Genomic DNA, 55,180 nt, shown 5'->3' with positions numbered 1-55,180 from the left:
TGAATGCCATGGCACAAGTGCCTGAATGGAATATAACCTACCGGCATTTATATAAATTTATAAATACCGATCGGCTATATATGTAGAAATAAGGCTACAAACTGTAGGAGCTGCCGCAGGCTGCGATCTTTTGATTTTCAAGACAAAGTCAAAAGATCGCAGCCTGCGGCAGCTCCTACAAGGGCAGCATCAGGATCTAGGTGCGTAGGCAAACACGTCGGCGCGCATCTGGTGGGCGTCCATTCCCGCCTCTACCAGTGCATCCAGCGTGCCATAGACCATGGCCGGAGAACCACTGGCGTATACGTGCAGCGGCTTGAGGTCCGGGAAGTCTTCACAGACCGCTTCATGCAACATGCCGCAGCGCCCTTCCCAACCGCATTGATCGCTGACGACCTTGTGCAGGAACAGGTTGGGCAATTTCAGCCATTCGTTCCAGTGCTCGACTTGATAAAAGTCTTCTGGACGACGCACGCCCCAATACAAATGCACCGGATGCTTGAAACCCGTGGCCCGGCAATGTTCGATCAGGCCGTGGATCTGGCCCATGCCGGTGCCGGCGGCGATCAGCACGAGAGGACCGTCCGGCAACTCCTCCAGGTGGGTATCGCCAAATGGCAACTCGACCCGCACCATGCTGTTTCGCTGGAGCTGCTCGATCAGGCTCAGCGCACTGGATTCGCGCGCCAATACGTGGATTTCCAGGTCGCGCCCCGCATGCGGTGCCGAAGCGAGGGAGAAGGCGGATTTTTCGCCGTTCTCGCGTTCGATCATCAGGTACTGTCCGGCGTGATAACGCGGCGGTTTGCCGGCCGGAGCCCGCAGACGCACGCGCCAGGTATCGCCGCCCACGTCCTTGCACTCAATGACCTGACACGACACGCTGCGCACCGGCAGTTCTCCCAAGGCGAGCACGCCATCCCACAGCACAATGCAGTCTTCCAGCGGCTCCGCTATGCAAGTGTAGAACTCGCCATGATCACGCACATTGCCGGCCTGCTCGACCCGACCTTCCACCAGCAGCGCCGCGCACACGTGGCAATTGCCGTTGCGGCAACTTTGCGGGCATTCGTAGCCCAGTCGCCGCGCGCCATCGAGAATTCGCTCGCCGGGCAATATCTCAAGCACTGCTCCGGAGGGCTGCAAGGTTACACGCATCAATCTATTCCTAACTGATTCCAGATGGCATCGATCCGCTGGGTCACCGCATCGTCCTTGACGATGACGCGACCCCACTCACGGGTGGTTTCGCCCGGCCATTTATGCGTGGCATCAAGGCCCATTTTCGACCCCAGGCCGGACACCGGCGAAGCGAAGTCCAGGTAGTCGATCGGCGTGTTGTCGATCATCACCGTGTCACGCTTGGGGTCCATGCGCGTGGTGATGGCCCAGATCACGTCGTTCCAGTCCCGGGCGTTGATATCGTCGTCGGTGACGATAACGAACTTGGTGTACATGAACTGTCGCAAAAACGACCAGACACCCAGCATTACCCGCTTGGCATGGCCCGGGTACGACTTTTTCATGGTCACGATGGCCATGCGGTAAGAGCAACCTTCGGGTGGCAGGTAGAAATCGGTGATCTCCGGGAACTGCTTCTGCAGGATCGGCACGAACACTTCGTTCAGCGCGACGCCGAGGATCGCCGGCTCATCCGGCGGACGGCCGGTGTAGGTGCTGTGGTAGATCGGCTTGATCCGGTGGGTGATGCGCTCGACGGTGAACACCGGGAAGCTGTCGACTTCGTTGTAGTAACCAGTGTGGTCGCCGTACGGGCCTTCATCGGCCATCTCGCCCGGATGGATCACCCCTTCAAGGATGATTTCGGCGGTGGCCGGCACTTGCAGGTCATTGCCGCGGCATTTCACCAGCTCGGTGCGGTTGCCGCGCAACAGGCCGGCGAAGGCGTATTCGGAAAGGCTGTCGGGCACCGGGGTCACGGCGCCGAGGATGGTCGCCGGGTCTGCGCCCAATGCGACCGATACCGGAAACGGCTGACCGGGATGCTTCTCGCACCACTCGCGGAAGTCCAGCGCGCCGCCACGGTGGCTCAGCCAGCGCATGATGACCTTGTTGCGACCGATCACTTGCTGACGATAGATACCGAGGTTCTGGCGATCCTTGTTCGGGCCTTTGGTGACGGTCAGGCCCCAGGTGATCAGCGGTCCGACATCGCCCGGCCAGCAGGTCTGCACCGGCAACATGGCCAGGTCGACGTCGTCGCCTTCGATGACCACTTCCTGGCACACCGCGTCCTTGACGACTTTCGGCGCCATCGAAATGATCTTGCGGAAAATCGGCAGCTTGGACCAGGCATCCTTCAGGCCTTTGGGCGGCTCGGGTTCCTTGAGGAACGCCAGCAGCTTGCCGATCTCGCGCAGCTCGCTGACCGATTCGGCGCCCATGCCCATGGCGACCCGCTCGGGGGTGCCGAACAGGTTGCCGAGCACCGGGATGTCATAGCCTGTCGGTTTTTCGAACAACAACGCCGGGCCTTTGGCCCGTAGCGTGCGATCACACACCTCGGTCATCTCCAACACTGGAGAGACGGGGATCTGGATGCGTTTCAACTCTCCGCGCTGCTCAAGCTGCTGCACGAAATCCCGAAGATCCTTGAATTTCATTGATGATGGCACCCGAAAAATAGGCGTACATCCTACCTGCTCTGCCGGCCGCTGGCAGCTTATCGCTGCTTATCTGGATGCATTCACCTGCCGCTTCCCCAGGTTTGCCTTGGCTTGCAGACTGACAAACAGCGGTTCGAGGATCGGCGCCACCCAGCGCGCACCGACTTCCGAGAGGTGATTGTCATCGGTGTACAGCGAGTAGCCGTCACGTTCGGCGCGGCACAGGCCGCTTGCATCACATAACCTCCGCGCCGGGTCCACCACCTGTACCGCCGGGTCCTGCGCCAATTGTGCGAACAATTGACTGATGAATGCCTGACGCTTGTAGTGCTCTGCGACCGCCAGTCCAACATCGTCGACCGGACGGTCCAGCATTGCCAGACGGGTGAGGCGATACGGTGGACTGAAGGCCTGCAACGGCACCTCTTTTACCAGCCAGACCCGATGCCCGCCGGCACGCAATTGCGCGACTCGTGCACGCAAGCCATCGGCCAGACGTTGTTCGGCGCCGGCACGATCGTAATGCCCGTCAGCGCTTTTCAAAGCGTGGCCCAGATCACCTTTGCCGTCGCCGTAGAGGTACAGACTCCAGTGCGCGACCAACACCACATCGCTAACGGCCTGGGGTAACAAGGCCTGTTCGATCCTGTGATTGAATCGGGCACAACGCGCGTCGTGCTCCAGGCCCTCGACTGGCACGCATCCCGGAGAACTCGCCAGGACCACGCTGACGCCATGCGCCTTGGCGCCGTCGTCGAACACCGGAATCAACGCCGTGGCGTGGCTGTCCCCCCAAACCAGCGCCCGGGCTGGACGGTTTTGTGCACCGTAATGGCAGAACAATTTGTCATCCGGTGTCTTGTCGTCCGCCAGGCAGGCCATCAGCTCCGGCCGCCATTCGCGACCCTTGGCGTATTGCAGAGCCTGATGGGACAGGCGCCACGGCAATCCGTCGGTCCAGCGTAGAGCCTGTCCGACCAGCCCGAGCACCAGGATGCCGCAGGCCCCGGCGAGCAGAATCTGCCGACGCCCGGCCAGCAAGCGACGCTCACGCAAAGGCGTCTCGACGAACCGCCACGAGAGGTAGCCCAACACCAGGCTGAGCAGGATCAGCCCGGCAATGTCGAACGCACCCGACTCACCGATACTGGCGTAGCTGGAAAACACGAACACCGGCCAATGCCACAGGTACCAGGAGTAAGAGATCAGCCCGAGAGCGACCATCAGTCGATTGCTCAAAAACTGACCAACCCACGTCTGGCGATGACCGTTGGCAAAAATCAGCGCGACCACGCCGAGGGTTGGCAGCAACGCCGCCGCTCCAGGAAAGGCGGTGGTTTTGTCGTAGCCGAACACGGCCAGCAGGATCAGGGCCATGCCGAACAGGCTCAGAAACTGTGCCACCATCGGCTTCAGACGCCACCCATGCCTGGGCACTACCGCAAGCATCGCCCCTGCCAACAGCTCCCAGGCACGCATTGGCAGCAGGAAGAAGGCTTTTTCCGGATGGTGATGAACGGCCCAGACACTCAAGCCAAAGGACAGCAGTAACAGGCCGAACAGCGTCAATCGCCAATGTTTCAGGCGACTCGACAGCAACGTCAGCAACAGCGGGAAGACGATGTAAAACTGTTCCTCCACCGCCAGCGACCAGGTGTGCAGCAGGGGCTTGAGATCAGAGGCGACATCGAAATAGCCGTCCTGGCGCATGAACAGGATGTTCGACACGAACATCACCTGGTAACGCACCGATCGCCCCAGTTCCTCGTAATCCTTCGGTGCCAGCAAAAACCAGCCGACCGCCAACACCGCGATGATCATCGCGAACAACGCCGGCAAAATCCGCCGCGCACGCCGGGCCCAGAAATCGACGAAGCTGAATTGCCCGGCCTGGCGCTGATTCCAGATGATCGAGGTGATCAGGTAACCGGAAATCACGAAAAATACGTCCACGCCGACAAAGCCGCCGGTAAACCCCGGAACGCCAAAATGAAACAGCACGACAGCGATCACCGCTACTGCGCGCAAGCCGTCGATATCCCTTCGATAAGCCAATGTGCTCATAAACATTAAACCAGTCGGATCTTCGAATTCAGCGCGCTTGAACATCAATTCCGAAGACGACTGCAAACGCGGCTGGTTGAACTGCTAACCAACTGACCCTGGCCGATCCAAAACCTCCCATGACCAGGACAAAAAAGTGCAAGCAAAAAAAATGGCGCCCCACGGGGCGCCATTCTCTTGAACTCAACGGGCGATGTTACTTGCGCTTCATCGACAGGAAGAATTCGTCGTTGGTCTTGGTCGTTTTCAGCTTGTCGACCAGGAACTCGATGGCAGCCACTTCATCCATCGGATGCAGCAGCTTGCGCAGGATCCACATGCGCTGCAGCTCGTCGTCGGCGGTCAGCAACTCTTCGCGGCGGGTGCCGGAACGGTTGATGTTGATGGCCGGGAACACGCGCTTTTCAGCGATGCGGCGATCCAGAGGCAGCTCCATGTTGCCGGTGCCTTTGAATTCCTCGTAGATCACTTCGTCCATCTTCGAGCCGGTTTCAACCAGCGCGGTGGCGATGATGGTCAGCGAGCCGCCTTCTTCGATGTTCCGCGCGGCGCCGAAGAAACGTTTCGGTTTCTCCAGGGCGTGGGCATCGACACCACCGGTCAGTACCTTGCCGGAGCTCGGGATCACGGTGTTGTAGGCACGGGCCAGACGGGTGATGGAGTCGAGCAGGATCACCACGTCTTTCTTGTGCTCGACCAGGCGCTTGGCCTTTTCGATCACCATTTCGGCAACCTGCACGTGGCGGGTTGGCGGCTCGTCGAACGTCGAGGCAACCACTTCGCCGCGCACGGTGCGCTGCATTTCGGTTACTTCTTCCGGACGTTCGTCGATCAGCAGCACGATCAGGTGAACTTCAGGGTTGTTACGCGCGATGTTCGCGGCAATGTTCTGCAGCATGATCGTCTTGCCCGCTTTCGGCGGGGCAACGATCAGACCGCGCTGGCCTTTGCCGATCGGGGCGCACAGGTCGATGACACGACCGGTCAAGTCTTCGGTGGAACCGTTACCGGCTTCCATCTTCATGCGCACGGTCGGGAACAGCGGGGTCAGGTTCTCGAAGAGAATCTTGTTTTTCGCGTTTTCCGGACGGTCGAAGTTGATCGTGTCGACCTTGAGCAGCGCGAAATAACGCTCGCCTTCCTTTGGAGGGCGGATCTTGCCAACGATGGTGTCACCGGTGCGCAAGTTGAAACGACGGATCTGGCTCGGCGAGACGTAGATATCGTCTGGACCGGCGAGATAGGAAGCGTCAGCGGAGCGCAGGAAGCCGAAGCCGTCCTGGAGAATCTCCAGCACGCCATCACCGGAGATTTCCTCACCGCTTTTCGCGTGCTTCTTGAGCAGGGAGAAAATCACGTCCTGCTTGCGCGAACGGGCCATATTTTCTATGCCCATCTGTTCGGCCAATTCGAGCAGTTCGGTAATCGGCTTTTGCTTGAGTTCAGTCAGATTCATATAGGAATGACGTAATCATTTATGGAGGGGGGAAATTAAGCTTTTGGCTTAATGAGGCCGCGCCGCAGAGAAGGCGACAGGATCGCGTACTTATTCGAAAAGGAGTGCGTCGGCGACGGCTAGCAGGGGGCAATGGAGAAACCAGTGCGGGGCCGAATGTACCACCTGAGTTTGGGAGCGTCTAGCCCTGAATACGCAAAAAGCCCCGCTATTTGCGGGGCTTTTTCAGGACACTTTGCAACGACGCTTAGATGTTGGCGTCGAGGAAGGCAGCCAGTTGCGACTTCGACAGTGCGCCGACCTTGGTCGCTTCAACGTTGCCGTTCTTGAACAGCATCAGGGTCGGGATACCACGCACGCCATGCTTGGCCGGGGTTTCCTGGTTTTCGTCGATGTTCAGCTTGGCGACGGTCAGCTTGCCTTTGTAGGTCTCGGCAATTTCGTCCAGAACAGGAGCGATCATTTTGCAAGGGCCGCACCACTCAGCCCAGTAATCGACCAGTACAGCGCCTTCAGCCTTGAGTACGTCGGCCTCGAAGCTAGCGTCGCTAACGTGTTTGATAAGATCGCTGCTCATGGAATTCTCCAGGGTTGTAAGCAAAAAAACGTGGCCCATCATAGCTGCCCTTCCCTCGTTCAGGAAGGTGCAGTTGATTGAGTCTCGCTATGGTGTTCCATGAGTTTGGGTATAGCCCGGGTCACGCCGTGGCGGGAGCGACGAAGGCGATTCCGGTGCGCAACGCCGCGTTGCGCACGTGCTCGTGCATGGCTTTTTGCGCGGCGCCAGAGGCTCGGCGAGCCAGCGCGCGAAGGATCTTGCGGTGCTCCTGCCAGGTTTCCATGGCCCGCTCGGCCCGGATGAACGGTAGTTTCTGGCTTTCCAGGAAGATATCGGCGCTGGCGGTGAGGATACTCAACATTGCCTGATTGCCGCTGGCCAACAGGATGCGCCGGTGGAATTCGAAGTCCAGGCGCGCCGCCGCTTCGAAATCAGCGGCCTTGAGTTCGTTGCGCATGGCGGCGACATTGTCTTCCAGCGCATCGAGTTCCTCGGTGCTCAAGGTCACGGCCGCCAGCCCCGCGGCAAACCCCTCCAGCGCGTAGCGCAACTGGAAGATATCCAGCGGCGAAGCCTGCGCTGCAAACGGCCAGCCTGCTGCGGCCTCGCCTCGCGGCAACTCCAGCGGCGCCTGCACGAACACGCCTTTGCCCGGCTGGATACTGATGACGCCCAGCGCACTCAGGGACGACAACGCCTCGCGCAAAGAAGCCCGGCTTACGCCCAGCTGTACCGCCAGGTCCCGTTGCGAGGGCAAGGCATCCCCCGGCCCGAAGCCCTGCTCGGTAATCAGTTTGCGGATGGCTTGCAGCGCCACTTCGGGTACGGCACGGGAGATCGAGTTCATGGTTTTCCAGACGAACCAGGCCAATGTGCGCTCAGTTGTAAAGCTATTCGCGACGCCCGGCAAGTCGTGCCCCATGGGGGTTCGGTGATTTTCCCGGCTGCGCCATCGGGGTGCGAAACACAACCTGACTGTTCAGACCAGTAAGACCGTTCAACGCCAGCAAAACCGCGCTCTGGCGCCCCCAAAACCCTATGTTGGCATGGCCCATGCTCTGTCGATCGGCAGAAATCACTTCTTGCCGATTCGGAGATTTGCCATGACCCAGCGTTACAGCGCCCTCCTCGCAGCCCTGTTTGCCAGCCTGATGCTGACCCAGGCACCCGCCCACGCCGACGGCCTGGAGGATGTGGTCAAGCGCGGCGTCCTCAAGGTGGCCGTGCCCCAGGACTTCCCGCCCTTCGGCTCGGTCGGGCCGGACATGAAGCCCCGTGGCCTCGATATCGACACCGCGAAACTGCTGGCCGACCAGCTCAAGGTCAAACTCGAACTGACCCCGGTCAACAGCACTAACCGCATCCCGTTCCTCACCACCGGCAAGGTCGACCTGGTGATTTCCAGCCTCGGCAAGAACCCGGAACGTGAGAAGGTCATCGACTTCTCCCGCGCCTACGCGCCGTTCTACCTCGCCGTGTTCGGTCCGCCAGACGCCGACATCAAGACCCTGGACGACCTCAAGGGCAAGACCATCAGCGTCACCCGCGGCGCCATCGAAGACATCGAGCTGACCAAGGTCGCTCCCGAAGGCGTGACCATCAAGCGCTTCGAAGACAACAACTCGACCATTGCCGCGTATCTGGCGGGCCAGGTCGACCTGATCGCCAGCGGCAACGTGGTGATGGTCGCGATCAGCGAGAAAAGCCCGAAACGCGTGCCGGCGCTGAAAGTGAAACTCAAGGATTCGCCAGTCTACGTCGGAGTGAACAAGAACGAGCCGGCGCTGCTGGACAAGGTCAACCAGATCCTCGTCACCGCCAAGAGCGACGGAGCGCTGGAGAAAAACGCCCTGACCTGGCTGAAAGAACCACTGCCGGCCGACCTCTGATCTCGCGCGCAGGAGAGACGTTATGGCTTATCAGTTCGACTTCTTGCCGGTGGTGAACAACACCGATCTGTTGCTGCGCGGTGCGTTGTTCACCCTTGAGCTGACTGCCATCGGCGCTGTGCTCGGCGTGGGGCTGGGCATCGTCGGGGCGCTGGTGCGGGCGTGGAACATCCGGCCTTTCGCGGGGATCTTCGCGGTCTACGTCGAGTTGATCCGCAACACGCCCTTCCTGGTGCAGCTGTTTTTCATCTTCTTCGGCTTGCCGTCCCTGGGCGTGCAGATTTCCGAATGGCAGGCGGCGGTGCTGGCGATGGTGATCAACCTCGGCGCCTATTCGACCGAGATCATCCGCGCCGGCATCCAGGCGATCCCCCGAGGTCAACTGGAAGCCGCGGCGGCGTTGGCGATGACGCGCTTCGAAGCGTTCCGCCATGTGGTGCTGCTGCCGGCACTGGGCAAAGTCTGGCCGGCCCTGAGCAGCCAGATCATCATCGTCATGCTCGGCTCGGCGGTGTGTTCGCAGATCGCCACTGAAGAACTGAGCTTCGCTGCCAACTTCATTCAGTCGCGCAACTTCCGCGCCTTTGAAACCTACGCCCTGACTACCTTGCTGTATCTGTGCATGGCGCTGCTGATCCGCCAGTTGCTGAACTGGATAGGCCACCGCTTCATCGCAAGGAGCAGCCGATGAGTGATTTCACCTTCTGGGACATCGTGCGCAACCTGCTCACCGGCCTGCAATGGACGCTGGCGCTGTCGCTGGTGGCGTTCGTTGGCGGCGGGCTGATCGGCTTGCTGATCATGGTCATGCGCATCTCGGGCAAATCCCTGCCACGCAGCTTTGCCCGCACCTACATCGAACTGTTCCAGGGGACGCCGCTGCTGATGCAGCTGTTCCTGGTGTTTTTCGGCGTGGCCCTGGCCGGGGTGGAGATTTCCCCGTGGATGGCGGCGGCGATCGCCCTGACGCTGTTCACCAGCGCCTACCTGGCGGAGATCTGGCGCGGCTGCGTCGAATCGATCCCCAACGGCCAGTGGGAAGCCTCGGCGAGCCTGGCGCTGAACCCGCTGGAACAATTGCGCCATGTGATCCTGCCCCAGGCGCTGCGCATCGCCGTGGCGCCGACCGTGGGCTTCTCGGTGCAAGTGGTCAAAGGCACCGCCGTCACCTCGATCATCGGCTTCACCGAGCTGACCAAGACCGGCGGCATGCTCGCCAACGCGACTTTCGAACCCTTCATGGTCTATGGCCTCGTCGCCCTTGGCTATTTCCTGCTCTGCTACCCCCTGTCGCTCAGTGCGCGCTACCTGGAAAGGAGACTGCATGCCTCTGCTTAGAATTTCCGCCCTGCATAAATACTACGGCGACCATCATGTGCTCAAAGGTATCGACCTGAGCATCGAGGAAGGCCAGGTGGTGGCAATCATCGGCCGCAGTGGCTCGGGCAAATCCACCTTGCTGCGCACCCTCAACGGCCTGGAGTCGATCAACGACGGTGTGATCGAAGTCGACGGCGAATACCTCGACGCCGCCCGCGCCGATCTGCGCAGCCTGCGACAGAAAGTCGGCATGGTGTTCCAGCAGTTCAACCTGTTCCCGCACCTGACCGTGGGTGAGAACGTCATGCTGGCGCCGCAAGTGGTGCAGAAGGTGCCAAAGGCCAAGGCCACCGAACTGGCGCGACAGATGCTGGAACGGGTCGGGCTGGGGGAAAAGTTCGATGCCTTTCCGGATCGACTGTCCGGCGGTCAGCAACAGCGGGTGGCGATTGCCCGCGCCCTGGCGATGTCGCCGAAAGTGTTGCTGTGCGATGAAATCACCTCGGCCCTGGACCCGGAGTTGGTCAACGAAGTGCTGAGCGTGGTCCGGCAACTGGCCAGGGAAGGCATGACACTGATCATGGTCACCCACGAAATGCGCTTCGCCCGGGAGGTTGGGGACAAGTTGGTGTTCATGCACCAGGGCAAGGTGCATGAGGTGGGGGATCCGAAAGTAGTGTTCGCCAATCCGCAGACGGCGGAGCTGGCGAATTTCATCGGGACCGTGGAAGCAACGGCCTGAAGATTATCGGCGCCAATGACGCCGCCTTCGCGGGCAAGCCCGCTCCCACAGGGTCTTCTGTTGAAATACGATTGCGTATTCGCTGCAAAAACCTGTGGGAGCGGGCTTGCCCGCGAAGAGGCCAGTGGCCGCACCACTGGAGCCCCGTGGAAAAAGATCGCAGCCTTCGGCAGCTCCTACGCGTTGGCGGCAGCCTTTGATCGTGGCACGATGTCGAGGTTATCGACCGAGACCCCCGACCATGCCGCAATCCCAAGCCAAGAATCTGTCCCTGATCGCCGCAATCGACCTGGGCTCCAACAGCTTTCACATGGTCGTGGCCAAGGCCCAGAACGGCGAAATCCGTATTCTCGAGCGTCTCGGGGAGAAGGTTCAGCTGGCCGCCGGCATCGACGACGAGCGCCATCTCAACGAAGAATCCATGCAGCGCGGGCTCGACTGCCTCAAACGCTTCGCCCAACTGATCAGCGGTATGCCCACGGGCGCCGTGCGCATCGTCGGCACAAACGCCTTGCGTGAAGCCCGCAACCGCGCCGAATTCATCCGTCGCGCCGAAGAAATTCTCGGCCACCCGGTGGAAGTCATTTCCGGCCGTGAAGAAGCGCGCCTGATCTATCTCGGCGTGTCCCACACCCTCGCCGACACCCCGGGCAAGCGCCTGGTGGCCGACATCGGTGGCGGCAGTACCGAATTCATCATTGGCCAGCGCTTCGAACCGCTGCTGCGCGAAAGCCTGCAGATGGGCTGTGTCAGCTACACCCAGCGCTATTTCAAGGACGGCAAGATCACCCCGGCCCGTTACGCCCAGGCGTACACGGCGGCGCGGCTGGAGATCATGAGCATCGAGCACGCCCTGCACCGCCTGACCTGGGATGAGGCCATCGGCTCCTCGGGCACCATCCGCGCCATCGGTCTGGCACTGAAGGCCGGCGGCCACGGCACCGGCGAGGTCAACGCCGAAGGCCTGGCCTGGCTCAAGCGCAAACTGATCAAGCTGGGCGACGTCGAGAAAATCGATTTCGAAGGTATCAAGCCGGATCGCCGGGCGATCTTCCCGGCGGGCCTGGCGATTCTCGAAGCGATCTTCGATTCCCTCGAACTGCAACGCATGGATCACTGCGAAGGCGCCCTGCGCGAAGGCGTGCTCTATGACCTGTTGGGCCGCCATCATCACGAGGACGTGCGCGAACGCACCCTCACCTCGCTGATGGAGCGCTACCACGTCGATCAGGAACAGGCGGCACGGGTCGAGCGCAAGGCGCTGCACGCGTTTGACCAGGTAGCCGAAGACTGGGATCTGGAAGACGGCGTCTGGCGCGAACTGCTCGGCTGGGCGGCCAAGGTCCATGAAGTGGGCCTGGACATCGCTCACTACCAGTACCACAAGCACGGCGCCTACCTGATCGAGCACTCGGACCTCGCCGGGTTCTCCCGCGAAGACCAGTTGATGCTCGCGCTGCTGGTACGCGGCCACCGGCGCAACATTCCCAAGGACAAGTTCGCCGATTTCGGCGACGACGGCATCAAGCTGATTCGCCTGTGCGTGCTACTACGCTTTGCGATTCTGTTCCACCACATCCGCGGCACCCAGCAAATGCCCCAGGTGGAGCTGAACGCCCATGGCAATCACCTGGAAGTGGTGTTCCCGGAGAACTGGCTGGACGAAAACCAGCTGACCCAGGCCGACTTTGAAATTGAAGCGCAATGGCTGACCCGGGTCGACATCGTGTTGACCGCCCGCTAAGCCACCGCTCCCCTGTAGGAGCTGCCGAAGGCTGCGATCTTTTGATCTTGATCTTTTAAAAGCCAAGTCAAAAGATCGCAGCCTTCGGCAGCTCCTACAGGGGATGGGTCGGCGCAAATGAAAATGGCGATCCCTGGGGATCGCCATTTTTCTTGCCTCAGCGGACCGTGAGAATCGGACTGCCCAAACGCTCCAGCAATGTCGCCTGGGCGCTGCGCGGGTTCTGGTTGCCGGTCGGTGTGTTACGGATGTAACGACCGTCCGGCTGCAGGCTCCAGCTGTGGGTGTTATCGGTCAGATACAGCTCCAGCTCTTTCTTGACCCGCATGATCAGCTTCTTGCCTTCCACCGGGAAGCAAGTCTCGACGCGCTTGTCGAGGTTGCGCTCCATCCAGTCGGCACTGGACAGGAACATCTGCTCATCGCCGCCGTTGAGGAAGTAGAAGACCCGGGTGTGCTCCAGGAAACGACCGATGATCGAACGCACATGGATGTTGTGGGAGACCCCGGCGATGCCCGGCCGCAGGCAGCACATGCCACGCACCACCAGATCGATGCGCACGCCTGACTGGCTGGCCTTGTACAGCGCGCGGATGATCTTCGGATCGGTCAGCGAGTTGAACTTGGCGATGATGTGCGCCGGTTTGCCGTCGAGGGCGAACTGGGTTTCCCGGGCAATCATGTCCAGCATGCCCTTTTTCAGGGTGAACGGCGCATGCAGCAGCTTCTTCATGCGCAGCGTCTTACCCATTCCGATCAACTGGCTGAACAGTTTGCCGACGTCTTCGCACAAGGCGTCGTCGGAGGTCAGCAGGCTGTAGTCGGTGTACAGGCGGGCGTTGCCCGCGTGGTAGTTGCCCGTGCCGAGGTGCGCATAACGCACGATCTCGCCCGCTTCGCGACGCAGGATCAGCATCATCTTGGCGTGGGTCTTGAAGCCGACTACGCCGTAGATCACCACCGCACCGGCCGCTTGCAGGCGGCTGGCCAGTTGCAGGTTGGATTCTTCGTCGAACCGCGCACGCAATTCGATCACCGCCGTGACTTCCTTGCCGTTACGCGCCGCATCCACCAGTGCATCGACGATTTCCGAGTTCGCGCCGGAGCGGTACAGGGTCTGGCGCACCGCCAGCACGTGCGGGTCCTTGGCGGCCTGGCGCAGCAGGTCGACCACCGGGGTGAACGACTCGAACGGGTGCAGCAGCAGGATGTCCTGCTTGCTGATCACACTGAAAATGTTCTCGCTGTTCTGCAGCAGTTTCGGGATCTGCGGGGTGAACGGCAGGTATTGCAGCTCGCGCTGGCTGTCCAGGCCGGTGATGCTGAACAGCCGCGTCAGGTTCACCGGACCGTTGACCTGGTACAACTCGGTCTCGCTCAGGTTGAACTGCTTGAGCAGGTAGTCGGACAGGTGTTTCGGGCAAGTGTCGGCCACTTCCAGGCGCACTGCATCACCGTAGCGACGGGAGAACAGCTCGCCGCGCAAGGCGCGGGCCAGGTCTTCGACGTCTTCGGAGTCCAGCGCGAGGTCGGCGTTGCGGGTCAGGCGGAACTGGTAGCACCCCTTGACCTTCATGCCCTGGAACAGGTCATCGGCGTGAGCGTGGATCATCGACGACAGGAATACATAGTTGTCGCCGGCGCCGCCGACTTCTTCCGGCACCTTGATGATGCGCGGCAGCAGGCGTGGCGCCGGGATGATCGCCAGACCGGAGTCGCGACCGAAGGCGTCGATACCTTCGAGCTCGACGATGAAGTTCAGGCTCTTGTTCACCAGCAAGGGGAACGGGTGCGTAGGGTCGAGGCCGATGGGGGTGATGATCGGTGCGATCTCGTCGCGGAAATAGCGGCGCACCCAGGTCTTGAGCTTGGTCGTCCAATTGCGGCGACGGATGAAGCGGACCTGATGTTTCTCCAGCTCCGGCAACAGAATGTCGTTGAGGATCGCGTACTGACGGTCGACGTGACCGTGTACCAGTTCGCTGATGCGCGCCAGCGCCTGATGCGGTTGCAGACCATCGGCGCCCGCCTGTTCACGGGCGAAGGTGATCTGCTTCTTCAGGCCGGCAACGCGAATTTCGAAGAACTCGTCCAGGTTGCTGGAGAAGATCAGCAGAAACTTCAGCCGTTCCAGCAACGGGTAGGACTCGTCCAGCGCCTGCTCCAGCACGCGGATGTTGAACTGCAGTTGCGACAGTTCGCGGTGAATGTACAGGCTGCTGTCATCGAGACCGGGAATGGCCACCGCCGGCGCTGTCGCAGTAGGTTCGACGACCGCCGCGGGCGGAGCTGGCTCCAGCTCCGGCGGGGTCTCGTCGACTTGCTCCACCACCGGTTGAGCGTCTTTTACGGCAACTTCAGTGAGTACTTCGGTATTCATCGAATGTTCCTGGGAGGGCTATTTTTGCTCTCGTAACAATTGAGCGGCACGAACGGCAAAGTACGTCAGGATGCCATCGGCGCCTGCACGTTTGAAAGCGGTCAGCGACTCGAGGATAACCCCTTCGCTCAACCAGCCATTCTGGATCGCCGCCATGTGCATGGCGTATTCGCCGCTGACTTGATAGACAAACGTCGGCACTTTGAATTCTTCTTTGACCCGGTACAGGATGTCGAGGTACGGCATGCCTGGCTTGACCATGACCATATCCGCACCTTCTGACAAGTCCGCCGCGACTTCGTGCAGGGCTTCGTTGCTGTTGGCCGGGTCCATCTGATAGGAGGCCTTGTTGGCCTTGCCCAGGTTCAGCGCCGAACCGACCGCATCGCGGAACGGGCCGTAATAGGCACTGGCGTACTTGGCCGAGTAGGCCATGATCCGCACATTGACGTGACCGGCGACTTCAAGGGCTTCGCGAATCGCCTGGATGCGACCGTCCATCATGTCCGATGGCGCCACGACCTGAGCGCCGGCCTCGGCGTGGGACAGGGCTTGCCTGACCAGTGCATCGACGGTGATGTCGTTCTGCACGTAGCCTTCTTCATCAAGAATGCCGTCCTGGCCGTGGGTGGTGAACGGATCCAGGGCCACGTCGGTGATCACGCCCAGCTCAGGGAATTGCGCACGCAGCGCACGGGTGGCGCGCTGGGCGATGCCCTCCGGGTTCCAGGCCTCCTCAGCATCCAGAGACTTGAGTTCCGAAGGCGTCACCGGGAACAGCGCCAGCGCCGGAATCCCCAGTTCGACCCACTTGGCCGCCTCTTCCAGCAACAGGTCGATGGTCAGGCGTTCGACGCCCGGCATCGAAGCCACCGCTTCGCGACGGTTTTCACCGTCCAGAACGAACACCGGCAGGATCAGGTCATCGACGGTCAGGACGTTTTCACGGACCAGTCGACGCGAGAAGTCGTCACGACGGTTGCGGCGCAGGCGGGTTGCGGGGAACAGACGGTTGGCGGGGGTAAAGCTCACGGCAGACTCCTGAGCCCGCGCAGACGGGCGAGCGTGACAGTTATAAGTGCCCATTATGACGAACGTATGACAGTTATGCGCACCCTGCGACGTGTAGCCGCATTCCATTGTCGTTGTAGGAAATGTTCACGTCGAGACACATTTGGACACTTTCCTGAATGTGCCCGAAGGGTTAGGCTGCGCGTTCATTTCGCCAGCACCCAGACAATGCTCCAACAATTTCTGCATGACTTCGGCTACTTTGCCCTTTTTCTAGGCACGTTCTTCGAAGGCGAAACCATCCTGGTACTCGCGGGCTTCCTCGCGTTCCGTGGATACATGGACATCAACCTGGTGGTGGTCGTGGCCTTCTTCGGCAGCTATGCCGGCGACCAACTGTGGTATTTCCTGGGGCGCAAGCACGGTCGAAAACTGCTGGCACGCAAGCCGCGCTGGCAGATGATGGGCGACCGGGCGCTGGAGCACATTCGCAAGCATCCGGACATCTGGGTACTGAGCTTCCGCTTCGTTTACGGTTTGCGTACGGTCATGCCGGTGGCCATCGGGCTGTCGGGCTATCCGCCGGGTCGTTACCTGCTGCTCAACGGCATTGGCGCGGCGATCTGGGCCGCCGCCCTGGCGGCGGCCGCTTACCATTTCGGCGCAGTGCTCGAAGGCATGCTCGGCAGTGTGAAGAAGTACGAACTTTGGGTGCTCGGCGCCCTGCTGGTCCTGGGCCTCGTACTGTGGCTGCGCCGGCGCTTCAAGAATGCCCGCCTGGCCAAGCAGGTCTATGCCGACGAGCAGGCCCTGAAAGCTGCGCGGTCCAATACCGAAGGCCCTACGACGCCAACCGAGTGATGCGGTTTCTGCAACAGTAGAGGCCGATGCCGCTCAACAGGCTGTAACTGAGCAGGCCGACCCAGCCCACGGCGCTGGCCGGCCACAGCCCCACCATCGGGGCCAGCCATGCCAATGGCAGATTCGACGCCAGCCGCACCAGCTCCAGCTTCAACGCCCACGGGCGATTCTCCAGGGCCACGCCCAGCACAAACAGACCGAATACCACCGCCCCCCAGCCCAACACCAGGGCGGCGACTGGCAGCTTCGGTTCGAGATTCATCAAGTAGCTACCCAGTGCGATATAGACGCAGAATTGCAACAGGACGTAGCGCTGCTGACGCCCGTCCAGCGGCACCTCGAATTTGCGGAACTGGCTCAGGTCCGGCTTGTTCATCGGGTATCTGGCCGCCACGTCCGCCGGGCGCCAGCCCGTGCGCATGAACCAGATCCGCAGCTTGTCCCAGGTGCTTTCGGCCCGCCGTGCATCGGCCCACAACTGCGCGTAGAACTGCACGTTCGCCCACACGGGATTCCAGCTCGCCAGCGGCGTGGTCACGCCGAAGATCACCGGCTCGTTGTCGTCTTCTTCCTGGAACGAGCCGAACAGACGGTCCCAAATAATGAACACGCCGCCGTAGTTGCGATCCATGTAGAGAGCGTTCTGTGCATGGTGAGCCCGATGATTGGATGGCGTGACAAAAAACCATTCGAACCAGCCAAGCTTGGGAATGTGCCGCGTATGCACCCAGAACTGATACAGCAGGTTCAGCGCCGCGACACTGACGAACACCAGCAGCGGCACGCCAAACACCGCCATTGGCAGATAGAAGATCCAGCCCAGGAGGAATCCGGTACTGGTCTGGCGCAACGCCGTGGACAGGTTGTAGTCCTCGCTCTGGTGATGCACCGAATGCGCGGCCCAGAGAATGTTGCGCTCGTGGCCCAGGCGATGCAGCCAGTAGTAGCAGAAATCGTAGAAGACGAAGGCAAACACCCAGGTCCAGACGCTATCGGCCGACAATTCGAACAGCGCCAGATGCTGGAAGGCGAACGCGTAGGTCACCACTCCAATGCCTTTGGTCAGCAGTCCCGTGGTGGTCGACAGCACGCCGGTGCTGATGCTGTTGATCGCGTCAGCCACCCGATAGTTGCTCACCCCGCGCCTGCGGTCGGCCAGCAGCTCGAGGGCGATCAGCACAAAGAAGAACGGCACCGCGTACAGAATGAAGTCCATGACGCGCCCTGATCGGAATCCTGAGGACAAATGCTATGTGTAACCGCGAATTAACCCTATGGCAACGAGTGACAAATTAGTGGACATTTAACGCCATGAATCTGGAGAAAAGCCCATGAGCAAAAAAGTTGCAGTGATCCTTTCCGGTTGTGGCGTGTACGACGGCGCCGAGCTCCACGAGAGCGTCATCACCCTGCTGCGCCTGGATCAACGCGGAGCGCAGGTGCAGTGCTTCGCACCGAACATCGCGCAGTTGCATGTAATCAATCACCTGACCGGCGAAGAAATGCCCGAATCGCGCAACGTGCTGGTCGAGTCGGCGCGGATTGCCCGGGGCAACGTCCAGGACATCCGTGACGCGAACGTCGATGACTTCGACGCGTTGATCGTGCCCGGCGGCTTCGGCTCAGCCAAGAACCTGTCCAACTTCGCCATTGAAGGTGCAGGCTGCACCGTTCAACCAGATGTCCTGGCACTGACCGAAGCCTTTGCCGAGGCCGGCAAGCCGGTGGGGTTGATGTGCATTTCCCCTGCCCTGGCGGCCAAGATCTACGGTCCCGGCGTCACCTGCACCATTGGCAATGACACCGACACCGCTGCCGCGATGAACAAGATGGGCGCGACCCATACCGATTGCGCGGTCAGTGACATCGTCGAAGACAAGGCACGCAAACTGGTGAGCACCCCGGCCTACATGCTGGCGCAATCGATCAGTGAAGTGGCGTCGGGGATCAACAAGCTGGTAGACCGGGTGCTGGAACTGACCCACGAAAACGACGCGTAAAAAAAGATCAAAAGATCGCAGCCTGCGGCAGCTCCTACAGCTGCACACCGCCCCCCTTGTAGGAGCTGCCGCAGGCTGCGATCTTTTCAGGCCTTGCGGGATAACCTGGTCAAAATCCGGTCCAGCGCATTGGCAAACGCCTGCTTCTCACGCTCGCCAAACGGCGCTGGCCCACCCCCCATCTGCCCCTGTTCGCGCAAATCGGTAAACAGGTTGCGCACCGCCAACCGCTCCCCCATGTTCTGCGCATCAAATTCCTTGCCCCGTGGGTCGAGCGCTGCCACGCCCTTCTTCACCAGACGATCGGCCAGCGGCACATCGCTACAGATCACCAGTTCACCGGGCACCGCGTGCTCCACCAGGTAATCGTCCGCCGCATCCGGGCCGCTCGGCACCACAATCAGCTTGACCAGCGCCAGCCCCGGCTTGGTCTGCGGCTGCCCGGCCACCAGCACCACTTCGAACTGGCGCTTGAGGGCGAACTTCACCACCAGATCTTTGGCCGCCCGCGGACAGGCATCAGCATCGATCCATACACGCATGTTTTTATCCCTTCTGAAAAAGCATCGCGAGCAGGCTCGCTCCCACAAGGTTAACCCTAATCCTGTGGGAGCGAGCCTGCTCGCGAAATGAGCGCAGCGAATGCTTTTTAGGAGGCCTGCACCCGCTGCTTCTCAACCACCCGGCTACGACCATACAACACGACAATCGCAATGATCGCCACGGCCTGAGCACTCAGCGAGTAGGCATCGGCGTGGATCCCCAGCCAGTCAAAGTCAAAGAACGGCACCGGCCGCGTGCCGAAAATCCCGGCTTCCTGCAGCGCTTTCACGCCATGCCCGGCAAACACCACCGACAAGGCGCACAGCAGACCCGCATTGATGCTGAAGAACAGCGCCAGCGGCAACTTCGCCGAACCGCGCAAAATCACCCAGGCCAGGCCGACCAGCAGCACCATCGCCGTGGCCCCACCGGCCAATACGGCGTTGTGCCCTGCGGGACCGGCCTGCAGCCACAGGGTTTCGTAGAACAGAATCACTTCGAACAGTTCGCGATACACCGAGAAAAACGCCAGGGTCGCAAAGCCGAAACGCCCACCGCCACCCACCAGGCTGGTCTTGATGTAATCCTGCCAGGCCGCCGCGTGACGACGGTCATGCATCCACACGCCCAGCCACAGCACCATGACACTGGCAAACAACGCCGTCGCACCTTCCAGCAGCTCGCGCTGCGAACCGCTGACATCGATCACATAAGCTGCCAGCGCCCAGGTGCCCAACCCGGCCAGAAATGCCAGCCCCCAACCGACGTTGACGCTGCGCACCGCCGCCTGTTGGCCCGTGTTGCGCAGGAAGGCCAGGATCGCCGCCAGCACCAGGATCGCTTCCAGACCTTCGCGCAGCAGAATCAGCAAGCCGGAAATGTAACTCAGCGACCAGCTCAAACCGTCGTTGCCCAACAAGCCGGCCGATGCCTTCAACTTGTCCTTGGCCACGTCCAGGCGTTGCTCGACCTCGCTCACCGGCAAGCCGTCCTGCAACGACTGACGGTAGGCCATCAGGGATTTTTCCGTGTCTTTACGCACGTTGGCGTCAATGTTATCCAGCGAGCTCTCGACCAGCTCGAAGCCTTCCAGATACGCCGCTACCGATAAGTCATACGCCTGATCATGCTCACCGGCACGATACGCCGCGATGCTCTTGTCCAGGGTGGCCGCCGTGTAGTCAAGCAGTTGCGCCGGGCCACGCTTGACCTGCGGCGGTTGCGCCCGCTGGGCACGGAAGGTCGCGGCGGCTTGCGGGCCTTCAACGGCCTGTACTTCGGCCGGGGTCTGGCGAGCGAGGTCGGCAATGTTGTAGGTCTTTTCAGACTTGGCCGTCGCCGGGTCAACACTGAAGCCGGCGATATAGGTGGCCAGGTCCCAACGCTGACGATCATCCAGCTGGTCGGCGAAGGCCGGCATGTCAGTGCCTTCAATGCCTTGGCCAAGGGTGCTGTAGATCGCGTAGAGGCTCAGGCGGTCCAGCCGTGAGGCATCACGCAGATCGGTCGGCGCTGGCGTCATGCCGACACCTGCCGGGCCGTCGCCGGCCCCTGAGTCGCCATGGCAGACCGAGCATTGCTGAGCGAACAGCGGCGCGCCCCGTACCGGGTCCGGTGTAATGACCGGGGCCTGGCTGACTTCATAGGCCACGGCCAGCTTCGCACCCAGTTGCCGGGCCTGGCGCGCGACGTCGGCACCATCCTGATGGGCGCCGATGGAATTTCCCATCGCGGCCAGGCTTTGCTCCAGCGCGGCTTTTTCCGGCTTGGCCGGCATGGCTGCAATCAGACTTCCCAGGGTCCTGACCGACTCTTGCTGCGCGCGAAATCCGGACGGGTCCGTGATGCTGCCCGCCTGCACCGTGTCCGGGTAATCCGCGCCGATGAAATCGAGCAAGTGCAGCGCCTGCGGCGCACCTTCGGCGGGAGCGGCCAGTAGCTGAAAACTGCACGCAGCCAAAAGCGGCAGCAACAGCCAGGCCAGGAAACGGGAGGGGGCAATCATGAATGAATCTCAATTGGAAATACGAAGTTACATATTGTTAACGCCTGACGGGTTTCGCTCAAGCTTTGTTGATACTTCTTCGTAATTGCATCGGTTTCGGGAACGGCTCCCCCAAACGAAAAAGGCGACCACCAGGGCCGCCTTTTTTTGTCAGTCGCCGTTTTACACGGCGGCCCTGCGCAACGTCGCCATAAACGCCGCCGCCCCGATGAACAGCCCGGCAAAGGTCCGGTTCATGCGCTTTTGCTGTTTCGGTGTGCGCAACAGACGCAGCACTTTGGACGCCAGACCGGTGTAGCCGGCCATGACGATCAGGTCGACGCAGACCATGGTCACACCGATCACCAGGTACTGGATCAGCAGCGGAGCATGGGGATCGATGAACTGCGGCAGCACCGCCAGCATGAAAACCAGCGCCTTGGGGTTGCTGATGTTCACCAGAAAACCACGGAACACCAAGGCCATCGGCTTGCCGATCTGGCGCACCGCCGCGTCATCGCTCATGTCGCTGGGCAGCGCACGCCATTGCTTGATCGCGAGGTAGACCAGGTATGCCACGCCAAACCATTTGATGGCGTAGAAGGCCGTGGCCGAAGCCGTGAGAATGGCGCCGACACCGGCACCGACGATGGCGATCTGCAAAGCCAGGCCCAGTTGCAGGCCCAGGGCGTTCCAGTAGCCGCGCCAGAAGCCGTATTGCAGGCCGCTGGACATCGACGCAATGGCGCCGGCACCGGGGGACAGGCTGATCACCCAGCAGGCGGCAAAAAAAGCCAGCCATGTTTGAAGCTCCATTGCACACCTCGACTCGGACTCGTGACAGATGTCTAAGCTAATGCGGCTTTGGGTTGGTGACTACCGATTTTTTGCAGGACGGCCAAAAGCAAAAGATCGCAGCCTTCGGCAGCTCCTACATTGAAATGCGATTCCCTGTAGGAGCTGCCGAAGGCTGCGATCTTTTTCGCAAGCCTGCTTACTTTTCGAACCCGCTCGAAGGGAACACATCTGTCCCGCGCCAACGCCGTACCGAACGCTGGAAGAACAGGCTGTTGGGCACCTGCACCATGGCGCTGCCAGTACCAAGCTCTTCGGCCTCGAGCAACGTGGTGTAAAGAAGATTGATCGCCACCACCCGGCCTTTGACACCGGGCTTGTCGGTGGTGTCCACCAACTCGACCACGTCACCTATGCGGAACGGGCCGACGGTAAAGATCAGGATCGCGCACAGCAGGTTCGAGAGCACGCTCCACATGGCGAAAAACGCCACCGCCGCGACCGCGACGAAGCCGGACAACGCGGTCCAGAGCACCGTGGCCGATACACCGAGTCGCTCCAGCACGAAAATCAGCGCGCTGCCCATGATCAGCCAGCGCAAACCGCCCCGCAGCGGCATCATCAATTGCGGCGGAAACGGGTAACGCTCACCGAGGCGGGTCAGGCCTTTGGCGACGAAGCGCTGGGTGAAATAGCCGGCGAGCAGGATCAGCAGGATTTGCACGCCGAGCCAGATCGGCTCGACCCACACCGCCGGCAACGGCAGTTTGAAGGCGTCCATCAGGACAGCGCCTCCAGCTCCGCCTGCATGCTTTCCAGCAATTCCAAGGCTTCCATCCACGCCTCTTCCAGCTCCGCTTCACGCACTTTCAGCCTGGCCTGCTCGGCCAGCAGGTCACGCAATTCGTTCTTGCGCGCCGGCTCGTAGATGTCGCTGTCGCCGAGGCTGGTATCGACCTTCGCCAGTTTTTCGTGGAGCTTGCCCAGTTCGGCTTCGAGCTTGTCAGCCTCACGCTTGTGCGGGGCCAGTTGCTGACGCAACGCCGCTGCGGCCTGACGCTGGGCTTTTTTGTCGGTCTTGTCCGGATTGACCGGGGTGCTGCTGACCGGGGCATTGCGCTGGCGATACTCCACCAGCCAGCGGGTGTAGTCCTCCAGGTCGCCGTCGAACTCCTCGACCTTGCCGTCCGCCACCAGATAGAAATTGTCGGTGGTGCTTTTGAGCAAATGACGATCGTGAGAGACCACCAGTACCGCACCACTGAACTCCTGCAGGGCCATGGTCAGCGCCAGGCGCATTTCCAGGTCCAGGTGGTTGGTCGGTTCGTCGAGCAGCAACAGGTTCGGCCGGTCCCAGGCAATCAATGCCAGGGCCAGGCGCGCCTTTTCACCACCGGAAAAATTCAGCACCGGCTCGTCGATCCGCGCGCCACGGAAGTCGAAACCGCCGAGGAAATCGCGCAGGGTCTGTTCGCGCTCGGTCGGTGCCAGGCGCTGCAAGTGCAGCAACGGGCTGGCCTTGGCATCCAGAGAGTCGAGCTGATGCTGGGCGAAGTAACCGACCACGGTGTTCTCGCCACGGGTCAGGCGACCGGCCAATGGCGAGAGCTCACCGGCAAGGTTCTTGATCAGGGTCGATTTACCGGCACCGTTAGGGCCGAGCAGACCGATTCGCGCTCCTGGGGTCAGTTGCAGCTTGACCTTCTCCAGCACGGTTTTGTCGCCGTAACCCAGGCGGGCATCGGACAGGTCGATCAGCGGGCTGGAAATTTTCTGCGATTCACGGAAGACAAAGTCGAACGGCGAATCGACGTGGGCAGCGGTCAGCTCTTCCATCCGCTCCAGGGCCTTGATCCGGCTCTGGGCCTGACGGGCCTTGGTGGCCTGGGCCTTGAAGCGGGCGATGTAGCTTTCCATGTGCGCACGTTGCACCTGCTGCTTCTCGTAGGCTTGCTGTTGCTGGGCCAGACGTTCGGCACGGGCGCGCTCGAAGGCGCTGTAGCCACCGCGGTACAGGGTGATCTTGCGCTGATCGACGTGGGCCACGTGGTCAACCACGGCATCGAGGAAGTCCCGATCGTGGGAGATCAGCATCAGGGTGCCCGGATAGCTCTTGAGCCACTCCTCAAGCCAGATGATGGCGTCGAGGTCCAGGTGGTTGGTCGGTTCGTCGAGCAGCAGCAGGTCCGACGGGCACATCAAGGCCTGTGCCAGGTTCAGACGCATCCGCCAGCCACCGGAGAAATCCCCGACCTGACGATCCATCTGCTCGTTGGTGAACCCAAGACCGGCCAGCAACTTGCGCGCCCGGGCGTCGGCGGTGTAACCGTCGGCGCTGTCGAGTTCCGAATGCAGGCGGGCCTGTGCGGCACCGTCATGGGCCGCTTCGGCTGCCGCCAGGTCGCGTTGCACCTGGCGCAGGCGCAGGTCGCCATCGAGCACGTAGTCGACCGCCAGGCGTTCGAGGGTGTCGACCTCCTGGCGCATGTGGGCGATACGCCAGTCGGCCGGCAGGAAGCAATCACCCGAGTCCGGGTGCAGCTCGCCCCGAAGCAAGGCGAACAGGCTCGATTTGCCGGCGCCGTTGGCACCGATGAGGCCGGCTTTCTGGCCGGCGTGCAGGGTCAGCTCGGCGTCTTCTAGCAGACGTTGCGGGCCACGCTGTAAAGTCAGGTTCTGAAGTCGAATCATAATGGCGGCGGAGTCTACCAGCTTCGCTCGCAACTGGCGCGAGTAGCACTATGTCCTCTGACCTGTGGAGCTTTTCCCTGACCACTTACGCCCGTCCCGGTGTTGAGCAGGCATGCCTGCAATTGCAGTCGGCGGGGGTCAATGTGTGTCTGTTGCTGTGTGGTGCGTGGCTGGGACACCGAGGCGTGGCCTGCGATGAGCAGCGCTTGCAGCAACTGCGCAGTGTGGCCGCCTCGTGGGACATCGATGTCGTGCGGCCGTTGCGCACCTTGCGCACACAGTGGAAAGCCGCGGCCACGCAAGACGCCGACTTGCATACCTTGCGTGAACAAGTGAAGGCACTCGAGCTGGAAGCCGAACGACATCTGTTGTTGCGGCTGGAGAGAGCGGCGCAGAGTTGGCCGCAAAGTGCCGAGACCGATCTGGCGGCCTGGCTGGAAGGTGCGGCGGCCGAGGCCGCCCACCTGCACCGCGACGCGCTGCATCAGCTGCGCGTCGCGGTAACCGGCACTTAGGAAGCGCTGGTTGGGGTGGTTGCTGCGATCGATGCAGCGGCCGGCGTTGGCGCTGGCGTGGCTGTCGAGGTGGCTGCTGCCAAAGCAGACGTTGCCGCCGGAGCCGGGTTGGCTGGCTTGGCAACTGGTGCAGTGGCTGGTTTGGCAACCGGTGCGGTGGCCGGCTTGGCGGCAACCGGCTTCTTCACTGCAGGTTTGGCTGCGGGTTTTGCAGCAGGTTTTGCAGCAGCCGGTTTGGCGGCAACTGGCTTGGCAGCGGCTGGCTTGGCTGCTGGTTTAGCTGCAGCTGGTTTTGCGGCTGGTTTAGCAGCAGGTTTGGCAGCCGCTTTTACAGCAGGTTTTGCCGCTGGCTTGGCTGCTGGTTTAGCGGCCGGTTTTGCAGCGACAGGTTTTGCAGCCGGCTTGGCAGCAGGTTTCGCAGCTGGTTTCGCAGCAGCGGTGCGGGCAGCTGGTTTAGCGGCCGGTTTTGCAGCTGTTTTTGCAGCCGGTTTAGCAGCAGCGGTTTTAGCCACGGCTGGTTTGGCAGCCGCGGTTTTTGCAGCAGCAGGACGTGCAGCGGCAGGTTTGGCAGCCGTGGTTTTAGCAGCCGGTTTTGCGGCGCTGGCAGCGGCCGGTTTTCTCGCTGCAGGTTTTGCAGCAGGTTTGGCTGCGGCGGTTTTAGCTACCGGTTTGGCAGCGGCCGGTTTTGCAGCAGCAGGCTTGGCCGGTGCTTTTGCAGCAGCCGGTTTGGCAGCGGCTTTCTTCGCAGGTGCCGCAGCAGGCTTGGCCGCGCGCAGGGACAACACCTTGCCGACAGCCTCTTGTACACGACCGACGCCCTGGGCCAGTTTCAGGCTTTCCTGAGCATCGCGCTTGAGTTGCAGAATGTAGCCGCGGGTTTCCGATTGACGATCCTTGAGGGCATCGAGCAGCTCCTCAAGATCGGTCACTGCGCCCTTGGCCTTGGCTTGCGCCTTGGCTTTTCCGGCCGCCGCAGCGTCCTGCAATTTGGTGCGGGACTTGTGCAGTTTTTCTTGCGCTTTTCCGCGCTGCTTTTCCAGTTTGGCGAGCAGTTTTTCAGCATCAGCCAAGGCTTCGGAACAAGCGGTTTCCAGATGCTCGAGCAGGCTGCCCGAGAGTTGTTGGAGCAGGTGCAATGGAGTGTTTACTGGCTTCTTGGTGGCCGACATGGTTTACCTCCTGGCTGAAGTGAGTGCGGCTCATACTAGACCTCTGCAGCAACCGCCGCTAGGGCATGTTGACACTATCGAAAGCGTTGTGTTGCAAAGGACTGAAAAACTTCTGCGTCGGCGTGAAAGCAGTTCACCGTTGCGCGCATTCTCACTGGCATAATCGCCCGCAATTCAGGTCGGAGAGTGCCCATGTCGCGCTACCTTTTTTTATCGCTGTGCGTGTTTTTTTCGGTCGCCCAGGCCGCCGAAACAACACCGGAAAATGAAGCCCACGATCTCGCTTACAGCCTGGGCGCGAGCCTTGGCGAACGCTTGCGCCAGGAGGCTCCCGACCTGCAACTCCAGGCACTGGTCGAGGGATTGCAACAAGCCTATCAGGGCAAGCCGCTGGCGCTGAAAGACGAGCAGATCCAGCAGATATTGACCGAGCATGAAGCGCGGATTGCCATGCAGTCAGCCGAGCCGCAAAGTGAATTGGCACTGGAAAAGGAACAGCGTTTTCTCGCTGCCGAGAAAGCCAGGCCCGGCGTGCGCGAACTGGCTGACGGCGTGCTGCTGACCGAGTTGACGCCGGGCGCTGGCGCCAAGGCAGGACCCAATGGCAAGGTGCAGGTGCTGTACATCGGTCGCTTGCCCGACGGCACGGTGTTCGATCAGAACAGTCAGCCTCAGTGGTTCAGTCTCGACAGCGTGATCGCCGGATGGCGCAGCGCATTGCAAAACATGCCGGTCGGGGCGAAATGGCGACTGGTGATTCCATCGGCCCAAGCCTATGGCGCCGAGGGTGCCGGTGACGTGATCGCACCGTTCACACCACTGGTGTTTGAAGTCGAATTGCGCGGTGCCACCGGCTGACGACACAAACGAAAAACGGCGTGCCTTGGCACGCCGTTTCCAGATCTTGCGGAAAGCGCTTCAGGCCTGAACCGAATCGGCTTCCTTGTGGGCTGTATGCAGCACTTCGATCAGGCAATCTTCCAGCTCGAAGCGTTCATGCAGCAGGCCACCCAGTTCCTTGAATTTCTCGGCGACGCATTTGCCTTCATCGCACAGGTCATTGAACGCGAGCAGCTTCTCGGTGATGACGTCGATGCGCGGGTAGATCGTCTCGGCGAGCTCCAGGCCACGCGTGTCGTTGAAGGCCTTGGCCTCCCCCGTCAGCTGCTCGTAGATCTCGAAATGCCCGGCCGATACATAATCGACCAGCACGCCGCAGAACTCCTGCAAAGGCTTGCGGTTCTCACCCAACGCCTCAGGCTTTGCGCCAAGAGCGTCATAGGCCCCGATCAGTTCGTGTCGTTCCTGCAACCAGCGATCGATCAGCAGGTGCACTCCACCCCAGCGTTCCTGAGCATTCTGACAACTTTCGAGCATGGTGATCTCTCTTCCCTTGTGGGTCAGCTGCTCTATGCCCGTTCGCCTCTTGTAACATCGGTGGGCGGTCAGGCAGAGCGTCATCGAGCAACATAATTCCAATGACACGTGCGGGCCAGATTATGCCCGCACGACACTGGCTTCAAGGTACGCAGGCGATAAAGTTCATACAAGTGTTTAATCGCCGGCAAAGGCCCGGTGCGACGACTCGTCGCTGAGCGGTCGCTGATAGCTGATCCAGACCAGTCGCAGCGACTGGTAAACGGCCAGAATCATCATCGCGACGAAGAACAGCAGGCTCCACTCCGTGAGACTCAGGTCGAACAGCGTCCAGGAAATTTCCACACAATCGACAGCGCCCTTGAACACTTGCTGCAGGACGGATAGCCACGGAGAACCGGCGAGCAGATCCGCCAGATGGGTCGAACACGCCGCTGCCTGGTCCATCGGAAGACTTTGCAGCAGAACCTGCCGCCACGCCGTGACAGTGCCGGCCAGACTGCAACCAAGACTGAGCAGCCAATACAGAACGGTTCCGATGCGACCTGGACCATGGACCGAAGCCATCAGGCAGGCACCGGTCAGGAGCGCCAGACAAAACCGCTGCACCAGACACAAGCCGCAAGGCCGCAGGCCGACCGCATATTCCAGGTAGTAGGAAACGCCCAACGCCAGGGCACCCGCAATGAAAGCCATGAAAAACAAGGAACGTGAGCAGGCCAAAGACATGGCTTATCCGTAAAAGTAGTGACAGACCATTACGGTAGAGGAAAGCGCGGCGGCCTTTCAAGGCAAGCGCCCACGGAGACTTCAGCAGAAGTGTAGGGAAATCCCGACGCAGACGAGAGGATAAAAAGTAGTCCTCTGTAGGACTTTGCCTGCGACGAGAATGGGTAACCGAGTTTCAGCGAATCATCTCACTGCGACGAGGACGATTGCTTCCTCGCCGCAGTTCATCACACAGACGCCGGAGCCTGGCGCCAGCGAATGGGTCAAGCGCGGACTGCCACTGGCAGAGGGGCCGCAAGCAAGCGTTCATCCAGCAATCCCAGGCCTTCCTGAAACAGCTGGTTGCTGCGCTCGGTATCGCCCATTTGCGCCAGCAGCCGCGCCAGCTCCGCACAGGCTTCCGGATTGCGCTGTACACGCAGGCTGCTTTCCAGATAGTCCCGGGCCTTGCCCCACAAACTGTTTTGCAGGCACAGCCGACCGAGTGTCAGCAGCAGGCCCGGATCGGCTGGATGGTCCTTGAGCCAGCCTTCAGCGGCCTGCAACTGGCGGGCCGGATCATTGCCGCGCACCAGCCCGTAGAGACGAGCCAGATGACTGTCGTAGCTGCGCTTGAGCGCGCTGCGCAGGACTTCCTCTGCTTCAACCTGAGCCCCCAATTGCCGCAGTTGCTCGGCATAGGCGAGCACCAGCTGCGGCTCCTGGCGTTGCGCCGAGGTCAGTTGCTGCCAGGCACGTTCGAGCGCTTGCTGTCCCACCGCTCCGTCTTCTTCCCGTTGCGCCGCCAGAGACAGGTTCGCCCCCCAGGCTCGACGCTCCAGCTCGGCGAGTTCGGCCGCTGGCAAGATTTTGTCCTTGCGCAATTCCGGCAGCAGGCGAATCACTGCCGACCAGTCACCACGCTGTTGAAGCAGGCGCTGCAACTGACGCAGGGTCTGCGCGTTATGAGGATGGCGTTCACGCATGGCTTGCAGGGTGGCGAGCGCGCCGTCGGTATCACCGCGGTCGGTCTGCAACTGGGCGTGGTTCAAGGCGATCGCCAACTCGGCCTGAGGCTGACGCTCCAGGGCGCGCTCCAGCAAGTTGTCGCTTTCTTCGTAATTGCCTTGTTCGTTTGCGGCACGGGCCGCACCGAGGTAGTAAAGCAACGGCTGGCGCTCGGCTTCGGCAGCCCGATGCAAGTGACGTTGCGCGCTGGCCCAGCGCCCCTCGGCCAGGTCCAGTTGACCGTGCTCGATCGCCACCTGCACCCGACGGCTGCGATTACGCCGGGACCACGGGTTGACCACCCCGCTGGAAGCCATCACCAGTTCGACCAGCGCCTTGATACCCCAGATCACCAGCCACAGCACAACCACCAGTGCCAAAGTAGCCCACAGGCTCGACTCATAGCGGAAGGTCTTGTAGGCAATCAGCACGTAACCGGAATGTTCGGCAATCGCCAGCCCCAGCACAGCGGCAGCGGCGATCACCAGGAACACGATCACATAGAGGCGCTTCATGGCGTGGCCTCCGGCGCGGTGTTCGCGGCAGGCCTGGCCATTGGCTTGACCGAATCTTCGGCGTTGACGTTGCGCCGCTCCAGGTACCCCTGCACCGCGCTCAGGGTGCCGGTCATGTCTGGGGTGACTACGGTGACAGGTTGCCTGCTCAGCTCGGCTACCTGCTCAAGCATGACTTTGCTTTGCGAGTTGTCCGGGTTGAAGTTGCCCTTGAGGATGTCCCGCGCTTCGTCCAGCACTTGGGAGTACACCGCAGCCTGACCATTGAGTGCGGCCCACTGTGCCTGCTCCAGCGCCAGGCTCAGGGCCAGGCGCACCTGACTCAGGCTCTGGCCGGCCAGCAATGGGCGAACGTTTTTATCGGCATTGAAATCGATACGGATGTAGCGCGAAATCTGATCCCACCATTGCGCCCAGCGACTGGCACCGTCGCCATCGGCGGTCAGGCCCAGCAGCGAATCGCCACGGTCCTTGTACTCCGGCGCCAGCTCGGTGAGGCTGGCCACTTGATCGCGCAGCGCGCCCAGACGCAGAAAGAGCCCGGTGCGGTCCGGTTGTTCGGTACTGCGCAAGGCAATGAGGGTCTTGGCCACCTGCTCGCGCGCGGCAAAGGAGCCCGGATCATTCTGCTCACGCAGTATCTCGTCGGCACCCTGGACCAATGCCTGGGCGCTGCTGATGTCCTGCAAGGCAGACAGTCGCAGACTGGCCAGACGCAGCAAGTGCTCGGCCTCGGCCAGACGCCAGTCCTTGCGACTGGCGCCGAGTACGGTTTCCAGACGCTGGTTCAAACGCTGCTGATCACCTTGCAGCTGGATCACCAGGCGACTGCGTGCTTCCAGCTCATCGGCAGGTGGCAATTGTGCCAGACGTGCACTCAGGCGCTCTTCATTGAGCTTGAGGTTCTGCGCCTGGTCATTCAGCGCCTGCACCTGGCTCAGTTGCTGCTGATTGTTGGCCTGCAGGTGACGCACCTGCCAGACACCCCAACCGCCCACCGCGACACCGGCCGCGCCCAGCAGCAGCGCGAGGATGGCCAGACCATTGCCTCGACGCTGCTCGGCAGCAGGTGGCGGCGGCATTTCATCAACAGGAGCATCAACAGGTACATCAAGCACCGGTCGCGAGTCATCTTTAGGCAAGGCTGTTTCGCTCACGTATCCATCCTTTGCATCAGAAAACGGGTACGGGTTGCTCCCGTAACGCCGTCAGCAAGGCCGCGGCACTCGCGCCACGACAATCCACAACTGTTTTGGCCCCGGCGGCACGCGCCAGCTCGGCAACCCTGGGGCTTGGTACAAACAACGGCAACCGCGCCAACTGCGGCCAGGCATCGCCGGCCAATTGATGCAGGTGCTCAAAACCTTGTCCACTGCTGACCACCAGCCCGTTCAGGCGTTCCGCCTGGATCCGTTGCGGCAGCACTTGCGGCGGGTAAATCGGCATTGCCCGGCGGTACAGCTCCAGATACTCGACACTAGCACCTAGCTCACGCAAACGCTCAGCCAGCAACTCGCGCCCTCCTTCCCCGCGCAGGATCAGCACCCGCGCATCGGATGGTGCGATAGCCTCGCGCAGGCGGGAAAGTTCGAGCAAAGCTTCACTGTCATCGCCTTCTGCCGGGAAGCTCACATCCAATCCGTGAGACTGGAGGATCTGCGCTGTCGCCGCGCCGACGCTGAACCACTTCACAGCGGGCGGCGCCGGCCGAAACCGCTCGAGCAGTTCGACGCCGATCCGGGCGGCAGGCTTGCTGACCACGATGATTGCGCAGAACGTTTCCAGCGTCTGAATCACCTGGCGCATTGTGTCAGTCGCCGCAATCGGCACGATGTCCAAAAGCGGCAGACTGCTGCTGAAAATCCCCTGTCCGGCCAAAAAGCTGCCCAGCGCCGCCGCCTCGTCGGCGGGACGCGTCAGCAGCAAGCGCCAGCCGATCACTCGTGACCTGCCTCGCCATAGACCGCTTTGAGAATGGCGTCGGCACCCTGGCTCAGAAGGTCTTCAGCGACACGCACACCCAGTGCCTCGGCATCGCCGCGAGGGGCACGGGCTTGTGCGCTGAGCAGCAGGCCACCGGCTGGATCGCCCACCAGCCCGCGCAACCAGAGCTGTTCACCCTCCAGCACGGCGTAGCAGGCAATCGGCACCTGGCAACCGCCATTGAGGTGCTTGTTGAGGGCACGTTCGGCAGTCACGCGGGTGGCGGTGTCCTGGTGATGCAGGGGCGCCAGCAGCGCATGGATTTCAGTGTCGGCGCTGCGGCATTCGATACCCACCGCGCCCTGGCCACCGGCCGGAAGGCTGTCGTCGACACTGATGGCCGAAGTGATGCGATCTTCAAAACCCAGCCGGATCAGGCCGGCAGCGGCAAGGATGATGGCGTCGTATTCACCGGCATCAAGCTTGGCCAGGCGCGTGTTGACGTTGCCGCGCAGGAAGCGGATTTCCAGATCAGGGCGACGGGTCAGCAATTGCGCCTGGCGGCGCAGGCTGGAGGTGCCGACGATACTGCCCTGAGGCAACTCGTCCAGGCTGGTGAAGGTGTTGGAAACGAAGGCGTCGCGCGGGTCTTCCCGTTCGCAAATGCAGTACAGGCCGAGACCTTCGGGGAAGTCCATCGGCACGTCCTTCATGGAGTGCACGGCGATGTCGGCTTCATTGTCCAACAGCGCGGTTTCGAGTTCCTTGACGAACAGGCCCTTGCCGCCGATTTTCGACAGCGGTGAGTCAAGCAGCTTGTCACCACGGCTGACCATGGGGACGAGAGTCACCAGCAGGCCCGGATGAGCTGCTTCAAGGCGGGCTTTGACGTATTCGGCCTGCCACAGGGCGAGTGCGCTTTTGCGGGTGGCGATGCGGATTTCGCGAGAGGACATGGATCAATCCGTACTGAATAGATACGGCGGATAATAACAGCTCAGCCAAATCCACTTTGACTTGTATCAGATACTACTCGGCCTCCCTGGCCCCGGATGTCCGGCAATAGGGTGTTAAATTCGCCTGCGCACAGCTGTTTAGAGCTGTTGCATCATCTTGCGCACGCCAGCCACATGGCGCCGGCTGACGATCAGCGCATCACCATTGAGGCCTTTGAGGAACAGCTGGAAATGCCCCAGGGGTGTGCGTTGCAGTCGCTCGATACGCTCACGGGCGACCAGTGCGTTGCGATGGATACGCACGAAACGGTCACCGAATTCGTCCTCGAGGGCCTTGAGTGGCTCATCGAGCAGTACTTCACCGCTTTCGTGACGCAAGGTTACGTATTTGTGGTCGGCAATGAAGTACACCACCTGATCCAGCGGAATCAACTCGATCCCTTTACGGGTTCGGGCGCTGATATGGCTGCGCGGTCCGCTGCCGCTTTCGGCAGCAGGGCGGGTCAGGGCGGCGAGCTGGGCACGATTTGGGCGCTCGGCTCTCTTTAATGCGTCATGTAACTGTTCAGTTCTCACAGGTTTCACCAGATAGCCTACGGCGCTGGCCTGTAAGGCTTCCACGGCAAATTCATCGGGCCCGGCGCAGAACACCACGGCGGGCGGAGTTTCGCGTTCGCATAACCGTGCAGCCACTTGCAGGCCATCGAGGCCGGGCATGCGGATATCAAGCAGCACGATATCCGGCTTGTGGCTGTCGATCAGTGCCAACGCCTCTTCGCCATTCGTGGCGCTAGGCTCCAGGACACTGTATCCCTCGAGTTCGCCAACCATTCGGCACAGGCGCTCGCGGGCCAAGGGTTCGTCATCAACGATCAGGACATTCATATTGCGCTGGATTCCTGCGTGAGTCTCGCACAAGGATAGCGTAGACAGGTGAAGTGACGTCCGTCACCGCGATCCACGCTAAGACTAGCCCGAGCGTCAAAAAGTGCCGCTGGTCCGGCGGCTAAATTTTCATCTGCCGGGCGATTGGCGGCCCAGGCCCGCATTGGCGACACATCGCCACAGGGTTTGCTGATATGCAATATGAACACCCCCCCTCTTCTTCTGGTCAGCGGCTGCACCGAGAAGTGCGCTGATCCTACTGTCCAACTGTAGACGGTTGCCGGGACGTTATTGCTCAATTGAAAAATATCGTTGCGCTAACGTAGGAGCGAGCTTGCTCGCGATGGGCGTTAACGATAACGCGTGCCTCCTGGATAAACGCGTCGACTTCAGGTTCATCGCGAGCAAGCTCGCTCCTACACCAAAAAACGTATCGACCAGTGTCAGCGACAGGGTTGGCAACCCTGTTATTATCCGCGCCAGCGTTCCACGCCTTCTTTCTTCAAGCCGATACGAGCGAATTCATGAGCACTGACAAGACCAATCAGTCCTGGGGCGGCCGCTTCAGTGAACCCGTCGACGCCTTCGTCGCCCGCTTCACCGCCTCCGTCACTTTCGACCAGCGCCTGTATCGCCACGACATCATGGGTTCTATCGCCCACGCCACCATGCTGGCCAAGGTCGGCGTGCTGACCGATGCCGAGCGCGACAGCATCATCGATGGCCTGAAGACCATCCAGGGTGAAATCGATGCCGGCCAGTTCGACTGGCGCATCGACCTTGAAGACGTCCACATGAACATCGAGGCGCGGCTGACCGACCGCATCGGCGTGACCGGTAAAAAACTGCACACCGGCCGCAGCCGTAACGATCAGGTCGCCACCGATATCCGCCTGTGGTTGCGGGACGAAATCGACCTGATCCTGGCCGAAATCACTCGCCTGCAAAAAGGCTTGCTGGAGCAGGCCGAGCGCGAAGCCGCCAGCATCATGCCGGGGTTCACCCACCTGCAGACGGCCCAGCCAGTGACCTTCGGGCACCACATGCTGGCCTGGTTCGAGATGCTCAGCCGCGACTACGAGCGCCTGGTCGACTGTCGCAAGCGTACCAACCGCATGCCGCTGGGCAGCGCGGCACTGGCCGGCACCACCTACCCGATCGATCGTGAATACACCGCCCAACTGCTGGGTTTCGACGCGGTTGGCGGCAATTCGCTGGATAACGTCTCCGATCGCGATTTCGCCATCGAATTCTGCTCGGCCGCCAGCATCGCGATGATGCACCTGTCACGCTTCTCCGAAGAGCTGGTGCTGTGGACCAGCGCGCAATTCCAGTTCATCGACCTGCCCGACCGTTTCTGCACCGGCAGCTCGATCATGCCGCAAAAGAAAAACCCCGACGTGCCGGAGCTGGTGCGCGGCAAGACCGGTCGCGTATTCGGCGCTCTGATGGGCCTGCTGACCCTGATGAAAGGCCAGCCCCTGGCCTACAACAAGGACAACCAGGAAGACAAGGAACCGCTGTTCGACGCCGCCGACACCCTGCGCGACTCGCTGCGGGCCTTTGCCGACATGGTGCCGGCGATCAAGCCCAAGCACGCGATGATGCGCGAAGCAGCCCTGCGCGGCTTCTCCACCGCCACCGACCTTGCCGACTACCTGGTGCGTCGCGGCCTGCCATTCCGTGATTGCCACGAAATCGTCGGTCACGCCGTCAAGTACGGCGTGGACAGCGGCAAGGACCTGGCGGAAATGAGCCTGGAAGAACTGCGCAAGTTCAGCGACCAGATCGATCAGGACGTGTTCGCCGTGCTGACCCTCGAAGGCTCGGTCAATGCCCGTAACCACATCGGCGGCACCGCGCCGGCGCAGGTGAAGGCTGCTGTGGCTCGCGGTCAGGCGCTGCTCGCCAGCCGTTAAAAGCTTCGCGAGCAGGCTCGCTCCCACAGGGTTTGATGTGTGAACCCAATCCAATGTGGGAGCGAGCCTGCTCGCGATGACTGACTTCCAAACGCTACAAAACCTACCTCTTGGCAGCAATCATCGCCATGAACGCCGGCATCGCCGCTTCCCGATCAGCCGCCACACGCTGCACATTCGGATTACCCCCCAAAAACTCCAGCAACGCCTTGGCCTTCGGCATCTCGGCCAATAGATCGATGCCAAACAACTTCTTGGCGACCCCACACGCCAGCGGCACGCTGAACAGGAAATACAGATCCGCCACGCTCAAGCTGTCACCAGCCACGTAAGGGCCGAATTTGCCGTGCCGGCCCAGCGCAGCCATCCCCAGCAACAATTCGGCCTTGGTTTTTTCCTTGATCGCATCCGGCAGGGTCATGCCGAAAAACGCTTCGGCATAGCAGGCTCGCGCTGGCAGTTCGATATACAGCTCGATTTCCCTGGCCAGTGCCAGCACCTGCGCGCGCTCAAACGGGTCGCTCGGCAGCAGCGGCGTGCCGTTGTGATTTTGTTCGAGGTACTCAAGGATTATGCTGGTTTCATTGATGAATCCCTGCTCTACGTGCAACACCGGGACCTTTCCACGCGGGCTGATGGCCAGTGCTTCGGGGGCGGTGCCGCCGTAAAACGGCACTTCTTCGAAAGGCAGTCCTTTTTCCAGCAGCGCCAGTTTGACCATGTTGTAGTAGTTACTGACGGAGAATCCATAAAGCTTGATCATCACAAAGCCTCCAGGCCATGCGGGGTGGGCAGTGCCTGTTTATAGAACGCTCGAGGGTTTCTTGCCAGCAGCATCACGCCAATGAATACAGGTAAACTGGCTGCCTTTCCCTGAGGAGCCTGCCATGAGCGAGCCAATCGACATCGAAGACGACGAAGAAGAATTCGCCGAAAATACCTTGATCGAAGCTATCGAAAATCAGATCGAAAGCGACAACCCGCCAGCGGCCAAGGCGACCTTCAACAAGCTGACCCTGGTGGGCTACGAGCGGGAAGAGATTCTCAACCTGATGGCTCACGTTTTGGCGGTAGAAATCGACGCGATCCTCGAAGAAGACCGCGCGTTCAATACCGAATGGTACGAAGCTGCGCTGCGCGCGTTGCCCGAGCTGCCGCCGCAAAAGCAGTAAGATCAAAAGATCGCAGCCTGCGGCAGCTCCTACCTGGAATGCGATCCACGTAGGAGCTGCCGCAGGCTGCGATCTTTTTATGCGAGTCAAAAATCTCTGTCGCCAGCACTGGACATGCCGGACAAGCGGGTTCACCTTAGGAGCGCTGTCGTCCAATTCCTAGAAAGTCTGGAGTCCTTATGTCGCTTACCCCTGAGCTGGTTGCCGAACTGGAAGTCCTCGCACTCTTCAACCTGGACAGTTCCCAGGAAGGTCTGAAAATTCATCAGACCGCTGCCCCGAAACACATTGCCGCCGCCAAACGCCTCTTTGAAAAAGAACTGACCGACCAGCCTGATGGCGGTTACCTGACCAGCCTGGGTCGTGATGCCGCGCAAAATGTGCAAAGCGTGCTGACTATTCTTAACGCCGAAGTAACAGCCTGAATTCTGCCGCATCGCCCACGGAGACCCCGATCCAGGGATTTCCGCGGGCACATCCCCCCCTGATTTCTGTCTCCACCGATAAAAATCTGACGTCAGAAAAATAAATCAGCTTAAAAGTCCTCGCCTCAAGGCGCTAAACTGCCCCTCATCCGAAGAGCCCCACGTCCGAGCCCTGCGAGCCGGTTTGAGCTGACATGACGCGCACCCATGAAATCCGCCCCGATCTGGACGAGGGAATCGACCGCAAGGTTCTCAGCCAGCTGCGCGCACGTTTTCTGAAACTCAACGAAGGACGCATGGCGCGCGCCATGGAAGGCTTGTCGACCCGCCAGCAAGGGGTCCTGACCTTGCTGCCGCTGTTTTTCCACGTTAATCATCCGCTATTGCCCGGCTACGTTTCCGGCAGTACGCCGGCGGGGCTGTCGAATTTCGAACCGGACGCCAATGTCCTCGCAGAAGCCCAGCGCCTGACCCGCTCGTTTTCCTACAAGCCTCGCCACGGCAGCAACCCGCCGAGGTCGATTCATGGACTGTTCCTGATGGGCAGCCTCGGCACCCTGGCCCAGGCCGACCAGAGCGACATGGATGTGTGGGTCTGCCATGGGCCGGACCTGACCGAGAACGAACTCGCCGAACTGCGCAAAAAATGCCAGCTGCTGGAAGCCTGGGCCGCCAGTCAGGGCGCCGAAGCACACTTTTTCCTGATCGAACCGACCCGTTTCGTCCGTGGCGAGCGCGATACCCAACTGAGTTCGGAGGATTGCGGTACCACCCAGCACTACCTGTTGCTGGATGAGTTTTACCGCACCGCAATCTGGCTGGCCGGGCGTACGCCGATCTGGTGGCTGGTGCCGGTCTACGAAGAATCGAGCTACGACCGCTACACCCATACCTTGATTTCCAAGCGCTTTATCCGCGCCGATGAAACCCTCGACCTTGGCAACCTGGCCTTTATCCCGCCCGGCGAATTTATCGGCGCCGGGCTCTGGCAGTTGTTCAAGGGCATCGAGTCGCCCTACAAGTCGGTACTCAAGCTGCTGCTGACCGAGGTATATGCCAGTGAACACCCCAGGGTCCATTGCCTGAGCCTGCGCTTCAAGCAAGCGGTGTTCGCCAACCGGCTCGACCTCGACGAGCTGGACCCGTACGTCGTGGTGTACCGGCGCATCGAGGAATACCTGATCGCCCGCAACGAACCGGAACGGTTGGAACTGGTGCGTCGCGCGCTGTACCTGAAGGTCAATCGCAAACTGACCGGCAGCAGCCGTACCCAGAGCTGGCAACGCTCTTTGCTCGAGCGTCTGGCCCATGAATGGCGCTGGGACCAGCGCCAACTGGCCCTGCTCGATAGCCGCAGTCAGTGGAAAGTCCGCCAGGTCGGCTCCGAGCGGCGGGCGCTGGTCAATGAACTGAACTACAGCTACCGCTTCCTCACCCAGTTTGCCCGACAGGAGCAAACGGTCAGCCGCATCAACAAGCGCGACCTGAGCGTCCTCGGGCGTCGGCTATACGCCGCTTTCGAGCGCAAGGCCGGCAAAGTCGAATTCATCAACCCCGGTATCGCCCCGGACCTGGCTGAAGACACCCTGACGCTGGTGCACGCGCCGAACAGGAAAGAATCGGGGCAAAGCCAGTGGGGTGTGTACAACGGCAGCCTGACGGCGCTGGAGTGGGAACATTTCGCGCCGATCAAACGCAGCCGTCACTTGCTTGAGCTGCTGACCTGGTGCCACCGCAATGGCGTAATCGACAGCAGTACACGCCTGGCCCTGCACCCTGGCACCAGCGACTTGAGCGAGTTCGAGCTGTTCAACCTGCTCGGCAGCCTGCAACAGACTATCGCCCTGCCCTTGCCCACCGTCGCCGAAGAACCTCTGCTGCGCGCCAGCGTGCCGAGTGAAGTGCTGATTCTGGTGAATGTCGGGATCGATCCGCTCAAGCACCATCGTGACCTGAACATCCTGATGACCACCGAGCGCACCGATTCCCTGAGCTACGCCGGCGTTCGGGAAAACCTGGTGCTGACACTGGACCAGGTCACGCTCAATAGCTGGAACGAAGTGCTGGTGGCTCGCTACGACGGCCCCCACGCCCTGCTCGACTGCATTCGCGATTATCTCAACAACCTGCCAGCCGGGCCGCAACAGCCGAAGCTGAGGGTGCGCTGTTTCTGCCATAACCGCGCGCAGTTCATCGCCCAACGGGTGGAAGACATCCTCGATACCGCGCAGAACCTGCTGCTGAGCCGGCTCAATCACCGCTACCTGATCCAGGTCCAGCAGCACTACCACGTGCTGGAGCTGGTGCCGGGACAGGTCCAGCACATCGCACTGGACACCCTGCCGGCGCTGATCGACTACCTGGGTGAAGAAATGGCGAGCTACAGCCCGCTTCACCTGGACCCAAACGCACTGGAAGAGCACGACCTTGCGCTGTTCCTGCCAACGGGCCAGCCGGACTGCGTCCAAGTGTTCTATCGGGTCAACGAAGATCAGGCCGATCTGTACGTGCTCGATGAGTTCAACGCCCTGTGGCAGCAACGTCTGCCCTGGCACGACGAGCAAAGCCTGCTGGTGCCGCTGCAGCGTTTCCTGCAATCGATCCAGTACCGTCGCGATGCCCTGTTGCCAATGGACGCTGCCCACCCCTTGAGCCTCGACACCCGGTATTGCCAGCTGTTGCCGTCAGGCCCTGGTCGGGCGCGTCGCATTGAACCCCGGCCGGTGCCGCAGACGCCAGCGAACAAACCGTTTTACGACGTGCAGGCGATCGTCGGCAAAGCCGCACCGGGTCAGGTGCAGGTGACGTTGTATTGCAATCAACGGGAGTTTTCCGAACTGGAGCATGGCGACCAGCTGTTCAGCGTGGTCGCCCGGGAAATCGTCGGGCAGCGCCGGGAAACCGAACGCTACCGCTGCTACATCACCGACCTCGACCTGTCAGGCCTGCTCGGCGAAGGGCAGAGTTCCACCCATTTGTACCTGCGTTACAAGGCAGACCTGGAGCAGGCATTGAACGAGGCGCTCGATCAGGTCTGAGGGGATGTCACTCCGGGAACGCGCCGCCATTGGCCGGCTGCGATTCGACTTCCAGCAGCGTCAGCTTCAGGGTCTTGCCGCCCGGAGCTGGCCAATCGATATGCTGGCCAACCTTCAGGCCGAGCAGCGCGCTGCCCACCGGTGCCAGGATCGAGACCTTGCCTTCGTCGGCATTCGCATCCTTGGGGTACACCAGGGTCAGGTGGTAGTCCTTGCCACTGCCTTCTTCCCGGCAATGCACACGGGAATTCATGGTCACGACATCCGCCGGCACTTCATCGTGGCCGACCACGGTATCGGCGCGATCCAGTTCGGTTTGCAACGCAATAACGCCCGGCAGCGTGTCGTCCAGGCTGTCGATCAGACGCTCCAGACGCTGGACGTCCAGACGGGTAAGGGTGATGGAAGGTGCGGTCATGATCTGGGCAGACTCCTTTCTTCTGCACGAAAAAAGCAAAACCCCGCCAGAAAAAGGCGGGGTTTTCACAAGCCTCGATGGGTTGAGGCGTATCTGGACACTATCACAGCTCAAAAAATATACAAGCCGGGGCCGGATGCCAGCACCGCCCCCTGTAGGAGCTGCCGAAGGCTGCGATCTTTTGATCTGGATTTTTGGCGGCCCTGAAGCTGCTGAAGACGCTGAAGATCAAAAGATCGCAGCCTCGCTTCGCTCGACAGCTCCTACAGGGAGGTGGCTTTGCGCTCAGAGGCCTGGGCGCAAATGACACGACGGCGATCATCGTCCGCCGAGCGCCATTCGCGGATGTCTTCGACATGGCGGAAGCAGCCCAGGCAGACTTTCTGCTCGTCCAGCCGACACACACCGCTGCACGGCGACGGCACCGCCGGGCTGACATTGCTGTAGAGCGGCTTCGGTGGGCGGACAGACGCAGGCTGGGTCACGATCTCACAGGCCTTCGAAATCGAGCTCGACGCCGGCCTGCTGCTGGACGATTCGCTCGAGCATTTCACCCAACTGCTCTTCACTCTTGTCGCACATCCAGCGCTCGCTTTCTTCGTCGTAGTCGAAGTGGAAACCACCGGACACCGCCGCCAGCCACAGCTGACGCAGCGGCTCCTGGCGACTGAAGATCAACTGGCTGCCGTTCTCGAACTTGACGGTCAGCACACCGGCCGAGCTTTCGAGGTCGATATCCAGGTCGCTGTCGTCAAAGATGTCCTCCAGGGTTTGCTGGGTGGCATCGACCAGGTCGTGGAAACGCGCTTCGGACAAACTCATTACGGCAACCTCAAAAAGTGTCTGATCAGGCTCAAGCGCCGCAAGATACGACCGAGCCCTGCTGAATGCAAAGAATAACGACCTGTGGGAGCGAGCCTGCTCGCGAATGGCAGGTACATTCAACCTATTCGTTGGCTGACACACCGCTTTCGCGAGCAGGCTCGCTCCCACAGGGATTGCACGTTACCGACCTGCACCCGCCCAACCCCCGCCGGACGGGCGGTCCGTTGCATAGGCAAGCTGCCGGGTGGCCGGTATACTCCGGCGCAATTAATGCATTTTCAAGGATTTCGCCATGAAGCGCCTGATCTCTTCCCTTGCTGCGCTCCTCGCGGTTGCCTGCCTTGTGTCGGCCTGCGGTCAAAAAGGCCCGCTGTACCTGCCCGATGAAGACCAGGACCCTGTCGAGCAAGCCAAGTCGTCGCAGCAGCAGCCTGCCTCCAAAGCACACAAGCACGACGTCTACCAATAATAAGGGAACCTCATGGACGCTTTTAACTACCGTGACGGTGAACTGTTCGCGGAAGGTGTTGCCCTGTCTGCCATCGCCGAGCGCTTTGGTACGCCGACCTACGTTTACTCCCGTGCACACATCGAAGCCCAGTACCTGGCTTATGCCGATGCGCTGGCTGGCACGCCGCACCTGGTGTGCTTCGCAGTCAAGGCCAACTCCAACCTGGGCGTCCTGAATGTCCTGGCGCGTCTGGGCGCCGGTTTCGACATCGTCTCCCGTGGTGAACTGGAGCGTGTACTGGCCGCTGGCGGCAGCGCCGACAAGATCGTGTTCTCCGGCGTCGGCAAGACCCGTGACGACATGCGTCGCGCCCTGGAAGTCGGCGTGCACTGCTTCAACGTCGAATCCACCGACGAGCTCGAACGCCTGCAAGTGGTCGCTGCCGAACTGGGCGTTCGGGCGCCGATTTCGTTGCGCGTCAACCCGGACGTCGATGCCGGCACCCACCCGTACATTTCCACCGGTCTGAAAGAGAACAAGTTCGGCATCGCCATCGCCGACGCCGAAGACGTGTACGTGCGTGCCGCGCAGTTGCCGAACCTGGAAGTGGTCGGCGTCGATTGCCACATCGGCTCGCAACTGACCACCCTGCCGCCGTTCATCGACGCTCTCGACCGCCTGCTGGGCCTGGTCGACCGCCTCGGCGATTGCGGCATCTACCTGCGCCATATCGATCTCGGTGGCGGCCTGGGCGTGCGCTACAAGGACGAGGAGCCGCCACTGGCTGGCGACTACATCAAGGCCGTGCGTGAACGCCTCGACGGTCGCGACCTGGCGCTGGTGTTCGAGCCGGGCCGCTTCATCGTCGCCAACGCCGGTGTATTGCTGACCCAGGTCGAATACCTCAAGCACACCGAGCACAAAGACTTCGCCATCGTCGACGCCGCCATGAACGACCTGATCCGCCCGGCGCTGTACCAGGCCTGGATGGACGTCACGGCCGTGCGCCCGCGTCAATCGGCAGCCCGCGCCTACGACATCGTCGGCCCGATCTGCGAGACCGGCGACTTCCTGGCCAAGGATCGTCAGCTGGCCCTGGAAGAAGGCGACCTGCTGGCCGTGCATTCGGCCGGTGCCTACGGGTTTGTCATGAGTTCCAACTACAACACCCGCGGCCGTACCGCTGAAGTGTTGGTGGACGGTGATCAGGCATTTGAAGTGCGTCGCCGTGAAACGGTAGCCGAGTTGTTTGCTGGCGAAAGCCTGCTGCCGGAGTAAAACCATGCTGCTGCGTTTTACCAAGATGCACGGCCTGGGCAATGACTTCATGGTCCTCGACCTGGTCAGCCAGCACGCGCACATCCTGCCCAAGCATGCCAAGCAATGGGGCGACCGGCACACCGGCATCGGTTTCGACCAGTTGCTGATCGTCGAGGCACCGAGCAATCCGGACGTGGATTTCCGCTACCGGATCTTCAACGCCGACGGTTCCGAAGTGGAACAGTGCGGCAACGGTGCACGCTGCTTCGCCCGTTTCGTGCTCGACAAGCGCCTGACCGCAAAGCGGCTGATTCGCGTCGAGACCAAAAGCGGCATCATCGAACTGGACGTGCGTAACGACGGCCAGATCAGCGTGAACATGGGCGCCCCGCGCCTGGTGCCGGCGGATATTCCGTTCCAGGCACCGGAGCAGGCCCAGAGTTATCAGGTCGACGTCGACGGCACCCCGGTCGATCTGGCCGCCGTGTCCATGGGCAACCCCCACGCCGTGGTGCGGGTCAGCGATATCAACAACGCGCCGGTGCATGAACTGGGACCGAAAATCGAACATCACCCGCGCTTCCCGGCACGGGTCAATGTCGGTTTTCTCCAGGTCATCGACCGGAGCCGCGCGCAGTTGCGCGTCTGGGAACGTGGAGCCGGGGAAACCCAGGCTTGCGGAACCGGCGCCTGTGCCGCCGCAGTGGCCGCGATCAGCCAGGGGTGGATGGATTCGCCGCTATTGATCGACCTGCCTGGCGGGCGCTTGTCCATCGAATGGGCAGGCCCTGGCCAGCCGGTGATGATGACCGGCCCGGCAGTGCGCGTATACGAAGGACAAGTGCGTCTTTGAGTGAGCGAAATCCATGACAGACAAGCCTCAGGTACCCGCACGACAAGCTGACGAATCACCGTCCGAAAGCCTGGAGGCGGCGGCTGTTGCCGCGTACCTGGAGGCTCATCCGGACTTCTTCGTCGAGCACGAAGAGCTGCTCCCGTCCCTGCGTATTCCCCATCGACGCGGCGATACCGTGTCGCTGGTGGAGCGTCAGATGACCATTCTGCGCGACCGCAACATTGAACTGCGTCATCGCCTGTCGCATTTGATGGACGTGGCCCGGGACAATGACCGGCTGTTCGAAAAGACCCGTCGCCTGATCCTCGCGCTGATGGACGCCGCCAGCCTGGAAGACGTGGTGATGTGCGTCGAAGACAGCCTGCGCCAGGAATTCCAGGTGCCCTTCGTCAGCCTCATCCTGCTCGGTGACAACGCCATGCCGGTGGGCCGCTGGGCCACTCACGCCGAAGCGCAAGTGGCCATCGGCGGCTTGCTCTCGGAAGACAAAAGCGTCAGCGGCAGCCTGCGCGAGCATGAACTGGACTTCCTGTTCGGCGAAGAACAGCGCAAGCAGATCGGCTCCACCGCGGTCGTCGCCATCAGCCACCAGGGCATCCACGGCATCCTGGCCATCGCCAGCCGTGATCCGCAGCACTACAAAAGCTCGGTGGGCACCTTGTTCCTGAGCTACATCGCTGAAGTCATGGGTCGCGTGCTGCCACGGGTCAACAATTCCCTGCGCTCGGTACGCTGAACATGGAACGACAACTGGACGCTTACTGCGAACACCTGCGCAGTGAGCGGCAGGTGTCGCCGCACACGCTGTCGGCCTACCGCCGCGACCTCGATAAAGTGCTGGGCTGGTGCGTCAAACAGAACATCGGCAGTTGGGCGGCGCTGGATATCCAGCGCCTGCGCAGCCTGATTGCCCGCCTGCACGCCCAAGGGCAATCGTCCCGCAGCCTGGCGCGATTGCTGTCGGCCGTTCGCGGGCTCTATCACTACCTCAATCGCGAAGGCCTGTGCGACCACGATCCGGCCAATGGCCTGGCGCCGCCGAAAGGTGAACGCCGCCTGCCGAAAACCCTCGACACCGACCGCGCCCTGCAACTGCTGGAAGGTGGTGTGGAGGATGACTTTCTGGCACGTCGGGACCAGGCGATTCTGGAGTTGTTCTACTCTTCCGGGCTGCGGCTGTCGGAGCTGACAGGGCTCAACCTCGATCAACTCGACCTCGCCGACGGCATGGTCCAGGTGCTCGGCAAAGGCAGCAAGACCCGCCTGCTGCCGGTGGGACAAAAAGCCCGCGAAGCGCTGGAGCAGTGGCTGCCACTGCGGGCCATGGCCAACCCGGCGGACGATGCGGTGTTCGTCAGCCAACAGGGGCGACGTCTCGGCCCCCGAGCGATCCAGGTGCGGGTCAAGGCTGCCGGCGAGCGCGAACTGGGACAGAACCTGCATCCGCACATGCTGCGGCACTCCTTCGCCAGCCATCTGCTGGAATCCTCCCAGGACCTGCGCGCGGTGCAGGAGCTGCTCGGGCACTCGGACATCAAGACCACGCAGATCTACACCCACCTGGACTTCCAGCACCTGGCCACGGTCTACGACAGCGCCCACCCAAGGGCCAAACGCATTAAGGGCGACGATTCATGAGCATTCAGTTGATCACCTTCGACCTCGACGACACCCTGTGGGACACCGCACCCGTCATCGTCAGTGCCGAAGCCATATTGCGTGCATGGCTGACCGAACATGCGCCCAACCTGGGGGCGGTGCCGGTGGAACATTTGTGGGCCATACGCGAACGCATCCTGAGCATCGAACCGAACCTCAAGCACCGCATCAGCGCCTTGCGCCGGCGCGTGTTGTTCCAGGCCCTGGAAGAAGCCGGATATCCCCATGCCGAAGCGTCGGACCTGGCCGATCAGAGTTTCGAAGTGTTTCTGCATGCCCGGCATCAGCTGGAAATATTTCCGGAGGTGCAACCGACCCTGGAGTTGCTGGCCAACCATTACGCCCTCGGCGTGGTCACCAATGGCAACGCCGATGTGCGTCGGCTGGGGCTGGCGGACTACTTCAAGTTTGCGTTGTGCGCCGAAGACATCGGCATCGCCAAACCTGATGCGCGGCTGTTCCATGAAGCCTTACAACGCGGTGGCGCGACGGCTGATACGGCGGTGCATATTGGCGATCATCCGGGCGATGACATTGCCGGTGCGCAACAAGCGGGGATGCGGGCGATCTGGTTCAACCCGGCGGGCAAGGTCTGGGAAGCGGAACGGTTGCCGGATGCCGAGATTTGCAGCCTGACCGAATTGCCGGCGTTGTTGGCGCGGTGGAATACCAGGTGATGTGGAAAAGATCGCAGCCTGCGGCAGCTCCTACAAGGTTTTGTGTACCCCTGTAGGAGCTGCCGCAGGCTGCGATCTTTTGCTTTTCCATCACCCATGAAAAAGCCCGCAGCGACGGCGGGCTTTTTCAGCAAGCAGGTAGCAGGCTCAGATAGGCCGGCTGCCGTACTTGTTATCCGGCTTCTTGGGAGGATCGGCGACCACATTGGCCTCCACTTCCTGCACCTTGCCACCACGCGCAAGGAACTCTTCCATGGCCTTGGCCAGGGCATCGCGTTCCTTGTTCTTGGCCTCGACACTCGGCAGCTCATCGACCGATACCGCTGCCTTGGCCTTGCCTTTGGCGGCCGGAACCGGCGCATCACCGCCGTCGTCTTCAGCGACGTCTTCCGCCGCTGCTTCCAGACCTTCTTCGGTTTCGTCGTCGTCGCCTACTTCGAGGTCGTCGTTTTCCAGATCATCGTCGCTCATGTTCTACCTCATGACTTGCGAAAAGCAGATTAGTTATAGCCCAGCTTTGCCCTCTGTCGAAGGCTGCCGGAAAAAAATCAACAGCCGCTGCTGACCAGCGGTTATGCCTCTTCACCGTGCACGGTGGCGAGGACTTTACGGGCACCGCCATGATCGCGGTGCTCGCCCAGGTAAACGCCTTGCCAGGTTCCCAACGCCAGCCGGCCTGCCGAAATCGGCAAACTGAGCTGACAGCCAAGCACGCTGGCCTTGAAGTGCGCCGGGAGGTCGTCCTGGCCTTCGTCGTTATGCTCATAGCCGTCTGCTCCTTGTGGGATCAGACGATTGAAAAACCGTTCGAAGTCGCGACGTACCGCCGGATCGGCGTTCTCGTTGATGGTCAACGACGCCGAGGTATGCTGCAGCCACAAATGCAACAGACCGACCCGACACGCCTTGAGTTCAGGCAGGCCGGCGAGTAACTCGTCCGTTACCAGGTGAAAGCCCCGGGGCCTCGCCCGCAAGGTAATCAGAGTCTGTTGCCACATACAGTTCTCCGCACGTTCGGGGCGCATTCTAGCGCGCTCTGGGAAAAAACAAAGGCCCTAATATTCCTTCAATCCTGTAAGCCTTCGACCGCACAAAAACACCCGACGCAAACATCTTAAAACCTGTAGGAAAAAACCTTTCAGTTCCCCCTTCAATGACAAATTTCAGACAAAAAAATGCCCGGCAAGCCGGGCAAGTTTTTTATGCGCGTGCTTACAAGTTGTAGCCGCGTTCGTTGTGAAGCGCCAGATCGATGCCGACTGCCTCTTCTTCTTCATTGATGCGCAGACCCATGACCGCATCCAGCACCTTGAGGATGATGTACGTGGCGATCGCGGTGTAGATCACCGTGAATCCCACGCCTTTGCACTGAATCCACACTTGTGCGGCGATGTCGGTCACGGTGCCGAAGCCACCCAGGGACGGCGCGGCGAACACACCGGTCAGGATTGCGCCGAGGATACCGCCGATACCGTGCACACCGAAGGCGTCCAGGGAATCGTCATAGCCGAGCTTGCGTTTCAGGGTGGTCGCGCAGAAGAAGCACACCACGCCAGCCGACAGACCGATGACCAGCGCGCCCATCGGGCCAACGGTGCCGGCAGCCGGGGTAATTGCCACCAGGCCGGCAACCACGCCCGAAGCGATGCCCAGTGCGCTAGGTTTGCCATGGGTGACCCACTCGGCAAACATCCAGCCCAGCGCAGCAGCGGCAGTCGCGATTTGCGTCACCAGCATCGCCATACCGGCGGTACCGTTGGCCGCAGCGGCGGAACCGGCGTTGAAACCGAACCAGCCGACCCACAGCATGGCCGCGCCCATCAGGGTATAACCGAGGTTGTGCGGTGCCATCGGCGTGGTCGGGAAGCCTTTGCGCTTGCCCAGCACCAGGCAGGCAACCAGACCGGCCACACCGGCGTTGATGTGCACCACGGTGCCGCCGGCGAAGTCCAGAACGCCCCAGTCCCACATCAGGCCGCCGTTACCGGACCAGACCATGTGCGCAATCGGCGCGTAAACCAGGGTGAACCAGATGCCCATGAAGACCAGCATCGCGGAGAACTTCATCCGCTCGGCGAAGGCACCGACGATCAGCGCCGGCGTGATGATGGCGAAGGTCATCTGGAAGGTGATGAACACCGCTTCAGGGAACAGCGCCGCAGGACCGGTCAGGCTGGCTGGCGTGACACCGGCCAGGAATGCCTTGCCCATGCCGCCGAAGAACGAGTTGAAGTTGACGACGCCCTGCTCCATGCCGGTGGTGTCGAACGCGATGCTGTAGCCATAGATGACCCACAGGACGCTGATCAGACCGGTAATGGCGAAGCACTGCATCATCACGGAAAGAATGTTTTTCGACCGGACCATGCCGCCGTAGAACAGCGCGAGACCGGGAATGGTCATGAACAGCACCAAGGCTGTAGAGGTCAACATCCAGGCAGTGTCGCCAGAGTTGAGGACCGGAGCCGCCACTTCGTCTGCCGCCAAAGCAAGGCTGGGCATTACGATGGACAACAGGGCTCCTAGCCCTGCGAATTTACGCAGAGTCATATTGTTTTCTCCTGGGGCGTTGGGTTTGTGGCGGCTTAGATTGCGTCGGTATCGGTTTCGCCGGTACGGATGCGAATCGCCTGTTCCAGATTGACCACGAAGATCTTGCCGTCACCGATCTTGCCGGTGTTGGCCGCCTTGGTGATGGCCTCGATTACCCGGTCCAGATCCTTGTCGTCGATGGCGACGTCGATCTTCACCTTGGGCAGGAAATCGACCACGTATTCCGCGCCGCGATACAGCTCGGTGTGCCCCTTCTGCCGGCCAAAGCCTTTGACTTCAGTGACGGTAATGCCCTGCACGCCGATCTCGGACAGCGACTCGCGTACGTCGTCCAGCTTGAACGGCTTGATGATGGCAGTGACTAGCTTCATGAAAACTCTCTCCCGAATTGGTGGACTTGCCCCAGGAAAACAAACCCGACTCAAGTCTAAGCGCAGTGCCTGGCTTTGTAACGCATCGTCGGCCTTACCTGCCCGTCCGACGCCAGCTAACCGCTCCTTGCGAAGCACTCCCCGTGATTCGCCTGGCGCACTGCATTCGTCACAGCGACTGCATCAGTGCATGGGTCATCAGCATCTAAGCAGAAAGCTTGCCATCTCCACAAAACTGACTGTTTTCAAGCCTTTACCGGCGGATAGCGGATACTTCGCGACAACACCCGGCACGTTACGCACAACAACGGTGCGACGCCGTCCGTCCCGATGCGCGAAAACCGTGCACCCCTTGCCCGCGCAAATGACTATAGACACTGCGTGATACACTGCCCGTCATTGTTTCCAGGACATTGCCCATGCTCGCGCCAAAAGACTTCCTCGACGCCCTGACCGGCACCGCCTCCCGCCTCTTCAGCGGCGACACGCCGCTGCCGAAAGCCGAAATCGAAAGCCAGTTCAAAATGTTGCTGCAGAGCGGCTTCAGCAAACTGGATCTGGTGAGCCGGGAAGAGTTCGATAGCCAGATGGTTGTACTGGCACGTACGCGGGCGCGGCTGGAGGCTCTTGAAACGAAGGTCGCGGAGATGGAAGCGAAGCTGAATCCGCCAACCGAATAACCCATCAATCCCGCTTTGAAACACAGCCCCCTGTAGGAGCTGCCGAAGGCTGCGATCTTCTGATCCCAAGCCCCGCAAAAATCCCGGCAACGTCCTACAAACATCACACCGCCGTCCGATTGCGTCGCCAGGTATCCGGTCTCTAAGCTCATCCCCGCTGAATGTTCAGCACTGGGTTTGGCGACCTGAATAGCATGTGACGCACAGTGACCACGTTCGATATCGGGCATTTTCCCTTTCGAATTATGGCGGCTGGGCGTGGGAGACCTTCGGGTCTGCCGGTTTTTCGCATGCACCGGTTCGCCAACCCGCGCACAGCTGCCACCCTTATTGTTTGGCGACGATAAGCGGCAGTGTCCTTCATGCGATTTTGGGTACTACAACATGGACGAAAACTATCTAACACCCCACATCTTCACCCGCCACAAACTCCACCTCCACGCCCTCCTCCTGCAAAACCAACCCTGGTTCAGCGCCCGCGACCTAGGCCGATTACTCCGCATTCACCTCAACGACCGCCAACTCCGAAAACTCGATCCCGACCAATACCAAACCACCAAAACCCTCATCCACGGTCACATCGAAAACACCCTGCTGATCAGCGAATCCGGTGTCTACGCCATGCTCGTCTACCACTACTGCCCCGAATACCGAGCCTTACGTGAATGGCTCACCCACGAAGTCGTCCCCGCCCTGCGAGACGCCCAACACCCCACCACAACCGAACGCCCACAACTGAGCCTGCTCAACTGGCCGGAAATGTCGTTGAGCCTGCTGCACTGGAATAACCAACCGTGGATTCGGTTGCAGGATGTGCCGCAGATGCTGCCTGACCACGAACGACCACAGCATGCGGTGAGCGAGCCGTGGTGGAGGTGGGCTTCGCGGGTACTGCAACCGCGCTGAGCCCAAAGAATTCACTCATGCGGCACCCACCCTGCAGAAACAGACCGAGCGGTGAATGACCTGTGGCGAGGGAGCTTGCTCCCGTTGGGTCGCGAAGCGGCCCCAAAAGAGGGACGGCTACGCCGTCCAACGGGAGCAAGCTCCCTCGCCACAGGGTGGTGACTGTCGGTCTCGCAACATCCGGTGAATGTTTGCCGCCCCAGCCACCACACCGCAACGCCCTCCCACGACTACCCTTCAAAAACCCGCAGGAAGCGGCCCCCGTTTATCTCAAGGAACGACCATGTCCCTCTCCATCGTCCACAGCCGCGCCCAGATCGGCGTGGAGGCACCCGCCGTCACCGTAGAAGTTCATCTGGCCAATGGCCTGCCATCCCTGACCATGGTCGGCCTGCCCGAGGCGGCGGTGAAGGAAAGCAAGGATCGGGTGCGCAGTGCGATCATCAATTCGGGGCTGCAATTTCCGGCGCGGCGGATCACGTTGAATCTGGCGCCGGCGGATTTGCCCAAGGATGGTGGGCGGTTCGATCTGGCGATTGCCCTGGGGATTCTCTCGGCCAGCGTGCAGGTGCCGACGCTGACACTGGATGACGTGGAGTGTTTGGGGGAGTTGGCCCTGTCAGGTGCGGTGCGGGCAGTTCGAGGAGTGTTGCCGGCGGCGTTGGCGGCGCGCAAGGCCGGGCGCTGGCTGATGGTGCCACGGGCGAACGCTGAGGAAGCGTGCCTGGCGTCGGGACTGAAAGTGATTGCTGTTGACCACTTGCTGGAGGCCGTCGCGCACTTCAACGGGCATACACCAATCGAGCCTTATACTTCCGATGGACTGCTCTGCGCCAGCAAACCTTATCCCGACTTGAATGAAGTGCAAGGGCAACTGGCGGCCAAGCGTGCGCTGCTGATTGCGGCTGCAGGCGCTCACAACCTGTTACTCAGTGGTCCCCCGGGGACCGGAAAAACCTTGCTGGCGAGTCGCTTGCCGGGGCTGCTGCCGCCGCTGTCCGAAAGCGAGGCGCTGGAAGTGGCGGCGATTCAATCGGTCACCAGTTGTGTGCCCTTGCGTCACTGGCCACAGCGCCCCTTTCGCCAGCCCCATCACTCCGCCTCCGGCCCCGCTTTAGTGGGTGGCGGCTCGAAACCGCAACCGGGTGAAATTACCCTCGCCCACCACGGCGTCCTGTTTCTTGATGAGCTTCCCGAGTTTGAACGCAGAGTATTGGAAGTCCTGAGAGAGCCGATGGAATCCGGGCATATCGTCATCTCGCGGGCGAAAGATCGCGTGCGTTTTCCGGCACGCTTCCAGTTGGTGGCGGCGATGAATCCGTGTCCCTGTGGATATCTTGGCGAGCCAAGCGGGCGCTGCTCCTGCACGCCGGACATGGTGCAGCGTTATCGCAACAAGCTGTCGGGGCCGCTGCTCGATCGCATCGACCTGCATCTGACTGTCGCCCGGGAAGCCACGGCGTTGAATCCCAAAGTGAAGCCAGGCGAGAACAGCGCCAGTGCTGCGGTGCTTGTCGCCGAGGCTCGTGAACGCCAGCAGAAGCGCCAGGGTTGTGCCAATGCGTTTCTCGATCTGCCAGGTCTGCGCCGGCACTGCGAGTTATCCACAGCCGACGAGCACTGGCTGGAATCCGCCTGTGAACGACTGACCCTGTCACTGCGCTCGGCACACCGTTTGCTGAAGGTGGCGCGGACGCTGGCGGATCTGGAACAAGTTGATGCGATCAGTCGTGAGCATTTGGCGGAGGCGTTGCAGTATCGGCCGGCCACGCAGTGAGTGCCGAGACCGCGTTGCCCCCATCGCGAGCAGGCTCGCTCCCACAGGGGACGGCGTTGAGGGGAGAAAGCGGAGACATCGTTCAACTCAGATGCACGACATCCGGTAATTCCATGGACCGGACTTCGTTTTGCAGAAAGTCGCTGAGTCGGCGCATGCGTTCGCCGCCGGGGCGGGTTTTCGGCCACACGAGGTAGTAACACAGGCCGCTGGCCACCGCTGTCGGCCACGGCAGGCTCAAGCGGCCCTGAGCCACGTCCTCCGCAACCATCAGCAGATCGCCCATGGACACGCCATAGCCTCGCGCGGCGGCAATCATGCCCAGTTCCAGGGTATCGAACACCTGCCCGCCCTTGAGCGACACCTGTTCGGCCAGGCCCATGCGCTCCAGCCAGTTGCGCCAGTCGCGGCGGTCCGGCGTCGGGTGCAGCAACTCGGTGTTGCTCAGGCGCTCGACATCCCAGGGCTGGTCGCCCCGCAGGTTGGGCGCGCCGACCGGGATCAACTCCTCGGGGAACAGGTAACTCGCTTCCCAGTCCGGAGGGAAATGTCCGTTGCTTAACAGCACCGCGCAGTCGAACGGCTCGTCGTTGAAATCCACGGAATCGACGTCCATCCACGCACTGGTCAGCTGCACTTCGTTGCCCGGTTGCAGATGACGGAAGCGACTGAGGCGCGCCAGCAACCAGCGCATGGTCAGGGTCGACGGGGCTTTCATGCGCAGGATGTCGTCTTCGGCGCGCAAGGTATTGCAGGCGCGCTCCAGGGCAGTGAAGCCCTCGCGAATACCCGGCAACAACAAACGGGCCGACTCGGTCAGTTGCAGGTTGCGGCCACTGCGGTGAAACAAGCGGCAGGCAAAATGCTCTTCGAGCGTACGAATATGTCGGCTGACCGCACTCTGGGTAATCGACAGTTCTTCGGCCGCACGGGTAAACGAACTGTGCCGCGCCGCCGCTTCGAATGCGCGCAGGGCATACAAGGGAGGAAGACGACGGGACATTGGGAATACTCCTACTGCGGGGTTCGCCTACCCTAGCAGAAACGTCTCCAGCATGAGTTTAAATCATGCAATCCATCCTTATTATCCCTTTGTGCAAACCACGCAGAGCGCCGAGAATCGGTGCTTTCCTGTCCCCTTTGATATTCGAGCGTGATGACCATGCAGCATCCAGCACGTACTGAACTCTGGGCCATCCTGCGGCTGGCGGGGCCGCTGATTGCCTCGCAGTTGGCGCACATGCTGATGGTCCTCACCGACACCCTGATGATGGCGCGCCTGAGTCCCGAGGCACTGGCCGGTGGCGGGCTCGGCGCGGCGACCTATTCGTTCGTGTCGATTTTCTGCATCGGCGTGATTGCTGCCGTCGGCACACTGGTGGCGATCCGTCAGGGAGCCGGCGACATTCTCGGGGCGACCCGGCTGACCCAGGCCGGGTTGTGGCTGGCATGGCTGATGGCGCTGGTCGCCGGTTTGCTGCTGTGGAACCTCAAACCGGTGCTGCTGCTGTTCGGCCAGACCGAAAGCAATGTCCAGATGGCCGGGCAGTTTTTGATCTTCCTGCCGTTCGCCCTGCCCGGCTACCTGAGCTTCATGGCCCTGCGCGGGTTCACCAGCGCCATTGGCCGCGCGACACCGGTGATGGTCATCAGCCTGGGCGGGACCGTGGCCAACTTCCTGCTCAACTATGCGCTGATTACTGGCATGTTCGGCCTGCCGAAGCTGGGGCTGATGGGCATCGGGCTGGTCACGGCGATTGTCGCCAACCTGATGGCCCTGGCGCTGGCGTGGCACATTCGTCGGCATCCGGCTTATGAGGCCTATCCGCTGCGTCAGGGCCTGTCGCGCCTGAACCGCCAGTACCTGAAGGAGTTGTGGCGCCTGGGCCTGCCGATTGGCGGCACCTACGCGGTGGAAGTCGGGCTGTTTGCCTTCGCCGCGCTGTGCATGGGCACCATGGGCAGCACGCAACTGGGTGCACACCAGATCGCCCTGCAAATCGTCTCGGTGGCGTTCATGGTGCCGGCGGGGATTTCCTATGCGATCACCATGCGTATCGGTCAGCATTACGGCGCCGGGCAACTGCTGGATGCGCGGCTGGCCGGGCGGGTCGGCATTGCGTTCGGGGCGGCGGCGATGCTGTGTTTCGCCATGGTCTTCTGGCTGTTGCCGAATCAGTTGGTCGGTTTGTTTCTCGACCATAACGACCCGGCGTTCCGCGATGTCATCAACCTCGCCGTGAGCCTGCTGGCGGTGGCGGCATGGTTCGAGCTGTTCGACGGCACGCAAACCATCGCCATGGGCTGCATTCGCGGGCTCAAGGATGCCAAGACCACGTTCCTGGTGGGCCTGGGCTGCTATTGGCTGATTGGCGCTCCGGCGGCGTGGTGGATGGCGTTCCACCTGGACTGGGGGCCAACGGGTGTCTGGTGGGGCCTGGCGTTGGGCCTGGCGTGTGCGGCGGTGAGCC

At 61.2% G+C, this 55,180-nt stretch carries 54 protein-coding genes (1 of these 54 cut by a window edge); 23 read left to right on the top strand and 31 right to left on the bottom strand.

Features of this window, described 5'->3' with window-relative positions:
• Nucleotides 1–189: 189 nt before the first annotated feature.
• The 6 genes from AC3WJW_RS07915 to AC3WJW_RS07890 form a co-directional block, all read right to left on the bottom strand.
• Nucleotides 190–1,158 (bottom strand): CDP-6-deoxy-delta-3,4-glucoseen reductase, encoded by a 969-nt coding sequence (locus AC3WJW_RS07915; protein WP_102673511.1) that lies wholly within the window; start codon nt 1,156–1,158, stop codon nt 190–192.
• Entirely contained in the window at nt 1,158–2,624 is a 1,467-nt protein-coding gene (gene ubiD, locus AC3WJW_RS07910; protein ID WP_060542502.1) for a 4-hydroxy-3-polyprenylbenzoate decarboxylase, read from the bottom strand. Before ubiD ends, AC3WJW_RS07915 begins: the two co-directional genes overlap by 1 nt.
• 69 nt (nt 2,625–2,693) lie before the next feature.
• On the bottom strand, nt 2,694–4,691 hold the full coding sequence (locus AC3WJW_RS07905) for an acyltransferase family protein (protein ID WP_493725655.1): 1,998 nt from the start codon (nt 4,689–4,691) through the stop codon (nt 2,694–2,696).
• 196 nt (nt 4,692–4,887) lie between these two features.
• Entirely contained in the window at nt 4,888–6,147 is a 1,260-nt protein-coding gene (gene rho, locus AC3WJW_RS07900) for a transcription termination factor Rho (protein WP_003206716.1), read from the bottom strand.
• Between the two features lie 247 nt (nt 6,148–6,394).
• Nucleotides 6,395–6,724, bottom strand: coding sequence for a thioredoxin TrxA (gene trxA / locus AC3WJW_RS07895; RefSeq protein ID WP_003206727.1), 330 nt, complete (start codon nt 6,722–6,724; stop codon nt 6,395–6,397).
• A 121-nt stretch (nt 6,725–6,845) separates the two neighbouring features.
• A complete protein-coding gene (locus AC3WJW_RS07890) occupies nt 6,846–7,553 on the bottom strand; it encodes a FadR/GntR family transcriptional regulator (protein WP_493725654.1) in 708 nt (235 codons plus the stop codon).
• A gap of 256 nt (nt 7,554–7,809) precedes the next feature.
• Between AC3WJW_RS07890 and AC3WJW_RS07885 the strand changes: the two genes are divergently transcribed.
• From AC3WJW_RS07885 to ppx, 5 genes are all read left to right on the top strand, one after another.
• On the top strand, nt 7,810–8,595 hold the full coding sequence (locus AC3WJW_RS07885) for a transporter substrate-binding domain-containing protein (protein WP_493725653.1): 786 nt from the start codon (nt 7,810–7,812) through the stop codon (nt 8,593–8,595).
• Nucleotides 8,596–8,617: 22 nt separating this feature from the next.
• Complete coding sequence (locus tag AC3WJW_RS07880; RefSeq protein WP_046039042.1) at nt 8,618–9,286, top strand: amino acid ABC transporter permease; 669 nt, start codon at nt 8,618–8,620, stop codon at nt 9,284–9,286.
• Nucleotides 9,283–9,933, top strand: coding sequence for an amino acid ABC transporter permease (locus tag AC3WJW_RS07875; RefSeq protein ID WP_095964293.1), 651 nt, complete (start codon nt 9,283–9,285; stop codon nt 9,931–9,933). The genes AC3WJW_RS07880 and AC3WJW_RS07875 overlap by 4 nt, the downstream gene beginning before the upstream one ends.
• Nucleotides 9,920–10,657: an amino acid ABC transporter ATP-binding protein gene (locus tag AC3WJW_RS07870; protein ID WP_493725652.1), complete on the top strand. Its 738-nt coding sequence runs from the start codon at nt 9,920–9,922 to the stop codon at nt 10,655–10,657. The genes AC3WJW_RS07875 and AC3WJW_RS07870 overlap by 14 nt, the downstream gene beginning before the upstream one ends.
• 241 nt (nt 10,658–10,898) lie before the next feature.
• The gene (gene ppx, locus AC3WJW_RS07865; protein WP_429394999.1) at nt 10,899–12,401 is read left to right on the top strand and encodes an exopolyphosphatase; all 1,503 of its coding nucleotides are present in this window, start codon (nt 10,899–10,901) and stop codon (nt 12,399–12,401) included.
• A gap of 157 nt (nt 12,402–12,558) precedes the next feature.
• On the opposite strand, the gene ppk1 is transcribed toward ppx, so the two are convergent.
• Both ppk1 and hemB read right to left on the bottom strand, forming a co-directional pair.
• On the bottom strand, nt 12,559–14,781 hold the full coding sequence (gene ppk1 / locus AC3WJW_RS07860) for a polyphosphate kinase 1 (protein ID WP_493725651.1): 2,223 nt from the start codon (nt 14,779–14,781) through the stop codon (nt 12,559–12,561).
• A gap of 18 nt (nt 14,782–14,799) precedes the next feature.
• The gene (gene hemB, locus AC3WJW_RS07855) at nt 14,800–15,813 is read right to left on the bottom strand and encodes a porphobilinogen synthase (protein ID WP_493725650.1); all 1,014 of its coding nucleotides are present in this window, start codon (nt 15,811–15,813) and stop codon (nt 14,800–14,802) included.
• Nucleotides 15,814–16,020: 207 nt separating this feature from the next.
• Here hemB and AC3WJW_RS07850 point away from each other — a divergent pair, with 207 nt between their 5' ends.
• On the top strand, nt 16,021–16,653 hold the full coding sequence (locus tag AC3WJW_RS07850) for a DedA family protein (RefSeq protein ID WP_015097318.1): 633 nt from the start codon (nt 16,021–16,023) through the stop codon (nt 16,651–16,653).
• Here the strand turns inward: AC3WJW_RS07850 and AC3WJW_RS07845 are convergent.
• On the bottom strand, nt 16,634–17,869 hold the full coding sequence (locus AC3WJW_RS07845) for a sterol desaturase family protein (RefSeq protein WP_493725649.1): 1,236 nt from the start codon (nt 17,867–17,869) through the stop codon (nt 16,634–16,636). The genes AC3WJW_RS07850 and AC3WJW_RS07845 overlap by 20 nt on opposite strands.
• Before the next feature lie 115 nt (nt 17,870–17,984).
• Between AC3WJW_RS07845 and elbB the strand changes: the two genes are divergently transcribed.
• A complete protein-coding gene (gene elbB, locus AC3WJW_RS07840; RefSeq protein ID WP_429394991.1) occupies nt 17,985–18,653 on the top strand; it encodes an isoprenoid biosynthesis glyoxalase ElbB in 669 nt (222 codons plus the stop codon).
• An 86-nt stretch (nt 18,654–18,739) separates the two neighbouring features.
• On the opposite strand, the gene AC3WJW_RS07835 is transcribed toward elbB, so the two are convergent.
• From AC3WJW_RS07835 to AC3WJW_RS07815, 5 genes are all read right to left on the bottom strand, one after another.
• Complete coding sequence (locus AC3WJW_RS07835) at nt 18,740–19,195, bottom strand: YaiI/YqxD family protein (RefSeq protein WP_116579716.1); 456 nt, start codon at nt 19,193–19,195, stop codon at nt 18,740–18,742.
• A 107-nt stretch (nt 19,196–19,302) separates the two neighbouring features.
• A complete protein-coding gene (locus tag AC3WJW_RS07830) occupies nt 19,303–21,201 on the bottom strand; it encodes an FTR1 family protein (protein WP_493725648.1) in 1,899 nt (632 codons plus the stop codon).
• 162 nt (nt 21,202–21,363) lie between these two features.
• Nucleotides 21,364–21,996, bottom strand: coding sequence for a homoserine/homoserine lactone efflux protein (gene rhtB, locus AC3WJW_RS07825; protein WP_007998964.1), 633 nt, complete (start codon nt 21,994–21,996; stop codon nt 21,364–21,366).
• A 178-nt stretch (nt 21,997–22,174) separates the two neighbouring features.
• On the bottom strand, nt 22,175–22,756 hold the full coding sequence (locus AC3WJW_RS07820) for a mechanosensitive ion channel family protein (RefSeq protein ID WP_095964299.1): 582 nt from the start codon (nt 22,754–22,756) through the stop codon (nt 22,175–22,177).
• Complete coding sequence (locus AC3WJW_RS07815) at nt 22,756–24,666, bottom strand: ATP-binding cassette domain-containing protein (RefSeq protein WP_493725647.1); 1,911 nt, start codon at nt 24,664–24,666, stop codon at nt 22,756–22,758. The genes AC3WJW_RS07820 and AC3WJW_RS07815 overlap by 1 nt, the downstream gene beginning before the upstream one ends.
• Before the next feature lie 50 nt (nt 24,667–24,716).
• On the opposite strand from AC3WJW_RS07815, the gene AC3WJW_RS07810 reads away from it, so the two are divergent.
• Nucleotides 24,717–25,181, top strand: coding sequence for a TIGR02444 family protein (locus tag AC3WJW_RS07810; protein WP_493725646.1), 465 nt, complete (start codon nt 24,717–24,719; stop codon nt 25,179–25,181).
• On the opposite strand, the gene AC3WJW_RS07805 is transcribed toward AC3WJW_RS07810, so the two are convergent.
• Nucleotides 25,178–26,350 carry an AlgP family protein gene (locus tag AC3WJW_RS07805; RefSeq protein WP_493725645.1) on the bottom strand — a complete coding sequence of 391 codons (1,173 nt, stop codon included), beginning with the start codon at nt 26,348–26,350 and terminating at the stop codon, nt 25,178–25,180. The two genes, AC3WJW_RS07810 and AC3WJW_RS07805, sit on opposite strands and share 4 nt — an antisense overlap.
• A gap of 192 nt (nt 26,351–26,542) precedes the next feature.
• On the opposite strand from AC3WJW_RS07805, the gene AC3WJW_RS07800 reads away from it, so the two are divergent.
• The gene (locus tag AC3WJW_RS07800) at nt 26,543–27,208 is read left to right on the top strand and encodes an FKBP-type peptidyl-prolyl cis-trans isomerase (RefSeq protein ID WP_493725644.1); all 666 of its coding nucleotides are present in this window, start codon (nt 26,543–26,545) and stop codon (nt 27,206–27,208) included.
• A 60-nt stretch (nt 27,209–27,268) separates the two neighbouring features.
• On the opposite strand, the gene AC3WJW_RS07795 is transcribed toward AC3WJW_RS07800, so the two are convergent.
• The 7 genes from AC3WJW_RS07795 to AC3WJW_RS07765 all read right to left on the bottom strand — a co-directional run bounded on the left by AC3WJW_RS07795 (nt 27,269) and on the right by AC3WJW_RS07765 (nt 33,722).
• On the bottom strand, nt 27,269–27,727 hold the full coding sequence (locus AC3WJW_RS07795) for an Rsd/AlgQ family anti-sigma factor (protein WP_015097328.1): 459 nt from the start codon (nt 27,725–27,727) through the stop codon (nt 27,269–27,271).
• Between the two features lie 177 nt (nt 27,728–27,904).
• Nucleotides 27,905–28,456 (bottom strand): disulfide bond formation protein B, encoded by a 552-nt coding sequence (locus AC3WJW_RS07790; protein ID WP_493725643.1) that lies wholly within the window; start codon nt 28,454–28,456, stop codon nt 27,905–27,907.
• Between the two features lie 263 nt (nt 28,457–28,719).
• Nucleotides 28,720–29,958 carry a heme biosynthesis HemY N-terminal domain-containing protein gene (locus tag AC3WJW_RS07785; protein WP_493725642.1) on the bottom strand — a complete coding sequence of 413 codons (1,239 nt, stop codon included), beginning with the start codon at nt 29,956–29,958 and terminating at the stop codon, nt 28,720–28,722.
• Complete coding sequence (locus AC3WJW_RS07780) at nt 29,955–31,115, bottom strand: uroporphyrinogen-III C-methyltransferase (protein WP_493725641.1); 1,161 nt, start codon at nt 31,113–31,115, stop codon at nt 29,955–29,957. Before AC3WJW_RS07780 ends, AC3WJW_RS07785 begins: the two co-directional genes overlap by 4 nt.
• A 16-nt stretch (nt 31,116–31,131) precedes the next feature.
• Complete coding sequence (locus AC3WJW_RS07775; protein ID WP_493725640.1) at nt 31,132–31,899, bottom strand: uroporphyrinogen-III synthase; 768 nt, start codon at nt 31,897–31,899, stop codon at nt 31,132–31,134.
• Nucleotides 31,896–32,837 (bottom strand): hydroxymethylbilane synthase, encoded by a 942-nt coding sequence (hemC, locus tag AC3WJW_RS07770; protein ID WP_493725639.1) that lies wholly within the window; start codon nt 32,835–32,837, stop codon nt 31,896–31,898. Before hemC ends, AC3WJW_RS07775 begins: the two co-directional genes overlap by 4 nt.
• Nucleotides 32,838–32,975: 138 nt before the next feature.
• Nucleotides 32,976–33,722, bottom strand: a complete 747-nt coding sequence (locus AC3WJW_RS07765) for a LytR/AlgR family response regulator transcription factor (protein ID WP_102699667.1) — start codon at nt 33,720–33,722, stop codon at nt 32,976–32,978.
• A 524-nt stretch (nt 33,723–34,246) separates the two neighbouring features.
• Between AC3WJW_RS07765 and argH the strand changes: the two genes are divergently transcribed.
• Entirely contained in the window at nt 34,247–35,641 is a 1,395-nt protein-coding gene (gene argH / locus AC3WJW_RS07760; RefSeq protein ID WP_493725638.1) for an argininosuccinate lyase, read from the top strand.
• 103 nt (nt 35,642–35,744) lie between these two features.
• Here argH and AC3WJW_RS07755 read toward each other — a convergent pair whose 3' ends face one another.
• On the bottom strand, nt 35,745–36,404 hold the full coding sequence (locus AC3WJW_RS07755; RefSeq protein WP_493725637.1) for a glutathione S-transferase family protein: 660 nt from the start codon (nt 36,402–36,404) through the stop codon (nt 35,745–35,747).
• Between the two features lie 124 nt (nt 36,405–36,528).
• Here AC3WJW_RS07755 and AC3WJW_RS07750 point away from each other — a divergent pair, with 124 nt between their 5' ends.
• The 3 genes from AC3WJW_RS07750 (at nt 36,529) to AC3WJW_RS07740 (ending at nt 40,276) form a co-directional block, all read left to right on the top strand.
• On the top strand, nt 36,529–36,813 hold the full coding sequence (locus AC3WJW_RS07750) for a hypothetical protein (protein WP_007978820.1): 285 nt from the start codon (nt 36,529–36,531) through the stop codon (nt 36,811–36,813).
• 179 nt (nt 36,814–36,992) lie between these two features.
• Nucleotides 36,993–37,238, top strand: a complete 246-nt coding sequence (locus tag AC3WJW_RS07745; protein ID WP_007980796.1) for a TIGR02647 family protein — start codon at nt 36,993–36,995, stop codon at nt 37,236–37,238.
• Nucleotides 37,239–37,432: 194 nt separating this feature from the next.
• Nucleotides 37,433–40,276, top strand: a complete 2,844-nt coding sequence (locus tag AC3WJW_RS07740; RefSeq protein ID WP_493725636.1) for a class I adenylate cyclase — start codon at nt 37,433–37,435, stop codon at nt 40,274–40,276.
• Between the two features lie 7 nt (nt 40,277–40,283).
• On the opposite strand, the gene rnk is transcribed toward AC3WJW_RS07740, so the two are convergent.
• The 3 genes from rnk to cyaY form a co-directional block, all read right to left on the bottom strand.
• Complete coding sequence (gene rnk, locus AC3WJW_RS07735) at nt 40,284–40,694, bottom strand: nucleoside diphosphate kinase regulator (RefSeq protein WP_007980800.1); 411 nt, start codon at nt 40,692–40,694, stop codon at nt 40,284–40,286.
• 263 nt (nt 40,695–40,957) lie between these two features.
• On the bottom strand, nt 40,958–41,179 hold the full coding sequence (locus AC3WJW_RS07730) for a DUF1289 domain-containing protein (protein WP_493725635.1): 222 nt from the start codon (nt 41,177–41,179) through the stop codon (nt 40,958–40,960).
• 4 nt (nt 41,180–41,183) lie between these two features.
• A complete protein-coding gene (gene cyaY, locus AC3WJW_RS07725; RefSeq protein WP_007980802.1) occupies nt 41,184–41,516 on the bottom strand; it encodes an iron donor protein CyaY in 333 nt (110 codons plus the stop codon).
• A gap of 295 nt (nt 41,517–41,811) precedes the next feature.
• On the opposite strand from cyaY, the gene lptM reads away from it, so the two are divergent.
• The 6 genes from lptM to AC3WJW_RS07695 are packed head-to-tail and all read left to right on the top strand — an operon-like array spanning nt 41,812 to nt 46,422.
• Nucleotides 41,812–41,988, top strand: a complete 177-nt coding sequence (lptM, locus tag AC3WJW_RS07720) for an LPS translocon maturation chaperone LptM (RefSeq protein WP_007980804.1) — start codon at nt 41,812–41,814, stop codon at nt 41,986–41,988.
• 12 nt (nt 41,989–42,000) lie between these two features.
• Nucleotides 42,001–43,248 carry a diaminopimelate decarboxylase gene (gene lysA, locus AC3WJW_RS07715; protein WP_218481086.1) on the top strand — a complete coding sequence of 416 codons (1,248 nt, stop codon included), beginning with the start codon at nt 42,001–42,003 and terminating at the stop codon, nt 43,246–43,248.
• A gap of 4 nt (nt 43,249–43,252) precedes the next feature.
• Nucleotides 43,253–44,083, top strand: a complete 831-nt coding sequence (dapF, locus tag AC3WJW_RS07710) for a diaminopimelate epimerase (protein WP_493725634.1) — start codon at nt 43,253–43,255, stop codon at nt 44,081–44,083.
• A 13-nt stretch (nt 44,084–44,096) separates the two neighbouring features.
• Entirely contained in the window at nt 44,097–44,822 is a 726-nt protein-coding gene (locus AC3WJW_RS07705; RefSeq protein WP_007980809.1) for a DUF484 family protein, read from the top strand.
• A 2-nt stretch (nt 44,823–44,824) separates the two neighbouring features.
• Nucleotides 44,825–45,724, top strand: a complete 900-nt coding sequence (gene xerC, locus AC3WJW_RS07700; RefSeq protein WP_493725633.1) for a tyrosine recombinase XerC — start codon at nt 44,825–44,827, stop codon at nt 45,722–45,724.
• Nucleotides 45,721–46,422, top strand: a complete 702-nt coding sequence (locus AC3WJW_RS07695) for an HAD family hydrolase (RefSeq protein ID WP_493725632.1) — start codon at nt 45,721–45,723, stop codon at nt 46,420–46,422. The genes xerC and AC3WJW_RS07695 overlap by 4 nt, the downstream gene beginning before the upstream one ends.
• Nucleotides 46,423–46,569: 147 nt before the next feature.
• Here the strand turns inward: AC3WJW_RS07695 and sutA are convergent, their stop codons facing one another.
• From sutA to glnK, 4 genes are all read right to left on the bottom strand, one after another.
• Nucleotides 46,570–46,893: a dormancy-specific transcriptional regulator SutA gene (gene sutA, locus AC3WJW_RS07690; RefSeq protein ID WP_007989490.1), complete on the bottom strand. Its 324-nt coding sequence runs from the start codon at nt 46,891–46,893 to the stop codon at nt 46,570–46,572.
• A gap of 101 nt (nt 46,894–46,994) precedes the next feature.
• Nucleotides 46,995–47,420, bottom strand: coding sequence for a secondary thiamine-phosphate synthase enzyme YjbQ (locus tag AC3WJW_RS07685; protein ID WP_429387068.1), 426 nt, complete (start codon nt 47,418–47,420; stop codon nt 46,995–46,997).
• A 214-nt stretch (nt 47,421–47,634) separates the two neighbouring features.
• Nucleotides 47,635–48,972: an ammonium transporter gene (locus tag AC3WJW_RS07680; RefSeq protein WP_493725631.1), complete on the bottom strand. Its 1,338-nt coding sequence runs from the start codon at nt 48,970–48,972 to the stop codon at nt 47,635–47,637.
• A gap of 35 nt (nt 48,973–49,007) precedes the next feature.
• Nucleotides 49,008–49,346 (bottom strand): P-II family nitrogen regulator, encoded by a 339-nt coding sequence (gene glnK / locus AC3WJW_RS07675; protein ID WP_002555808.1) that lies wholly within the window; start codon nt 49,344–49,346, stop codon nt 49,008–49,010.
• Nucleotides 49,347–49,765: 419 nt separating this feature from the next.
• Here glnK and AC3WJW_RS07670 point away from each other — a divergent pair, with 419 nt between their 5' ends.
• From AC3WJW_RS07670 to AC3WJW_RS07660, 3 genes are all read left to right on the top strand, one after another.
• Nucleotides 49,766–50,026, top strand: coding sequence for an accessory factor UbiK family protein (locus AC3WJW_RS07670; RefSeq protein WP_007980822.1), 261 nt, complete (start codon nt 49,766–49,768; stop codon nt 50,024–50,026).
• 384 nt (nt 50,027–50,410) lie between these two features.
• On the top strand, nt 50,411–50,932 hold the full coding sequence (locus tag AC3WJW_RS07665) for a BRO-N domain-containing protein (protein WP_493725630.1): 522 nt from the start codon (nt 50,411–50,413) through the stop codon (nt 50,930–50,932).
• A 283-nt stretch (nt 50,933–51,215) separates the two neighbouring features.
• Nucleotides 51,216–52,709 carry a YifB family Mg chelatase-like AAA ATPase gene (locus tag AC3WJW_RS07660; RefSeq protein WP_493725629.1) on the top strand — a complete coding sequence of 498 codons (1,494 nt, stop codon included), beginning with the start codon at nt 51,216–51,218 and terminating at the stop codon, nt 52,707–52,709.
• An 82-nt stretch (nt 52,710–52,791) separates the two neighbouring features.
• On the opposite strand, the gene AC3WJW_RS07655 is transcribed toward AC3WJW_RS07660, so the two are convergent.
• Nucleotides 52,792–53,712 (bottom strand): LysR substrate-binding domain-containing protein, encoded by a 921-nt coding sequence (locus tag AC3WJW_RS07655; RefSeq protein ID WP_218481080.1) that lies wholly within the window; start codon nt 53,710–53,712, stop codon nt 52,792–52,794.
• Nucleotides 53,713–53,871: 159 nt separating this feature from the next.
• Between AC3WJW_RS07655 and AC3WJW_RS07650 the strand changes: the two genes are divergently transcribed.
• On the top strand, nt 53,872–55,180 hold the 5' portion of the coding sequence (locus AC3WJW_RS07650) for a NorM family multidrug efflux MATE transporter (RefSeq protein WP_095964442.1). The gene runs 89 nt beyond the window's last position; 1,309 of the gene's 1,398 nt are visible here — the first part of the coding sequence; its start codon is at nt 53,872–53,874; the stop codon falls past the right edge of the window.

Source organism: Pseudomonas sp. GW821-FHT07G06, from assembly GCF_058986625.1.
Note: the sequence above shows the minus strand (reverse complement) of the source record. Positions and strands in the feature narration are given on the sequence as shown.

Excerpts from the sequence above, each read along its gene's own strand:
- AC3WJW_RS07915 (WP_102673511.1), bottom strand. The coding sequence starts at position 1,158 with ATGCGTGTAACCTTGCAGCCCTCCGGAGCAGTGCTTGAGATATTGCCC.
- ubiD (WP_060542502.1), bottom strand. The coding sequence starts at position 2,624 with ATGAAATTCAAGGATCTTCGGGATTTCGTGCAGCAGCTTGAGCAGCGC.
- AC3WJW_RS07905 (WP_493725655.1), bottom strand. The coding sequence starts at position 4,691 with ATGAGCACATTGGCTTATCGAAGGGATATCGACGGCTTGCGCGCAGTA.
- rho (WP_003206716.1), bottom strand. The coding sequence starts at position 6,147 with ATGAATCTGACTGAACTCAAGCAAAAGCCGATTACCGAACTGCTCGAA.
- trxA (WP_003206727.1), bottom strand. The coding sequence starts at position 6,724 with ATGAGCAGCGATCTTATCAAACACGTTAGCGACGCTAGCTTCGAGGCC.
- AC3WJW_RS07890 (WP_493725654.1), bottom strand. The coding sequence starts at position 7,553 with ATGAACTCGATCTCCCGTGCCGTACCCGAAGTGGCGCTGCAAGCCATC.
- AC3WJW_RS07885 (WP_493725653.1), top strand. The coding sequence starts at position 7,810 with ATGACCCAGCGTTACAGCGCCCTCCTCGCAGCCCTGTTTGCCAGCCTG.
- AC3WJW_RS07880 (WP_046039042.1), top strand. The coding sequence starts at position 8,618 with ATGGCTTATCAGTTCGACTTCTTGCCGGTGGTGAACAACACCGATCTG.
- AC3WJW_RS07875 (WP_095964293.1), top strand. The coding sequence starts at position 9,283 with ATGAGTGATTTCACCTTCTGGGACATCGTGCGCAACCTGCTCACCGGC.
- AC3WJW_RS07870 (WP_493725652.1), top strand. The coding sequence starts at position 9,920 with ATGCCTCTGCTTAGAATTTCCGCCCTGCATAAATACTACGGCGACCAT.
- ppx (WP_429394999.1), top strand. The coding sequence starts at position 10,899 with ATGCCGCAATCCCAAGCCAAGAATCTGTCCCTGATCGCCGCAATCGAC.
- ppk1 (WP_493725651.1), bottom strand. The coding sequence starts at position 14,781 with ATGAATACCGAAGTACTCACTGAAGTTGCCGTAAAAGACGCTCAACCG.
- AC3WJW_RS07850 (WP_015097318.1), top strand. The coding sequence starts at position 16,021 with ATGCTCCAACAATTTCTGCATGACTTCGGCTACTTTGCCCTTTTTCTA.
- AC3WJW_RS07845 (WP_493725649.1), bottom strand. The coding sequence starts at position 17,869 with ATGGACTTCATTCTGTACGCGGTGCCGTTCTTCTTTGTGCTGATCGCC.
- elbB (WP_429394991.1), top strand. The coding sequence starts at position 17,985 with ATGAGCAAAAAAGTTGCAGTGATCCTTTCCGGTTGTGGCGTGTACGAC.
- AC3WJW_RS07835 (WP_116579716.1), bottom strand. The coding sequence starts at position 19,195 with ATGCGTGTATGGATCGATGCTGATGCCTGTCCGCGGGCGGCCAAAGAT.
- AC3WJW_RS07830 (WP_493725648.1), bottom strand. The coding sequence starts at position 21,201 with ATGATTGCCCCCTCCCGTTTCCTGGCCTGGCTGTTGCTGCCGCTTTTG.
- rhtB (WP_007998964.1), bottom strand. The coding sequence starts at position 21,996 with ATGGAGCTTCAAACATGGCTGGCTTTTTTTGCCGCCTGCTGGGTGATC.
- AC3WJW_RS07820 (WP_095964299.1), bottom strand. The coding sequence starts at position 22,756 with ATGGACGCCTTCAAACTGCCGTTGCCGGCGGTGTGGGTCGAGCCGATC.
- AC3WJW_RS07815 (WP_493725647.1), bottom strand. The coding sequence starts at position 24,666 with ATGATTCGACTTCAGAACCTGACTTTACAGCGTGGCCCGCAACGTCTG.
- AC3WJW_RS07810 (WP_493725646.1), top strand. The coding sequence starts at position 24,717 with ATGTCCTCTGACCTGTGGAGCTTTTCCCTGACCACTTACGCCCGTCCC.
- AC3WJW_RS07805 (WP_493725645.1), bottom strand. The coding sequence starts at position 26,350 with ATGTCGGCCACCAAGAAGCCAGTAAACACTCCATTGCACCTGCTCCAA.
- AC3WJW_RS07800 (WP_493725644.1), top strand. The coding sequence starts at position 26,543 with ATGTCGCGCTACCTTTTTTTATCGCTGTGCGTGTTTTTTTCGGTCGCC.
- AC3WJW_RS07795 (WP_015097328.1), bottom strand. The coding sequence starts at position 27,727 with ATGCTCGAAAGTTGTCAGAATGCTCAGGAACGCTGGGGTGGAGTGCAC.
- AC3WJW_RS07790 (WP_493725643.1), bottom strand. The coding sequence starts at position 28,456 with ATGTCTTTGGCCTGCTCACGTTCCTTGTTTTTCATGGCTTTCATTGCG.
- AC3WJW_RS07785 (WP_493725642.1), bottom strand. The coding sequence starts at position 29,958 with ATGAAGCGCCTCTATGTGATCGTGTTCCTGGTGATCGCCGCTGCCGCT.
- hemC (WP_493725639.1), bottom strand. The coding sequence starts at position 32,837 with ATGTCCTCTCGCGAAATCCGCATCGCCACCCGCAAAAGCGCACTCGCC.
- AC3WJW_RS07765 (WP_102699667.1), bottom strand. The coding sequence starts at position 33,722 with ATGAATGTCCTGATCGTTGATGACGAACCCTTGGCCCGCGAGCGCCTG.
- argH (WP_493725638.1), top strand. The coding sequence starts at position 34,247 with ATGAGCACTGACAAGACCAATCAGTCCTGGGGCGGCCGCTTCAGTGAA.
- AC3WJW_RS07755 (WP_493725637.1), bottom strand. The coding sequence starts at position 36,404 with ATGATCAAGCTTTATGGATTCTCCGTCAGTAACTACTACAACATGGTC.
- AC3WJW_RS07750 (WP_007978820.1), top strand. The coding sequence starts at position 36,529 with ATGAGCGAGCCAATCGACATCGAAGACGACGAAGAAGAATTCGCCGAA.
- AC3WJW_RS07745 (WP_007980796.1), top strand. The coding sequence starts at position 36,993 with ATGTCGCTTACCCCTGAGCTGGTTGCCGAACTGGAAGTCCTCGCACTC.
- AC3WJW_RS07740 (WP_493725636.1), top strand. The coding sequence starts at position 37,433 with ATGACGCGCACCCATGAAATCCGCCCCGATCTGGACGAGGGAATCGAC.
- rnk (WP_007980800.1), bottom strand. The coding sequence starts at position 40,694 with ATGACCGCACCTTCCATCACCCTTACCCGTCTGGACGTCCAGCGTCTG.
- cyaY (WP_007980802.1), bottom strand. The coding sequence starts at position 41,516 with ATGAGTTTGTCCGAAGCGCGTTTCCACGACCTGGTCGATGCCACCCAG.
- lptM (WP_007980804.1), top strand. The coding sequence starts at position 41,812 with ATGAAGCGCCTGATCTCTTCCCTTGCTGCGCTCCTCGCGGTTGCCTGC.
- lysA (WP_218481086.1), top strand. The coding sequence starts at position 42,001 with ATGGACGCTTTTAACTACCGTGACGGTGAACTGTTCGCGGAAGGTGTT.
- dapF (WP_493725634.1), top strand. The coding sequence starts at position 43,253 with ATGCTGCTGCGTTTTACCAAGATGCACGGCCTGGGCAATGACTTCATG.
- AC3WJW_RS07705 (WP_007980809.1), top strand. The coding sequence starts at position 44,097 with ATGACAGACAAGCCTCAGGTACCCGCACGACAAGCTGACGAATCACCG.
- xerC (WP_493725633.1), top strand. The coding sequence starts at position 44,825 with ATGGAACGACAACTGGACGCTTACTGCGAACACCTGCGCAGTGAGCGG.
- AC3WJW_RS07695 (WP_493725632.1), top strand. The coding sequence starts at position 45,721 with ATGAGCATTCAGTTGATCACCTTCGACCTCGACGACACCCTGTGGGAC.
- sutA (WP_007989490.1), bottom strand. The coding sequence starts at position 46,893 with ATGAGCGACGATGATCTGGAAAACGACGACCTCGAAGTAGGCGACGAC.
- AC3WJW_RS07685 (WP_429387068.1), bottom strand. The coding sequence starts at position 47,420 with ATGTGGCAACAGACTCTGATTACCTTGCGGGCGAGGCCCCGGGGCTTT.
- AC3WJW_RS07680 (WP_493725631.1), bottom strand. The coding sequence starts at position 48,972 with ATGACTCTGCGTAAATTCGCAGGGCTAGGAGCCCTGTTGTCCATCGTA.
- glnK (WP_002555808.1), bottom strand. The coding sequence starts at position 49,346 with ATGAAGCTAGTCACTGCCATCATCAAGCCGTTCAAGCTGGACGACGTA.
- AC3WJW_RS07670 (WP_007980822.1), top strand. The coding sequence starts at position 49,766 with ATGCTCGCGCCAAAAGACTTCCTCGACGCCCTGACCGGCACCGCCTCC.
- AC3WJW_RS07665 (WP_493725630.1), top strand. The coding sequence starts at position 50,411 with ATGGACGAAAACTATCTAACACCCCACATCTTCACCCGCCACAAACTC.
- AC3WJW_RS07660 (WP_493725629.1), top strand. The coding sequence starts at position 51,216 with ATGTCCCTCTCCATCGTCCACAGCCGCGCCCAGATCGGCGTGGAGGCA.
- AC3WJW_RS07655 (WP_218481080.1), bottom strand. The coding sequence starts at position 53,712 with ATGTCCCGTCGTCTTCCTCCCTTGTATGCCCTGCGCGCATTCGAAGCG.